The following is a 54700-nucleotide window of genomic DNA, read 5'->3' as shown; positions in this document are numbered from 1 at the left end:
AATCGCCGATATTGCCCACGGGCTTTCATTCGTCGCGCGCTGGAATGGTCAGACCCGTGGCGACTGGGCCTATTCCGTCGCCGAACATTCGCTGCTGGTGGAAGAGATATTCGCCCGGCTCGATCCCGGCGCCGATCCGCGCTGGCGTCTGGCGGCGCTGCTGCATGATGCGCCGGAATATGTGATCGGCGACATGATCTCGCCGGTCAAGGCGGCGCTCGGGGTGGAATACGGGGAAATGGATGCGCGGATTTCCGCCGCCGTGCATCGCCGTTTCGGCCTGCCCGCCGCCATTCCCGCGCCAATCCGCAAACGGATCAAGACCGCCGACCGCATTTCCGCCCGGCTCGAGGCGGTCGAGATCGCGGGCTTCAGCCCCGCCGAGGCGGACCGGCTGTTCCCGCTGCCGCGCGGTGTGGACACCGCCGGGCTGAAGATCCGCCTGCGTCCCCCGGTCGAGACCCGCGCCGCCTATCTGGCGCGGTTCGCCGAGCTGATGGCTGGCGCCGACCGGCGGCACCAGCCCTGAGCGCCTCAGGCGCCCGCCATGGGCGCACTCAGAGCGCCAGGTCCTCCAGCGATCCGCCGCCGTCGAGATGCTCGCTGACCCAGCGCGGGCGGCGTCCGCGCCCCGACCAGGTTTGCGTATTGTCCTCGGGGTGGGCGTATTTCGCCTCTCCGGCGGGGCGCGACGCGGCCCCTTCGGACGTGCGGCGGCCTTTGCGCCCGCCGGTCTTCCCCGTCAGTTCGTTGAGCGCAAAGCCGTGTTCACGCGCCGCCTGCTCGACGGCGGCCAACGCTTCCTTGCGTTTGCGGTCCTGAAACGAGCTGATCGCCCGATCGACACGGGCACGAAGTCCGCGAAGATCCTCGAGCGACAGCGAGTCGATATCGAAATCTTCCAAGCTGGTTCACCTGTCTGGCTGTTCATTAAGCAGACAATATCGGACCATCCGACATTGCCTTAATTAACGTATTTCAGCGCGGACTGCGTTTCGCAAGTATTCTTTGCAATGTCCGGCGGTGCATATGCAGTCGCCGCGCGGTTTCGCTGACATTGCGGTCGCATTGCTCGAACACCCGCTGGATATGTTCCCAGCGAATCCGATCGGCCGACATCGGATTTTCCGGCGCCGGCGGCAATGCGGATTCCTCGGTCAGTAATGCAGTCGTGATCTCGTCGGCGTCGGCGGGTTTCGACAGGTAATCCGTCGCCCCCATCTTCACCGCCGCCACCGCGGTCGCAATCGCGCCATAACCCGTCAGCACCACGATCCGCGCATCCTCGCGCCCCGACCGCAGCGCATCCACCACGTCGAGCCCGCTGCCATCCTCGAGCCGCAGGTCCACCACCGCATAGGCCGGGCAACCCGCGGCCAGCGCCTCGCGCGCCGCGGCGACGCTGGTGGCGATGCGCGGCTGAAAGCCCCGCCGCTCCATCGCGCGGGCCAGCCGGGTCACGAAGACCTCGTCGTCGTCCACCAGCAGCAGGCTCGGGTCGCTGCCGATTGCGGCGCTGTTGTCTTCGGTCATGGCTTTCTCGCGGATCAACGACGTTCCGCGACCAGATATTCGGGAAAACCGCCCGGGGTCAAATCCGCATCAGGATTTTGCGTGATCCACGAAACAGGCGACGGTGTCGGCCATCTGCTCGGGCGTGGTATCGCGGGTAAAGAACTCGACCGTGCCGCGACCCGGCAGCACCAGATAACTCTGGGTCGTGTGATCGACGAGATAGCTTTCCTTGTCCTCGGCGTCGTTCACCTTGAAATACCCGCGCCAGGCTTTGCTCACGGCGGTGACCTCGTCCACGCTGCCGGTCAGGCCCAGCATGTCGGGATGCATCGCGTCGGTGAAGTCGCGCATCCGCTCGGGCGTGTCGCGGGCCGGATCGACGGACATGAAGACCGGCCGCACGTCATAGCCCCGCGCCTTGAGCAGGTCGACGGCGGCGGCATTGCGGGCGTTGTCCATCGGGCAGACGTCCGGGCAATAGGTGTAGCCCATGTAGAAGATCGACGGCCGGTCGAAGACCTGCGCGTCGGTCACGCGGGCGCCGGTCTCGTCGGTCAGCGTGAAGGGCCCGCCGAGCGCCTCGGTGCCCCCGGCCACGGCCGAGCGGCGGCAGTCGGCGAAGACGTCGCCGCCCGCCGGGCGCAGCCACAGCCAGCCGGTCAGCAACAGCAGCGCCGAGGCGACGACGGCGAGGATCATGATGCGGCGTTCGGTCATCGGGCGGGCCTTCGGGTTCGGGCGCCGCTTGCGGCGCAGAGAGGGGCGCAAAGAGGGGCGCGCACGCAGCGCACGCGGCGGCGCGGCGTTGCGCCGGCGCCCGGCCGTGGGTATCAAGTCCGGGCACAGGTCTTCAAGTCGGCAGGATGACGCGGAGCCATTTCCCCAGCACCATCGCCGGCGGGCCGGAGCCCCGCCTCGGGGCCGGCGGCCCGCTCGGCCGGGCCGAGCCGGTCCGTCGCCGCACCCTCGTCGCGCTGCGCTGGGTGGCGCTGGCGGGACAAGCCTCGGCCGTGCTGGCGGCGTGGCTGCTGGGCGCGCAACTGCCGTTCCTGCCGGTGCTGGCGGTGATCCTGGCGGCCGCGGCGGCCAATCTCGCGCTCGGGGCCCGGCAGGGTCGCGTCTCGCCGCGCGAGGCGCTGGCGCAGCTTGTGCTCGACACCGTGCAGACGGGGACGCTGCTGACGCTGACCGGCGGGACAGGCAATCCGTTCGCGCTGTTCGTGCTCGCGCCGCTGACGATCGGGGCGAGCGTCCTGCCGCGCCGGCAGCTCTACGTGCTGGGCACAGCGACGGCGTTGACGGTGCTTGCGATGACGCTGCTGCCCGTGCCGCTGGTGTTCGCCGAGGCGAGCGCCCGGACCGCCGGCACCGCGATGGATGTCGCCGCCGTGCTGGCGCTGGCGATCGGCGGGCTGTTCCTCGCGCTCTCGACGCACCGCGTCTCGTCAGAGCTGTCGGCGACCGAGAACGCCTTGCAGGCGACCCGCATGGGCCTCGCGCGGGAACAGCGGTTGCAGCACCTGGGCGGCGTGGTCGCGGCGGCGGCGCACGAGATGGGCACGCCGCTCGCGACCATCAAGCTGGTCGCGGGCGAGCTCGCCGACGACCTGTCGGGGCGTGAGGGGATCGGCCCTGACGTCGGCGCGGATCTGGCGCTGCTGCAGAGCTCGGCGGACCGCTGCCGCGACATCCTGCGCAGCATGGGCAGCGCCGGGAAGGACGACCTGCACCTGCACAGCGCGCCGCTGTCGGACCTGCTCGAGGAGGCCGCCCGCCCCCACGTGAACCGCGGCGCCGAGATCTGCATCGACGACACCACCGGCGCGATCGTCCGGCGCGATCCCGCGGTGATCCACGCGCTGCGCAACCTCGTTCAGAACGCCGTCGATTTCGCCGCCACGCGGGTCAACGTCACCGCCGCGCGCGAGGCCGGGCGGATCACGGTGACGATCCGCGACGACGGCCCCGGCTATCCGCCGCATCTGCTGGGTCGGCTGGGCGAGCCCTACCTCACCACCCGCCGGCAGGGGACCGAGGGGCCTGACGGCTACGAGGGCATGGGGCTGGGGCTCTTCATCGGTCGCACGCTGCTCGAGCGCAGCGGGGGACGAGTCAGTTTTGCGAACGACAACGGGGCGGTGGCGCGGGTGAGCTGGCCCGAGGCGGCGCTGCTGGCCGACGACCGCGCTGTGCTGCGGCCGAATCCCGCAATCTCCGATTGAATCCGGGCGCGCCTTAACCTTTCCTTAAGCAAACGGGTGTTACGCAACGCCTGAACGATCGCGGGCGGTTGCATGGTGGACTGGACGATCATTGCCTGGGCATTTCTGGCCGGAACGGGGTCGCTGCTGGCCGTCCTGCTGATCCTGCGGCTGACCGGAGCGCTCGGCAGCGGGCTCCGCAGCGAGGGCGCGGCGCGCAAGGCGGCACGACCGTCGGTTGAACCGCTGATCCTGCTGTTCCGCGACCGCCGGCTCGTGGATGCGACCGGCCCGGCGCGGGCGCTGCTCGACGCGCTGCCGGGCGAGGGCGAGTGGGCGCGGCTCTGGACGTGGCTCGGTCAGCGGTTCGAGGCGCCGCAGCGCATCCTCGAGATGGCGGCGGCGGACGGCACCGCGGTTCTCGCGGGCACCCCGCCCGCCGGAGCCGTGGCGAGCGGGCGCAGCGCCACCTTGCGGCTGCGGGCCGAGGATCTGGGCGGCGGGCTGCTGCGGCTCGAACTCGTCGACCCGACGCTCGAGCAGGGCGGGATCACGGTCAACGCCCACGCGCTGGCCGCGATGGAGGATGAGCTCGGGGTGCTGCGCGAATCGGTGGACCACGCGCCGGTGCTGATCTGGCGGGAGGACGCGGAAGGGACCGTGACCTGGGCCAACGCCGCCTATCTGCGCGAGATCGAGGCGCTGAACCCCGACGACGTGGTCTGGCCGTTGCCGCGGCTGATCGACCTGCCCGGCGACGCCGATTCGGTGCGCCGCGCGCGGATCGAGGTGGACGACCATTCGCGCTGGTTCGACTGTCATGTCCAGGCCGCGGACGGGCACCGCACGATCTTTGCCGTCCCCGCCGACGATGCGGTGCGGGCCGAGGGCAGCCTGCGCGAGTTCGTCCGCACGCTGACCAAGACCTTCGCCGACCTTCACATCGGCCTTGCCATCTTCGACCGCGAGCGGCGGCTGCAGCTCTTCAACCCGGCGCTGATCGACCTGACCGGCCTGCCCGGCGGCTTCCTGACCGCGCGCCCGACGCTGCACGCGGTGCTCGACGCGCTGCGCGAGCGGCGGATGGTCCCCGAGCCCAAGGACTACGCGAGTTGGCGGCGCACCATCGCCACGCTCGAGGCCGGCGCGGCCTCGGGCCACCATGTCGAGACGTGGAGCCTGCCGGGCGGCCAGACCTACCGCGTCACCGGGCGGCCGCACCCGGACGGGGCGATCGCGCTGCTCATCGACGACATCAGCGCCGAGATCGCGATGACCCGGCGGTTCCGGGCCGAGCTCTCCCTCAGCGCCGAGGTGATGGACGCGATGGGCTCGGCCGTGGCGATCTTCGACGCCGATGGGCGCCTGCTCAGCACGAACCGCCGCTTCGAGGCGCTGTGGGCCGCCGAGGGCACCCCGACCCTGCGCGGCTACGACCAGCGCTGGCGGCTGACCGCCGGGGACAGCCCCGGCTATCACGCCCTGCGGGCCGCGCTCACCGCCGCCCGCCCCGAGGGCAGCCGCAGCGGCGCCATGGCCGGCCCGGCGCGCGAGCTGCTCTCGTGGCAGGTGTGCCCGCTGTCGGCGGGACGCCGGATGGTGATGTTCGCGCCGACGGTTCTTGCAGGTGCGACCCTCGCGTCCTCTGCGGACAGCGTGGCTGGGGCGGCGGGGGTTCTTGGCGGGGGGAGCGAGGCGGCGATGGCTTTTGCCGTGCCGGCAGCGGCCATCCCGGCAGCAGCCGGTGCCACGCCGGACCCCAGCGTAACGACCCCGCGCGAGCCGCAGCAGGGCTGGCCGGTGCGTTCGGGGGCCGCTCTGGCAGTGACGGAAAGCGGGGAGCGCGTGGCGGGCGGCGTCGGCTGAGGGGCGGGCGACATTTGCGGTTTTCGGGCCAAAGGTGCTGGCACCTCAGCAGGGCTGATTGGTCCGTTCGGCAGCCGCGCTGGCCCTAACGAAAGGCAGCGAGCGATTGGCCGGTGAGGGCGCTGAGGCGCGGGTCGAGTCCACCGACGCCGGGCCAAACGGCCGGCGTTCGGGCGAATCGGCAGAGCTCTCACCGCCGCCCCCTGTCTCGCCGCAGTCGGCACGACACGCGGTTGGTGCGCGGACAACGAGGTGAAGCCTCTTGCGAACGCCTTGACCGTTGCAAGCAGCCCGGCTCCAATCCTCGGGTAAATCTCGCCTGCGCGCCGATTAAGGTGCTGTCACGCCCGCCGCCTTCGGCAGATTGGCCCTCTCGCCAGCTGCGCGCGGCTAGCGCGTCGTCCGAGCGCCGAAGATGGCGCTCCCGACGCGGACGTGGGTGGCGCCCTCGGCGATGGCGGTCTCGAAATCGGCGCTCATGCCCATCGACAGGCCGGGCAGGTCGTTGCGCTTGGCGATGGCGGCGAGGGCGCGGAAATGCGGAAGCGGGTCGGCGTCGTCGGGCGGGATCGCCATGCAGCCGACGAGGTTAAGACCCAGCCGCCGGGCGGCCGCGATCAGCGCGTCGGCCTCGTCGGGAAGCACGCCCGCTTTCTGCGGCTCGGCGCCTGTGTTGACCTGCACGAAGACCTCGGGGCGGCGGCCGGTCTCGTCCGAGATCCGGGCCAGCCGCTCGGCGAGCGAGAGCCGGTAGAGGCTGTGGATCGCGTCGAACAGCTCGACCGCCGCGCGGGCCTTGTTGGATTGCAGCGGGCCGATCAGGTGCAGCGCCACGTCAGGCCAGCGCTCGCGCCAGGCGGGCCACTTGCCCTGCGCCTCCTGCACGTAGTTCTCGCCGAACACCTTGGCTCCGGCCTCGAGGACTGACTCGACCCGCTCGGGTGGTTGCAGCTTGCTGACCGCGACGAGGGTGACGCTGCCCGCAGGACGCCCGGCGGCGGCCTCGGCCGCGGCGATGCGGCGGCGGATGTCGTCCAGTCCCATGCGATTCTCCTTGCATTTGTGCACCCGAGCCGCCGGCGCCTGTCGTCGGAACTTCAGGCAGCGTCGTCGTCAGACGGAAACGTCAGGATGTCCCGCGTGCGTTTCTGCGTCTGACCGCCGCGCACGTCACGGGCGTCGCAAAAGAAAAGAGCGGGCGCAAGGCCCGCTCTTTCCGTCGTCCCGATCCGGATGGATCAGAATTTGAAGACCAGACCGAAGTCGGCCATGGTGCGGTCGCTCAGGCTGGAGCCGAGAGCGTCGTCGCCCGAGACGTTGACCACGCCACCTTTTACGGTCGCGCCGCCGCCCAGGTCGTAGGACGCGCCCACACCAACGATATCGGCCGTGAACTCGTCGGCCGGGGTGTCGTACGCCACCCGACGCCAGTAGCCAGCCAAGCCGACACCGTTCGCCATCTTGTACTCGGCGCCGACGCCGAACTGGTCAACGTCGAGGTCGCCGGTCAGGGTCGGGATGTCCTTGACCGTGCTGGTCACGTAGATCCCTTTGACCTTGACCTCGTTAAAGACCGTCGCGGCCGAGATACCCCAGCTGGTGTTTTCATACGGGATGCCGGCGAAGTTCACCGGGTCGATATAGAAGTCCGACTTTTCGTAACCGATGCCGAACTCATACCCAGCCATCTCGTACTTGGCGCCCAGCGAGTAGGCGTTGTTGTCGCGATCGATGGCCGAATATCCGATGTTCTGGTCCATGAACGACGCGAACAGCTTCACACCATTGATGCTGTATTCGTACAGCAGGCCGGCTTCGCTGTAGAGGCTGTCATCGAAGTCCGACGACGAATAGCCGAACTCGTTCAGGTAATCGAGGCCCGACATCCCGATTTCCGGCAGGTCGCCCAGGGCGTTTTCCATGCCCGAGTCGATATCGCCGGCGGTCAGCTTTCCGTAGGTACCCGACACCCAGACGATACCCTTGTCGGCCGACAGGCCGTTGCGGATCGCATAGGTGTTGACGACGGTGCCATCGGTCTCGTCGATCGAGAACTGGCTGCCGTAGCGGGCGCGCTGGGCTTCTTCAGCGCGGACTTCGGCGCCGAATTCCAGGCCCGAGTCGCTGGTGCCGGTCATGGTGAACTTGACGCGGGCGCGGTTCACGACGTTCCAGGCCGAGTCGGTGGTGGTGCAGGCGGCGTTGGCGCACAGATCGCTGTCGTAGCGCATACCGATGCGCGCGTCGCCCGACACGGCGACTTCAGCCGACGCGGCGCCGGCGAAGGCGACCAGCGCGCTGGTGGCGAAAAGAACCTTTTTCATGGCTTCCCTCATGTCTCTCTGTCACCCCTGCCGGTTGGTCCAGCGTGGGTATGGGGAATAAGTCGCGCTTTCCGCATGGCATTGCAACGATTGCGCCCCCCCGCCCGGGCGGTTGCCTTTTTTGTGGTGCACAAGCGCCACAGTCCGTTGCGCGGGCTGCAATTGCAGGCGGATCGGCCCCCGGTACCACCGCTCCAGCCAAGCGCCACGCAGGATTTCGCGGCGATCCGGCGCCGCAACCGAGGGGCCAGGCGCCGAGGCCGGCGCACCCCCGTTACCCGCCGGGGCGCTTGTCGCGCGCGGGGAATCCGCGCTATGCCTCGCCCGACGCCGTACGCGGGCGACCGCGCCGTTTCTGGGGAAAGCCTCGACATGATCCTTTGCGCCGTTCCGTTCCGCGCCGCACGCCCGGTTGCCGTCCTCGGACTCGTCCTGTCGCTGGCCGCCTGCGGGGGCAGCGGCGGGAAAGGCGGGCTCTTCGGCCTCGGCCCGTCCGAACACAACAAGCGCCCGGTCGCCGAGCAGCGCGAATCGACCATCTGGGACCTGTTCTCGGGCCGCGACTCCAGCAACCAGCAGGTCGCGGTGAACCGCTACCTGTGGAACGCCAGCCTCGACATCCTCAACTTCCTGCCGATCCAATCCATCGACCCGTTCACCGGGGTGATCGTGACCGGCTACGGCACGCCCCCCGGCGGCGGGCGCGCCTATCGCGCCACGGTCAAGATCAGCGACCCGGCGCTCGACGCGCGCAGCCTCAAGCTGTCGCTGCAGGGGGCCGGCGGCGCGGCGGTGGCGCCCGACACCGTGCGCGCGGTCGAGGATGCGATCCTGACCCGCGCCCGCCAGCTCAGGGTCCGCGACGGGCAACTGTAATTCGCGTCGTCCGGGCGCTCGCAGCCCCGGCCGGGCAACTGGACCTTCGGGGGGCAGGCGGCTAAACCCGCCGGGCGCGCGCGTGGCGTGCGTTCCACCCTCCCCAGAGAAGTTGCCGAGGTCCGCCATGTCCTATGATCCCGCCCACAGCGAGCCGCGCTGGCAGCAGGCCTGGGACGATGCCGGCAGCTTCCGGGCCGTCCGCGACGACCGGCCGAAATACTACGTGCTCGAGATGTTCCCCTATCCGTCGGGGCGCATCCACATGGGGCACGTGCGGAACTACACGATGGGCGACGTGGTGGCGCGGTTCAAGCGCGCCCAGGGCTTCAGCGTCCTGCACCCGATGGGCTGGGACGCCTTCGGGATGCCGGCCGAGAACGCCGCGATGGAGCAGGGCGGCCACCCCCGCGACTGGACCTATGCCAACATCGCCACCATGCGCGGGCAGCTGAAGCCGTTGGGCTTGTCGATCGACTGGAGCCGCGAGTTCGCCACCTGCGACGACGACTACGTGGCCCAGCAGCAGCGGATGTTCCTCGACTTCCTCGACGCCGGGCTGATCTACCGCAAGGCGGCGGTGGTGAACTGGGACCCGGTGGACATGACCGTGCTGGCCAACGAGCAGGTCATCGACGGCAAGGGCTGGCGCTCGAACGCCCCGGTCGAGCGGCGCGAGCTGACCCAGTGGTTCTTCCGCATCTCGGATTATTCCGAGGAGCTGCTGGCGGCGCTCGACGGGCTCGAGGGTTGGCCCGAGAAGGTCCGCACCATGCAGGCCAACTGGATCGGCCGCTCGCGCGGGCTGCAGTTCCGGTTCGAGACGGTGGACGCGCCCGAGGGCTTCGACCGGATCGAGGTCTATACCACCCGCCCCGACACGCTGCGCGGCGCCTCGTTCGTGGCGATCTCGCCCGATCACCCGCTGGCCAAGGCGCTTGAGCATGACCCGGCCATTGCGGCCTTCGTGGCCGAGTGCCGCAAGGGCGGCACCACCGAAGAGGCGATCGAGACCGGCGAGAAGCTGGGCCTCGACACCGGGATCAAGGTGCGCCACCCGCTGGACCCGGCGTGGGAGCTGCCGGTCTGGATCGCCAATTTCGTGCTGATGGACTATGGCACCGGGGCGATCTTCGGCTCGCCCGCGCATGACCAGCGCGACCACGACTTCGCGGTGAAATACGGCCTGCCGATCCGCGCCACCTTCGCCCCCTCGGGGATGACCGAGGCCGAGGCGGACGCGTTCGTGGCTGCGGCGCCCTTCCTGCCGCCCAAGTCCGAGCCGGTGTGCTACGTCCGCGGCTTTGCCGGCCCGCCCGAGCAGAGCGGCGAGGCCGGCGTCGCCGCGGCGGTCGAGGCCGCCGAGGCCGCCGGCTGGGGTGAGGGCGTGACCCGGTACCGCCTGCGCGACTGGGGCATCTCGCGGCAGCGCTACTGGGGCTGCCCGATCCCGGTGGTGCACTGCCCCGCCTGCGGCACGGTGCCCGAGGCGCCCGAGAACCTGCCGGTGCTGCTGCCGCGCGACGTGAGCTTCGACCAGCCGGGCAACCCGCTCGACCGCCATCCGACCTGGCGCGAGACGACCTGCCCCAAATGCGGCGGCGCGGCGCGGCGCGAGACCGACACGATGGACACCTTCGTCGATTCGTCCTGGTACTACGCCCGCTTCACCGCCCCGCACGCGCTGACCCCGACCGTGCGGGAGGATGCGGATTACTGGATGAACGTCGACCAGTACATCGGCGGTATCGAGCACGCGATCCTGCACCTGCTCTATTCCCGCTTCTTCGCCCGGGCGATGGTCCGCACCGGCCACCTGCCCGAAACCGCGAAGGAGCCGTTCGACGCGCTCTTCACCCAAGGCATGGTGACGCACGAGATCTATCTGACCCGCGACGACCGCGGCCGGCCGGTCTATCACCTGCCCGAAGAGGTGCGCGACGGAAAGCTCGCGGACGGCACCGCGGTCGAGATCATCCCCTCGGCCAAGATGTCGAAATCCAAGAAGAACGTCGTGGACCCGGTGCACATCGTGACCCGGCTCGGCGCCGACACGGCGCGCTGGTTCATGCTGTCGGACAGCCCGCCCGAGCGCGACGTCGAGTGGACCGCCGCGGGGGCCGAGGCCTCGGCGCGGTTCCTGTCGCGGCTCTGGCGGCTCGCGGACGAAGGGCGGGCGGGGGCCGAGGACGTGGCCGACCCCGATCTCGACCGCGCCACCCACCGCGCAATCGACGAGATCACCCGCGCGATCGAGGGGTTTGCCTTCAACAAGGCGGTGGCCAAGCTCTATGAACTCGCCAACGCGTTGGGCAAGTCGCCGGCGCGGGGCGAGCCGCGGCGCGCGGTGCTGCGGGTGATGGCGCAGCTGATGGCGCCGATGGTGCCGCACCTGGCCGAGGATGTCTGGGCGATGGCCGGCGGTGCGGGCCTGGCCGTCGACGCGCCCTGGCCCAACGCCGACCCGGCGATGCTGGTCGAGGACAGCGTGACGCTGCCGATCCAGATCAACGGCAAGCGCCGGGGCGAGATCGCCGTGCCGCGCGACATGGCCGCGGCCGAGGTCGAGGCGCTCGTCCTCGCCGATCCGGCGGTGCAGAAGTTCCTGAACGGCGCGGCGCCGAAAAAGCTGATCGTCGTGCCGGGGCGGATCGTCAATGTGGTCGCGTAGGGCGGCCCTCGCCGTGGCGCTGCTGGCCGGGTTCGGGCTGGCGGGCTGCGGATTCACCCCGGTCTACGGGCCGGGGGGCGCGGGCACGCGGCTGCACGGGCAGGTGCGGGTCGCCGACCCGGTGACCGCCGACGACTACGCCTTCCTGCGCCGCATGACCGAGCGGCTGGGCCCGGCCGAGGCGGGGCGCTATGACCTCGCCTATACGCTGCGGATCGCGGTGCTGCCGCAGGCGATCACCCCGGATGAGGTGACCACGCGCTTCTCGCTCAACGGCACCGCCGCCTATCGGCTGACCGATGCGGCCTCGGGCGCGGTGGTGGCGCAGGGCGAGGTCAGCAACTTCACCAGCCACTCGACCGTGGGCACCGTCATCGCCACCACGGCGGCCGAGGCGGACGCGCGCGGGCGGCTGGCGGTGACGCTCGCCGATCAGGTGGTGACGCGGCTTCTGGCGACGGTGCCCTGAGGTGCTGCTGAAGGGCGCCGAGATCGCGCGCTACCTCGCGAAGCCGGACCCGACCCGACCGGCGCTGCTGATCCACGGGCAGGACGCGATGCGCGTGGCGCTCAAGCGCGCCGATGCGGTGGCGGCGCTGACCGGCCCGGACGCCGAGGCCGAGATGCGCCTGACCCGCATCGCCGGGGCCGAGCTGCGCCGCGACGGGGCGCGGCTGATGGACGAGATCAAGGCGGTGGGCTTCTTTCCCGGCCCCCGCGTGGTGCTGGTGGACGAGGCGACGGACGCCGCGGCCCCGGCCATCGGCGCGGCGCTGGACGGCTGGGCGCATGGCGATGCGGTGATCGTCGTGACCGCCGCGGGGCTCGGCAAGGGCTCGGCGCTGCGCAAGCTCTTCGAGCCGCACAAGACGGCGGTCTGCGCCCCGGTCTATGACGAGCCGCCGGGCGAGGAAGAGATCGCCCGCTGGCTGGCCGAGGCGGGGCTGCGCGCCGTCCCGCCGGCGGCGATGCGCGACCTCTCGGCGCTGTCGCGGGCCATCGACCCGGGCGATTTCCGCCAGACGCTGACCAAGATCGGGCTTTACAAGCGCGGCGACGACAGCCCGCTGACCGCTGACGAGATCGCCGCGCTGGCCCCCGCCACCATCGAGGCCGGGGTGGACGAGCTGATCGACGCCGCCGCCGAGGGCCGCGCCGATGCGCTGGGTCCGCTGATGCGGCGGATCGAGACGCAGGGCATCGCCCCGGTCGCCATCTGCATCGCCGCTCTGCGCCATTTCCGCACCCTGCACCGCATCGCCGCCGATCCGGGCGGCGTGCAGGCGGGGCTGGGCAAGCTGCGCCCGCCGCTTTTCGGCCCGCGCCGCGACCGGATGGCGCGGCAGGCGCAGGGCTGGGGGATGCGCGCGCTCGAGGACGCGATGCACGAGCTGGTCGGGACCGACCTCACGCTCCGCTCCTCATCGCGGGCGCCGGCGATGGCGGTGATGGAGCGGGCGCTGATCCGGCTGGCGATGATGCCGCGGGGCCAGCGGTGAATGGCACGGTGAGCGAGGCGATCCCGGCTCTGGTGATCGGCGCCGGGCCGGCCGGGCTGATGGCGGCCGAGACGCTGGGCGCGGCGGGCGTGCCGGTGGTCGTCGCCGAGGCGATGCCGACCCCGGCGCGCAAGTTCCTCATGGCCGGCAAGTCCGGGCTGAACCTGACCCGCGACGAGCCCGTGGCGGCGTTTGCCGCCCGCATCGCCGGGGGCGCGGGCGACGTCGAGGGGTATTTAAGCCAGAAAGACTTGCAGGCGATCGTCGCGGGCTTCGGCCCTGCCGAGGTGCGGGCCTGGGCCGAAGGGCTGGGAATCGCGCTGTTCGCCGGCTCGACCGGCCGGGTGTTTCCGGTCGGCATGAAGGCCTCGCCACTGTTGCGCGCCTGGCTGGCGCGGCTGGGGGCGGCGGGGGTCGAGTTGCGGAGCCGCTGGCGCTGGCAGGGATTCGCCGGAGATGCGCTGCGCTTTGCGACGCCCGAGGGGGGGCGCGCGCTGCGCCCCGCGGTCACGGTGCTGGCGCTCGGCGGGGCCAGCTGGCCGCGGCTCGGCTCGGATGCGGCGTGGGTGCCGTGGCTCGGGGCCGAGGGGGCCGAGGTGGCGCCGTTCCGCCCGGCCAACATGGGGCTGCGGGTCGCCTGGTCGCCCGCCATGGACCGGCATTTTGGCACCGCGATCAAGGGGACGCGGCTGGCGGCGGGCGGGCTGTCCAGCCGCGGCGAGTGGGTGGTGACCCGCCACGGCGCCGAGGGCGGCGGGATCTACGAGGTCTCGGCCGCGCTGCGCGACAGGGCGGCGGGGGTCGTGGACCTCGCGCCTGACCTCGACGCGCCGACGCTGGCGGCGCGGCTCGCCCGGCCGCGGGGCAAGCTGTCGGTCGGCAACTGGCTGCGACGGGTGCTGGGCGATCCGGTCCGGGTGGCGCTGCTGTTCGAGTGGGGGCGGCCCCTGCCCGGCGATCCCGGCGCGCTCGCCGCCCGGATCAAGGCGCTGCCGATCCGGCACGACGGGGTGCAGGGGCTGGAGCGGGCGATCTCGTCGGCGGGCGGGATCACGCTGGGCAGCCTGCGCCCGACGCTTGAACTCGCCGCCCGGCCGGGGGTCTTCGCCGCCGGCGAGATGCTGGATTGGGAGGCGCCGACCGGCGGCTATCTGCTGACAGCCTGCCTCGCCACCGGCCGCCATGCGGGGCTGGCCGCCGCGCAGCGTCTGGCCGGCTGACCGCCCCGCGCGGCAGCCTTCGCCGGGACGCATGGCCGCCCTGCAGCGGGCGCGGGGGCGGTCCCATTGACCGGCCCTGCGACAAGCTGTCACGTGGCGTCATCAACCTGCCGCGAAAGCGCCCATCATGCCGCATCCGCAGACCCTCAGCGCCTCGTCGGCGCGGCTCTTCACCCCCGTGCTGATCGGCGGGTCGATCATCCTGCTCATCAACTTCGCCATGCGGGCAAGCTTCGGCGTCTTCCAGATCCCCATCGCCGAGACCTTCGGCTGGCCGCGGGCCGAGTTCTCGCTGGCCATCGCGATCCAGAACCTCGCCTGGGGCATCGGCCAGCCGCTGTTCGGGGCGCTGGCCGAGCGCTGGGGCGACAAGGTGGCCATCGTGCTGGGCGCGGCGCTCTATGCGCTGGGGCTGGTCATGACCGCGGTCGCCACCACCCCCGAGGCGATGCAGCTGTGGGAGGTCGCGGTCGGCTTCGGCATCGCCGGGACGGGGTTCGGCGTGATCCTCGCCATCGTCGGCCGCGCGGCGAGCGATGAGAACCGCAGCCTCGCGCTGGGGATCGCCACCGCCGCGGGCTCGGCCGGACAGGTGGTTGGCGCACCGCTGGCGCAGGGGCTGCTCGCGTTCCTGCCGTGGCAGCAGGTGTTCATGGTCTTTGCCGCGCTGGTGCTGACGGTGCTGCTGTTCCTGCCGATGCTCGGCAACGCCCGTCCCGCCAGCCGGTCCGAGCTCGAGGAGAGCATGGGCGCCGTCCTGCGCCGCGCCTTCACCGACCCGAGCTATCTGATGATCTTCGCCGGGTTCTTCTCGTGCGGCTACCAGCTCGCCTTCATCACCGCGCATTTCCCGGCGATGGTGACCGAGATGTGCGGGCCGATTGCCCCGGACGGCAGCCTGGCCGCGCTGGGCATCACCACCACCTCGGCGCTGGGCGCGGTGGCGATCTCGGTGATCGGGCTGGCCAACATCGGCGGCTCGATCCTCGCCGGGTGGCTGGGGAAGCGCTATCCGCGCAAGTACCTGCTGGCCGGGATCTATGCGCTGCGGACGCTGGTCGCGGCGTGGTTCATCCTGACCCCGATCACCCCGGCGACGGTGCTGATCTTCTCGCTGGCGATGGGGTCGCTGTGGCTCGCCACGGTGCCGCTGACCTCGGGGCTCGTCGCCTATATCTACGGGCTGCGCTACATGGGGACGCTTTACGGCTTCGTCTTCCTGTCCCACCAGCTCGGGTCGTTCCTCGGCGTCTGGCTGGGCGGCAAGCTCTATGACCTCTACGGCGACTACACGCTCGTCTGGTGGGTCGGCGTGGGCGTCGGCGCCTTCTCGGCGCTGATCCACCTGCCGGTGCGCGAGGCGCCCTCGGCCGCCCTGCCGCGCGGCTCGGCGGCGGCGGCCTGAGGGACGGCGCTCAGCCTTCGGCCGCCGAGAGGATGTAGCGCGCCGTCATCAGGTCCAGATGCGCGCCGCCACCGTTCTTGGCGACGGTGATCTCGTCATCCGACCGCCGGCCATAGGCCCCGGCCGGCAGGTCGTAGAAATCGGCGAGGATGTCGCTTTCGCGGATGGTGCCTGCGTCGAGCGGGATCTGGATCTCGCCGATGTGGCCGATGGTTGTGGCCCGGCTGTCAACGAACAGCCGCGCCCGGCGCAGCAGCTCGTCGTCGCCCTCGCGCATGTCGGGGCGGTAGGCGCCGATCAGGTCCACGTGGGTGCCGGGCGAGATCCACTCGCCGTGCAGCACCGGGCTGGTGGCCATGGTCGCGGTGGCGATGATCTCGGCATCGCGGACCGCGGGCTCGAGGTCGGCCACGGCCCGCGCCTCGCGCCGGTCGGCCAGCGCGCGGGCGGCCTCGGGCGAACGGTTCCAGATGCTGATCTCGGCATCGGGGATCATGGCGCGGTAGGCGTCGATCATGCTTTCGGCCACGTGGCCCGCGCCGATCAGCAGCACCCGCCGCGCATCCGGCCGCGCCAGCCGGCGCGCCGACAGCAGGCTGTCGCCCGCCGTCTTCCACTTGGTCACGAGGTGGAAATCGACCAGCGCCCGCAGCTCTCCGGTCACATCGTCCAGCAGGTTGACCACGCCGTTGATCATGGCGAGGCCCCGGCGCGGGTTGCCGGGAAAGATCGCCGCCGGCTTGATCGCCAGCCCCAGCCCGTCGATCCAGGCGCTGCGGGTCAGCAGCGTGTCGTCGCCGCGGTAGAGGAAGCTGTCGGCCACCTCGGCGCGGGGCAGCTCGTGACCCTGGGCGAGCGCGTCGGTCAGGGCGATCCAGTCGAGCTGGGGTTCGATGTCCGGTCCGATGATCTGCATGGTCTGTCCCTGTCCTGCTCGGCGAGGTCTGTGGCGCGGCCTCTGGCGGGCCGCCGTGCCGCTCAGGCTAGACGGTTGGGCGCTCATCTGCCAGAGCCGAGGGCGCAATGACCGGAACCGAGATGCCAGAGACCCGATCGCCCCCGCCGGGGGTGGTGCTGCTCGCGCTCTATCAGGGCGAGCGGTTCCTTGGCGCGCAGCTCGACAGCATTGCCGCGCAGGAGGTGCCGTGGCGGCTGGTCGTCTCGGACGACGGCTCGACCGATGCGGGGCCGGGGATCGTGCGCGGCTTCGCCGATGCCCATCCGGGCCGGGTCACGCTGACCCGCGGCCCCGGGCAGGGGGCGGCGGCGAACTTCCGCGCCCTGCTGGCGGGCGTGCCCGAGGCGGCCGGCTGGGCGGCGCTGGCCGATCAGGACGACGTGTGGCGGCCGGGCAAGCTCGCCCGGGCGCTCGCGGCGCTGGCGGCGGTGCCGGCGGGGCGGCCGGCGCTCTATTGCAGCCGGGTCACGCTCTGCGATCCGGCGCTGCGGCTTATCGGCGCGTCGCGGCCGCCCTATCCGCCGTCCTTCCGCCACGCGCTGGTGCAGAACCTCGTGCAGGGCAACACCGCGGTGCTGAACCCCGCGGCGCTGGCGCTGGTCCGCGCGGCCGAGCCGCTGACCCCGCCGGTGGTGATGCACGACTGGTGGCTCTACCAGCTTGTGACCGGGGCGGGGGGCACGGTGATCCTCGATCCGGCCGAGACGGTGCTCTACCGCCAGCACGAGGGCAACGTGGTCGGCGGCAACGCCGGGCCGCGGGCGCGGCTCGAGAGCTTCACGCGGATGCTCGGCGGCGGGCACCGCGCGTGGGGGGCGCAGACGCTCGCCGCGCTGACGCCGGTGCGGCACCTTCTGACCGACGAGAACCGCCGGGTGCTCGACGCCTTCACGGCGCTGCATCATGGCGAGATGGCCGACCGGCTGGTGGCGATGGCGCGCGGCGGGTTCCGCCGGCAGGGGCCGGTGTCGCAGGCGGCGCTGTGGCTTGCCGCGGCGCTGGGGCGACTGTGAGGGCGTGACGCGTCTGCTAGCGTGGTGGGCCGCCTCGGGTTGCAACCGGGCGGCGCTTGGCCCAGCGTCGGCGCGACCATCAGGCAGGGCACCATGTCGAGCTTTCTCAACGCCGGGATCATCGCGCTGACGCTCGGCTATACGCTGAGCCAGTTCTACCGCGCCTTCCTCGCCGTCCTCAGCCAGACGCTGCAGACCGAGCTGGGGGCGACGCCCGGCGATCTCGCGCTGTCGTCGGGGATGTGGTTCCTGACCTTCGCGCTGATGCAGCTGCCGGTGGGCTGGGCGCTGGACCGGATCGGGCCGCGCCGGACCGCCGCGGTGGTGCTGGCGGTGGGCGGCGCCGGCGGGGCGGCGATCTTTGCGCTGGCGCAGGCGCCGTGGCACCTGCACGTCGCCATGGGGCTGATCGGGATCGGCTGCGCGCCGGCGCTGATGGCGGCCTATTACATCTTCGCCCACGACTACCCGCCGGCGCGGTTCGGGGCGTTGACCGGGGCGATGGTGGGGCTGGGCTCGGCCGGCAACATCCTCGGCGCCGCGCCGCTCGTCTCACTCATCCATGCCATCGGCTGGCGGGAATCGCTGTGGCTGATGGCGGCGGTGACGCTGGCCGTGGCGGCGGCGCTGGCGCTGACGGTGCGCGACCCGGTCCACCACGGGGGCGCGCCGCGGGGGCGGCTGTCGGCGCTGTTCGCGCTGCCCACGCTGCGGCTGATGCTGCCGCTGATCCTTGTCAGCTACGCCAGCTCGGCGGCGCTGCGCGGGCTGTGGGCCTCGCCCTATCTGCGCGACGTGTTCGGGGCCGACGACGTGACCGTGGGCCGGGCCACGCTGGTCATGGGAATCGCCATGGTGGTGGGCAACCTCGGCGCGGGGGCGTTCGTCGCTGCGGTGGGCGGGGTGCGGCGGGCGGTGCTGATCGGCCATGTGCTGTCGGTCGCGGCGCTGTCGGTCCTGTGGCTCGCACCCGACTGGGGGCTCGCGCCGGCCATCGTCCTTCTGGGCGCCGTGGGGCTGACGGGGACGAACTACACGCTGCTCATGGCCCATGCCCGGCGGTTCCTGTCGCCCGCGCTGGTCGGGCGGGGGATGACGCTGCTCAACATGGCCTCGATCGGCGGGGTCGGGATGATGCAGTTCGCCTCGCGCCCGCTGTCGGCGGCGGCCGAGGCGCGCTATGCCCCGCCCGAGGCCTACGCGATGCTGTTCCTGTTCTTCCTCGTGCCGCTGGTGATCGGCTTCGCGATCTTCCTTCTCGCCCCTGCCGAGCCTGCCGATGCCTGAGACCCCCCGCTCGCCCGACCGGATCGAGGTCGTCGCCCCGAACCTCAAGCGCCGCCTGTCGGGGGTGACCGCCACGGTGGTGCGGCTGATCCCGGTGCAGGCACGGATGATCGGCATCGTGGCGACCGGGCCGGGGCTGCCGCCCGAGCTGCCACACATTCCGCTGACCCGCGCCGCCACCCTGCCGCGCGACCGCTGGCGGGTCTGGCACGCGCGGCGGAATACCGAGATGGCGCTGGGCCTGATCGTGCGCCACCTGCTCGGGCGGCGCTACCGGCTGCTCTTCACCAGCGCGGCGCAGCGCCGCCACACCGGTTTCACCCGCTGGCTGATCCGCCGCCAGGACGCGCTGATCGCCACCTCGCCGCAGGCGGCGAGTTACCTCGAGCGGCCCGCGACGGTCATCCTCCATGGGGTCGACACCGGGGTGTTCCACCCCGCCCCCGACCGCGCGGCGCTGCGCCGGGCGCTGGGGCTCGACCCCGACGCGGTGCTGATCGGCTGCTTCGGCCGGGTCCGGGCGCAGAAGGGCGTCGATCTGCTGGTCGAGGCCGCGTTGGAGGTCTTTCCGCGCCACCCGGACGCGCAGCTCGTCTTCACCGGCCGGATCACCGCCGACAACCGCGGCTTCGCCGATGCGCTGATCGCCCGGATCGCCGCGGCGGGCCTGTCGGACCGCATCCGCTTCCTCGGCGAACTGCCGTGGGAGGCGGTGGTGCGCCACTACCAGACGCTCGACCTCTTCGCCGCCCCGGCGCGGTGGGAGGGGTTCGGCCTCACCCCGCTCGAGGCGATGGCCTGCGGGGTGCCGGTGGTGGCGGCGCGGGTCGGGGCCTATGAGGCGCTGATCCGCGACGGCGAGACCGGCACGCTGATCGACGCCGGCGACGGGGCGGCGCTGGCGGCGGCGCTCGACCGCTGGCTCGGCGACCCGGCGGGGCGGGCGCTCGCGGGCGAGGCGGCGCGCGCCCATGTCGCCGCGCACCACGGGATCGAGGCCGAGGCGCGGGCCATCGTCGGCGTCTATCGGCGTCTGCTGGGTGAGGCTGGGGCGCGCTGACGGACCGCGGCGCGGGTTGGGCCGCCGGATGCCTCCGGCGGGGATATTTGGGTCCAGCCCGAGGGGGGGGGCGGCGCGCGTCGGGCCGAGCCTCTGGCGCCGCCGCGGCGGGCGGGTCATGATGGCGCGAAAGGTGCCCCGATGACCCCGCTTCGCTTCTACGCCGCCCGGACGCTTCGCAACGAGGGCCTGCTCAAGACCCTCTCGGTCGCCCCCGCGGCGCTGGAGCAGGCGCTGGCCGGGCAGCGGGTGGCGCTGGTCGGCAACGCGCGGGCGCTGGCCGAGGCGCGGCATGGCGCGGCGATCGACGCGGCCGATCTGGTGATCCGCATCAACCGCGCGCCGATGCCCGATCCGGCGAGCCACGGCAGCCGCACCGACTGGCTGGCGCTGGCGATGCGCCTGCCCGCGGCGGACCGCGCCCGCCTCGCGCCGCGGCGCATCCTGTGGATGTCGCCCAAGCGCAAGCGGCTGGACTGGCAGACGGCGCACAGCCCGGGGTTCTACCTGCACCCGCTGCCCGCGGTCCGCGAACTGGAGCAGGCGCTCGGCGCGCCGCCCTCGACCGGGATCATGACCGCGGCGCTGGTGCTGGCGGCGCCGGTGGCGGGGCTGACGCTCTATGGCTTCGACTTCTTCGCCTCGCTGTCCCTCAGCGGCTCGCGCGGCAAGGCCGACGTGCCGCATGACTTCGCGGCCGAGGCGGCGTGGTTTGCCGCCCGCGCCGAGGCGGACGCGCGGCTCAGGATCGCCTGAGCGCAGCCTCTCGCGCCTGCGCGGGGCCCCCGCAAGCAGGGTTTCTTTCTGGCCCAAATACCCCGCCAGCAGCGCCACCGGGTGCCGCGGCGCCGGCGTCAGCCCGAGGGCAGCGTGCCGTCCCAGATCTCGGTCAGCGAGCGGTTGCCGATCCGCATCATCCGCGCCAGCGTCGCCGCCAAACCCGTCGCATCGCGGCGCTCGGCGCAGGCGAGCACGTCCACCGCCACCCCGGCCAGCCCCGGCAGGCCCACCTGCCAGGCCAGCCGCGACAGCAGCTCGGCCCGTTCGGCCAGCCGCGCCATGTCGCCCGCCATCGCCGCCTCGCGCGCGCCGGCCAGCGCCGCCGCAAGCTGCTCCATCGCCGCGCAGATGATCGTCTGCGCCGCGCTTTCGCCCAGCTCGTTCACGATCTCGCCCAGCCGTCGCACATCGACCTGCACAGGCTCCTGCATGGCCAGAACCGTCAGGTTCCCCATCACGTCACCCCTTTTCCCACGTGTCCCCACACGTCCGGGCAGGATGGCGCCAAGCCGCTAAGAAATCCTTGCTGCGGCCGCGAGAAACCTCTCGAAGTTTAGGCGTCCGGCGGCTATCTCGACGGGCAGTCCGGCCGTCAGCCACCCGCGAGAGAGGCAGTTCCGATGCTCAACGCCCGTCCCTTGCCGCATTATCTGGTCCAGCGCTACCACGGCTGGCGCGCGACCTCGTACGCGGAAAACCGCGCCTGGTACCGCCGCCTCGCCGACGAGGGGCAGCGGCCGCGGGCGATGGTGATCTCGTGCTGCGATTCCCGGGTCCACGTCACCTCGATCTTCGGCGCCGACACGGGCGAGTTCTTCATCCACCGCAACGTCGCCAACCTCGTGCCGCCCTATGCGCCGGACGGGTTGCAGCACGGCACCTCGGCGGCGGTGGAATATGCCGTCAACACCCTCAAGGTCGCGCATCTCATTGTGCTGGGCCACAGCCAGTGCGGCGGCGTCGCCGGCTGCCACGCCATGTGCTCGGGCGCCGCCCCCGAGCTTGAGGAGGCGACGAGCTTCGTCGGCCGCTGGATGGATATCCTGCGGCCGGGCTACGAGCAGGTGCGCGACCTGCCGCTCGAAGAGCAGGTGCCGGCGCTCGAGCGGGTGGCGGTCAAGGTCTCGCTGGAGAACCTGCTGACCTTCCCCTTCGTGGTGGCGGCGGTCGAATCCGGCCAGCTGACGCTGCACGGGCTGATGCACGATATCCGCGAGGGCGAGCTGACGATGCTCGACCGCGACCGCTACGTGCCGGTCTGAGGGCCCCGCACCCGGCCGGGAAACGAAAACGGCGCCCCGCGGGGCGCCGTTGGTCATTCCAGAGGGGGATGGCTCAGGCCACGCCCAGCCCGTCGGTCGAGGCGAAGAACATCGCCTGCGACACCGCCGAACGCACCTGTTCCTCGGAATAGGGCTTCGAGATCAGGAACGCAGGCTCCGGCCGGTCGCCGGTCAGAAGCCGCTCGGAGAAGGCGGTGATGAAGATCACCGGCAGGTCGCCCATGCTGCCCAGCAGCTCGTTCACCGCGTCGATGCCCGACGAGCCGTCGGCCAGCTGGATGTCGGCGAGGATCAGGTCCGGGCGGCGGTCGCCGGCGAGCTCGATCGCGGCGGTGTGGGTGCGGGCGATGCCGGTCACCTCGTGCCCCATCGCCTGCACGATGCCCTTGAGGTCCATGGCGATGATCGTCTCGTCCTCGATGATCATCACCCGGCCACGGATTGCCCGGCCCATCTCGTTCAGGGCGATCTGGACCAGCTCTTCGGCCTCGTCCTGATCGGTCTGCATGATCCGCGCAATCTGGTCGTAGCGCAGCTCTTCGATCGTGCGCAGCAGCAGCGCCTCGCGCGAGTTGGCGGTCAGGCCGCGAAGGTGCTGCTGGACCACCGCCTCGCGCGAGGACTGTTCGTCCGCCGCGACTGGCTGGCCCGAGCTCTGCCAGATGGCGTGGAAGGTGCGGAACAGCCCGATGCGGGTCTCTTCGCCGTCCATCAGGGAACGGTCGCTGAGGATCGCCTCGAGCGTGGCGGCGGCGTAGTTGTCGCCGGCGGTCTGGCTGCCTGTCAGGGCGCGTGCATAGCGGCGCAGATACGGCAGCTCGCGGCCGATGGATTGCGCAAGATCAGCTGCGGACATGGCTTTCCTCAATTTGATCCCTGTCGGGGAACCTTGAGGTGCTGTAACGGTTGGGCAACGTGCACACAAGATTTCCGGGACAAACAAATATATGAACACGAGGCGGGAAGAACGGAAGCGCGCCGCCCTGGAGAAGCAGATCGACGAGAATCTCCGGCGCGTCTATGAACAGGATGCCTTGCAGGACGTGCCTGACAGGTTCCTTTCGCTTCTCGAGCGCCTGCGCGAGCAGGAATGAGTCCCATGACATCTGCGGCCTCTCCCCGGCCCGCCGCCGTCGGCAATCCGCGCGACGAGCTGGTGGATCACCTGCCCGCGCTGCGGGCGTTTGCGCTGTCGCTGACCCGCGAGGGCGCGTCGGCCGACGACCTGGTGCAGGACACCATCGTCAAGGCGTGGACCAACATGGACAAGTTCCAGCCCGGCACCAACCTGCGGGCGTGGCTCTTCACCATCCTGCGCAACACCTTCTATTCCGCCCGTCGCAAGACCCGGCGCGAGGTCAACGACAGCGACGGCATCCACGCCGCGCGGCAGGCGACGCGGCCCGAGCATGACGGGCGGCTGGCCATGAACGACTTCAAGGCCGCGTTCCAGCAACTGCCGGACGAGCAGCGCGAGGCGCTGATCCTCGTCGGCGGCTCGGGCTTCTCGTACGAAGAAGCCGCGGCGATGACCGGGGTCGCGGTCGGCACGGTCAAGTCGCGCGCCAACCGCGGCCGCCGCAAGCTGGCCGAGCTGATGCACATGGCCGAGGGCGAGGAACTCGACATGACCGACGCCTCGACGCTGGCCGTGATGGCGGTGAACCAGCCCGTCTCGCGGTAGGCCGTCATGCGGTGGGACGGCATTGCGGGCAGGCTCGGCTTCCGCCTCGGGGCGCTGCTCAGCATCGCCATCCTGCCGATCGGGATGATCTCGATCATCCAGACCCTGCACCTGTCGCGCGAGGCCGAACGGTCGAGCGAGCTGGCGTTGCAGGGCCGCACGGCGACGGCGGCGGCGGGTGAACGGGCGCTGCTGCAAAGCACCATCGGCACCGCCGACGCGCTCGGCGCCTCGATCCTGACGCTGATCGAGGATCCTGCAGCCTGCTCGGAAGCGATGCACCAGTATGTCCAGCGCAGCGGGACCTATGTCTACGCCGGGTTCACCGACCTAGCCGGCCGCAACGTCTGCTCGTCCACCGGACGGGTCATCGACCTGACCGGCTCGCCGCATTACCAGGCGTTTATGCGCGACCCGGGGACTCTCATCTCGGCCGCGGCCCGCGGCACGGCATCGGGTGAGGAGGTGGTGATCGTCTCGCAGCCGCTGTTCCGCGGCACCGAGCTTCTGGGCTATGTCGCGCTGTCGCTCTCGCAGGACCTGCTACGCTCGACTCATTCGCAGTCCTACTGGGCCGAGGGCGCGCGCATCCTGACCTTTAGCCGGGCCGGGCAGGCGCTGTCGGGCGATCTCGGCGCGACCGGCGACCCGACCCCGATCCTGCCGCAGGGCGAAACGCTTGCCTCGCTCGTCAGCCATTCGGACACGTCGTTCCGGGCGCGCTCGAACTCGGGCGAGCAGCGGGTGTTCGCCGTCGTGCCGGTGGTCCCCGACCTCGTCTATGCGCTGGGCAGCTGGAGCCCGCGCGAGACGGGCATCGCCGGTCTGAACCTCTCGCGCTTTGCCGCGATCCTGTTCCCGCTGGCGCTGTGGGCGGCGTCGCTGGGGGTGGCGTATTTCGCCGTCTACCGCCTCGTGCTGCGCCACGTCCGCGAATTGCGCGGGCAGATGCGCCGCTTTGCGCTCGGCGACCGCAGCAATCCCCCGCCGGTGCTCGAAGCCGCGCCGGCCGAGATCCGCGACGTGAGCGCGACCTTCCACAACATGGCCCGCATCCTGATCCGCGACGAGGCGGCGATGGAGGAAGCGGTGGCGGAAAAGACCGTGCTGCTGAAAGAGGTCCACCACCGGGTCAAGAACAACCTCCAGCTTATCGCCTCGATCATCAACATGCAGAGCCGGATGATCGACGACACCGATGCCAAGCGGGTGCTGCGCTCGGTGCAGGACCGGGTGGCGTCGCTCGCCACCATCTACAAGAACCTCTACCAGGCCGAGCACCTCGATTCGGTCTCGGCCGACCGGCTGATCGGTGAGATCATCGGGCAGATGTCGTCGGCCTCGATCATGACCGGGGCGGCGATGGACGTGCAGACCGAGCTCGAGCCGCTGGTGCTGCAGCCCGACCAGGCCGTGCCGCTGACCCTGCTGACGACCGAGGCCTTCACCAATGCGCTGAAATACGCGGGCGCGTCCGACGGGGCGCGGCCGTTCGTGCGCATCAGCCTGCGCATGGATCCCGAAGGCTGGGCGGTGCTCGAGATCGAGAACTCGCTGGGCGCGGTGCAGCCCGACCACGACGGCACGGGCCTTGGCAGCCAGCTCATCGAGGCGTTCGCCATGCAGCTCGACAGCGATGCCGAGATCGACATCGAGGACGGCACCTACCGGCTGGCGCTGCGCTTCCGTCCCGACATCTCGCACACCCCGCAAGAGGAAGTGGCGCGGCAGGTCGTGCTGACCTCGGCCGCGCGCCCGGGCGCCCGGCACTAGCGGCCCGCCGCTAGGCTATGGCCCAGGCGAGGCCGGCGCCCAGCAGCGCGGTGCTCGGCACCGTGACCGCCCAGGCGGCCAGCGTCCGCAGCACCGCCGAGCGGCGGACGAGGCGGCGGCGGTGCGCCTCCTCGGGCGGCAGCGGGGCCCGGGCGGCGGGCGCGGCGGCGGCGGCCATGCGGCGCTCGTCCCACTCGCGGTAGAACCCGACCCCGAACACCCCGCCGAGGGCGACGTGGGTCGAGGATACCGGCAGCCCCAGCCACGTCGCCCCCAGCAGAACCAGCGCGGTGGCGAGCGCGACGCAGAGCGCGCGGGCCGGGTTCAGCCGGGTGATCCGGCTGCCGACCATCGCCACCAGCCGCCGCCCGAAGAGCATCGCGCCAAGGCCGAAGCCCAGCCCGCCCATGGCGAGCCACGTCGGCGTCACCTCACCGCCGCCGTCGCCCTGCCGTGCGATGACGGACAGCGGCCCGACCACGTTGCCCACGTCGTTGGCGCCGTGGGCAAAGGCGATCAGCACCGCGGCGGCGATCAGCGGCGGGCCGAACAGCCGCTCGGTCACCTCGCGCGGGCGGCGGCCGGCCAGCCGCTCGGCCCTGAGCCGCCGCCGGGCGAGCCACCAGCCCGCGACCGCCGCCAGCGCCGACAGCGGCAGCGCCGCCCACCATCGCACCGGCCCCAGCGTCAGCGCATAGCCGCCGAGCACCGCGGCCACCGCGCCGACCAGCACCGGCAGCCAGCGCACCCCGGCCGAGATCCGGTCCGGCGCGCGGTGGATGCGGGCGCGCAGCAGCGCCAGCAACGCCGCCCCGATCGCCCCGGCGATGACCGGCGAGACGAGCCAGCCCGCCGCGATCCGCGCGATGCCGCCCCAGTGCGGCGCGTCGAGCCCGAATTGCGCCGCCCCCGCCCCGGCGATACCGCCCACCACCGCGTGGGTGGTCGAGACCGGCGCCCCGGCCCAGGTGGCCAGCGTGATCCAGATGGCGGCGGCGATCATCGCGGCCAGCATCACCGCCGCCGCGTCCGTCCCGCCCGCCCCCGCCGCCGGCAGGATGTCCGAGGTCAGCGTGGCGCTGACCCGCGCGCCGGCGGTCAGCGCGCCGGCGATCTCGGCCACGGCGACGAGCGCAAGCCCGGCGCGCATCGAGATCGCCCCCGCGCCGACCGCAGGCCCCATCGCGTTCGCCGTGTCGTTGGCCCCGATCGACAGCGCGAGGAACGCCCCCACCATCACCCCGGCGGCCAGCATCGCCGACCCGCCGGCGCCGGTCAGCGTGGCGCCCGCGACCGTCGCCAGCGCCGCAAAGACCAGCGCCACGCCGAGCTGCCGCACCGGCCGGCCCGAGTAGAACCCGGCGCTTTCGGCGTTGGCGATCCGGTCGAGGTCCTTGTCGAGAAACCGCAGTTCCATGATCGGGGGTGCGATCCGGGCTCAGGCCGCGCGGGCGGCCAGGCCGCGCAGCAGGGCGGCAAGCTCGGGCTCGGCCACCATCGTCGCGGCCTCGGCCGGGGCCACCCAGCGCCGCTCGCGCCCGCCCGCCTCGGGGAAGCTGTCGGCGAGGGCGGCCACGCGGATCAGGAACACCCGCACCTCGACCGGGATGCCGAAGCCCGAATCCTGCATCTTGTCATAGTGATAGCGCCCGAGTTCGAGCATCGGAGCGTCGGGCTGGGGGCGGACGCCCGCCTCCTCCCACGCCTCTTGCAGGGCGGCCTCGGCCATCGAACGGCCGGACATCGGCCAGCCCTTGGGGATGATCCAGCGCCCGGTGCCGCGGCTGGTGATCATCAGCACCCGCCCGGTCGCCGGGTCGAGGCAGAGCGCCGCGACCTGCATCCGCGGATGCCGCGCCCCGAACAGCCGGCCGAGCCGCCGGCGCAGGGCGCTCACGTCTCGTCCCCCGGGCCGACGGCACCGCGCAGCGCCTTGACCGCGCCGCGCCGGGTCTTGGCGGCGAGCCGCCGCCGCTCGCTGCCCAGCGTCGGGCGCGTGGCGATCCGCGGCCGCGGCGCGACCAGCGCCTGGGCGATGAGCGCGGCCAGCCGCTCGCGCGCGATCTCGCGGTTGCGGGCCTGGCTGCGGGTGTCCTGGACCTGGATCACCACCGCTCCGTCCGCAGTCCAGCGCCGCCCGGCGAGCCGCCTGAGCCGGGCCTTGACCGCGGGGCTGAGGTGGGGCGAGCGCGCTGCCTCGAACCGCAGCTCGACGGCGGTCGAGACCTTGTTGACGTTCTGCCCCCCCGGCCCTTGCGCGCGGGTGAATTGCTCCGACAGCTCCCAGTCGGCGAGGGTGAGGGTGTCGGTGATCCGCAACATGGCGCAAAGATGCGGGCGACGCGGGGCAGATGAAAGGGCGGAGTGCCCCATCTCACGCAATTTTAGAGGCCCGCGGGCGGAGCCGGGGCCGGGCGGCGAGGGCGCGCTGCGAACTGCCCAACGGGTAGGCAGCGGTCAGGCCGGGGGCGCGGTGTCGCCGCCGTGCCAGGCGCGCGCCGCAGCGGGGTAGTGCCGTGCTGGGTGCACCCGTCATGGGCGCCGGGCCCGTCGAGGCCACCCCGCGGACGCCGTAGCCCCGCACCTTCCGTCGGGAGGCCGATGCCTTCCCACCCCCCTCTCAATCCTCGCCCTCGGGCAACTCGGGCCGATGCTCCGGCCGCCCGGCTTTGACCGCGCGGGCCAGCACCGCCACCGCCACCGGGCCTGCGCCCGCCGCCAGCAGCGCCTCGGCCGCCGCGGCGAGCGTCGCGCCCGAGGCCATCACGTCATCCACCAGCAGCACCGGCCGCCCGGCGACCCGCGCGCGCTGCCGCGGCGGCACCGCAAAGACGCCCGCGACATTGGCGAAGCGGTCGCTGACCGCGCCGTGGTCCTGCATCGGGGTGTGGCGGGTGCGGACCAGCGCACCGGGGACGAGCGGCAGCCGATGCGCCGCCGCCACCCGCGCGGCGAGCAGCGCCGCCTGGTTGTAGCGCCGCGCGAGCATCCGCCTCGGGTGAATCGGCACCGGCACGACCAGCATTCCCGGCGCGACCAGCGGCGCCGCCGCCTGCGCCAGCCAGCCGCCGAGCGCGGGCGCGAGATCGACCCGGTCGGCGTGCTTCAAGGCCAGCGCCAGCCGACGCCCGGTCCCGGCATAGACCAGCGCCGCCCGCGCCCGCTCCCAAGGGCGCGGCAGGGTCAGGCAGTCGTCGCAGCGCAGCCCCGTCTCGCTCCCATCGCCGGGCAGGGGCACGCCGCAGGTGGCGCAGGCGCAGGCGCCGATGAACTCGGCCTCGCGCCAGCAGTCGGGGCAGAGCCCGCCCTCGGCCGCGACGCTCGCGCCGCAACCCGGGCAGCGGGGCGGCACCACCACCCCGAGCGCGGCTTTCATTGCCGCGCGAAGCCCCGTAGAAGCGATCCCCATGCCCGTGTCGTCCTCTTCCCCTTCCGGCACCGTGCCCGAGACCGCGCCCGGAACCGTGCCCGCAACCGACGCCGGCGCGGCCCCGCCCCGGCTGACCGACCGCACCGCGCTGCTGCGCCAGCGGGCGCGGGCCGAGCGTCTGGGACGCGAACACTGGCTCGACACGCTGGTGCAGGGCGAGATCGAGGATAGGCTCTCCGAGGTTAACAGAGCGTTTACGGCGCCCGCCGTCGTGACCGGGGCGCCGGGCTTCTGGGCCGCGGCAATGCCGGGGGCGCGGATCGTCGCCGACGACCCGGTGCTGGCGCTTGAGCCCGGCGCGCATGACCTCGTGATCCACGCGCTGGCGCTGCACTGGGCCGACGACCCGGTGGGGCAGATCGTGCAATGCGCCCGGGCGCTCAGGCCGGACGGGCTGTTTCTGGCCGTGCTGCCCGGCGGGCGGACGCTCGCGCCGCTGCGCGAGGCGCTGGCCGAGGCCGAGATCGCCGAGACCGGCGGGCTTTCGCCCCGGGTGGCGCCGATGGGCGAGATCCGCGACCTCGGCGGGCTGCTGGCCCGCGCCGGGCTGGCGCTGCCGGTGGCGGACCAGATCACCCAGATGGTGAGCTATCGCGGGTTTCCGGCGCTTGCCCGCGACCTGCGCGCGATGGGCGAGGGCAATGCGCTGGCGCATCGCCTGCGCCGCCCGACCCGGCGCGCGGTCCTCGTCCGCGCCGCCGAGGCGCTGGCGCGGCTTGCCCCCGACCCCGAGGAACCGGGGCGCATCCGCGTCGGTTTCGACCTGGTGTTCCTGACCGGCTGGGCGCCGGCGGACAGCCAACCCAAGCCCCTGCGCCCCGGCTCGGCCCAGATGAGCCTTGCCGACGCGCTGAGCCAGAGAAAGCCATGACCTCCCCAGCCTCCCGCGCCCTGCCGCACGCCCCCGCCGACCACCCGAGCCTGCCGCAGCCGCGCATCGGCGTGCTGGTCGCCAATCTCGGCACCCCCGACGGCCACGACTACTGGTCGATGCGCCGCTACCTGAACGAGTTCCTGAGCGACAAGCGCGTGATCGACTATCCGCGCTGGAAGTGGCAGCCGCTGCTGCAGGGGATCATCCTGACCAAGCGGCCGTTCACCTCGGGCGCCAACTACCGCTCGATCTGGAACCATGAGGCGGACGAAAGCCCGCTGATGACCATCACCAAGGCCAAGGTCGCCAAGCTGCGGGCCGAGGCAGAGCGGCGCTGGGGCGACGCGGTGATGGTCGATTTCTGCATGCGCTACGGCAACCCCTCGACCCCCGCGGTGCTCGACCGGATGGTCAAGGCGGGCTGCGAGCGGATCGTGTTCCTGCCGATGTATCCGCAATACGCCGGCGCCACGACGGCGACCGCCAACGACCAGCTGTTCCGGGCGCTGATGGCGCAGAAATGGCAGCCGGCGGTGCGGACCTGCCCGGCCTATTTCGACCGCCCCGACTATATCGACGCGCTGGCGCAGTCGGTCGAGCGCACGCTGGGCGGGCGGCGGCCGCAGAAGCTCGTCGCCTCGTATCACGGGATGCCGCGCCGCTATCTGCTGGAAGGCGACCCCTACCACTGCCAGTGCCAGAAGACGACGCGGCTGCTACGCGAGCGGCTCGGCTGGCCCGAGGATGCCATCGACACCACCTTCCAGTCGGTCTTCGGCCGCGAGGAGTGGCTCAAGCCCTATACGGTCGAGCACGTGGCCGACCTCGCCCGCCGGGGGATCACCGACATCGCGGTGATCTCGCCCGCGTTCAGCGCCGACTGCATCGAGACGCTGGAGGAGATCAACGGCGAGATCCGCGAGGCCTATGAGCACGCCGGCGGCAAGGACTTCACCTATATCCCCTGCCTCAATGACGACGACGCCCACATCCAGGTGCTGGCCGGGATCGTCGAGGAGAACCTCGCCGGCTGGCTCTGACGTCGCGGGCGGTCTGCCTCCGGCGGGGATATTTGGGTCCAGCCCGAGGCGGCTCACAGGGTGGCTGGCGGGGCGGCTTGGGTTCACCGGATCGGCGCCTATATAGTGGGGCGAACCGCGCCGCGCCCCAAAAGCCGCCGCGATGGATTTCCGAAAGGCCGAGATGACCAAGATCAACCAGATCGCCTGGGACGACACCGTCCTGCCGTTCCAGCTTGACCGTTCAGGGGTGCGCGGCCGCGTCGCGCGCCTCGACGGGGTGCTGGACCATATCCTGACCCGCCACGACTATCCCGTCCCGGTCGCCGCCATGGTGGCCGAGGTGGCGCTGCTCGCCGCGCTGATCGGGCCGACCGTCAAGCTGCGCTGGAAGCTGTCGATCCAGGTCCGCGGCAACGGCGCGATCCGCACGCTGGCGGCGGATTACTATGCCCCCGCCGAGGACGGCGGCCCGGCCCGCATCCGCGGCTGGGCCAGCTTCGACGCCGACCGCCTGGATGAGCGCCCTGCATTCGACCAGATCGGCGAGGGGTATTTCGCGCTGCTCATCGACCAGGGGGCGGGGAACCTGCCCTATCAGGGGATCACGCCGCTGGCGGGCGGGTCGCTCTCGGCCTGCGCGGGGACGTATTTCGCCCAGTCCGAGCAGCTGCCGACCAGCTTCGCGCTCAGCTACGGCGAAAGCCTGATGCCGGGCGACGAAGAGCCGCGCTGGCGGGCCGGGGGGGTGATGCTGCAGACCCTGCCCGCGCAGCCGATGGGGGCAGGCGAGGGTGGTTCGGGCGAGGGCGGCTCGGGCGAGGGCGGGCTGATCGAGGCCGCCGACATCCTGCAGGGCGCCGAGTCCGAGGACTGGACCCGCGCCAACCACCTGCTCTCGACGGTCGAGCCGCTCGAGCTGATCGGGCCGAGCGTGGCGCCGACCGACCTGCTGCTGCGGCTGTTCCACGAGGAAACCCCGCGGGTGTTCGATCCCCAGCGGGTCGAGTTCGGCTGCTCGTGCTCGGCGGACCGGGTGCGGGGTACGCTCTCGATCTATTCGGCCAAGGACATCGGCCACATGACCACCCCCGAGGGCCGGGTCACCGCCGACTGCCAGTTCTGCGGCGCGCATTACGACTTCGACCCCGCGAGCCTGGGGTTCGAGGCGACCGTGGACGCCGAGGGCAACGCGCTGGACGCCGCCCGGGGATGACGCCGGGCGGGGACATCCGCGACCGGCTGCTCGGCGCGCTGGCGATGCCGGCCGCGCCGAGTTCGGATTTCGACCTCAACGGGCCGGTCCCGGAGGGGCTCGGGGCGCGGCCCGCGGGTGTGCTCGCGGCGTTCCACCCCGACGGGCGGCTGGTGCTGACCAAGCGGGCGAGCGGCCTGCGCCACCACCCTGGGCAGATCGCGCTGCCGGGCGGCAAGGTTGATCCCGGCGACGCGGATGCCACCGCTGCCGCCCTGCGCGAGGCGCAGGAGGAGGTGGGCCTCGACCCCGCCGCGGTCGAGGTGCTGGGGCTGCTGCCGCCGCATCGCACCGTGACCGGCTTCGCCATGACCCCGGTGCTGGCGATGATCCGCGGCCCCTTCACCCCGGTCCCCGAGGCGGGCGAGGTGGACGAGGTGTTCACCGTCCCCTTCGACCATATCGCCGACCCCGCCCGCTACCGGATCGAGCGGCGGATGTGGCGCGGCGGCTGGCGGTCCTATCACGTGGCACCCTTCGGTCCCTACTACATCTGGGGGGCGACGGCGCGGGTGCTGCTATCGCTGGCGCGCCGGGTGGCCGGATGAACCTGCCGGCCGCGCTCATGCACGACCCCGGCCTGCGCGCCGTGCTGGCCGCGCTGGCGCCGGTGCGGGCGCTGGTGGTCGGCGGCGCGGTGCGCAACGCCCTGCTGGGCGAGCCGGTCGAGGACATCGACCTCGCGACCGACGCGCGCCCCGAGCGGGTGATCGCGCTGGCCGAGGCGGCCGGGCTCAAGGCCGTGCCGACCGGCATCGCCCACGGCACGGTGACGCTGGTAGCAGGCGGCCGCGGCTTCGAGGTCACGACCTTCCGCCGCGACGTCGAGACCGACGGCCGCCGCGCCGTGGTAGCCTTTTCCGACCGGCTCGAGGAGGACGCGGCGCGGCGCGATTTCACCATCAACGCGCTTTACGCGGGCGCCGACGGGGCGGTGATCGACCCGGTGGGCGGCCTGCCCGACCTCGCCGCCCGCCGGCTGCGCTTCGTGGGCGACGCCGACCGGCGCATCGCCGAGGATTACCTGCGCATCCTGCGCTTCTTCCGCTTTCACGCCCGCTATGGCCGCGCCGGCGGCGCCGACCCCGCCGCGCTCGCCGCCTGCGCCCGCGGCGCGGCGGGGCTGGCGCGGATCTCGCGCGAGCGGATCGGGGCCGAGCTGCGCAAGCTGCTCGACGCCCCCGACCCGCGCGAGGCGGTGCGGCTGATGGACGAAACCGGGGTGCTGGCGGTGATCCTGCCCGGCGCCGACCCCGCCCGGCTGACGCGGCTGGTGGCGGCCGAGCCGGACTTTCCGCCGCCCTCCCCCCGCTGGCCCGTGCGGCTCGCCGCGCTGGGCGGGGCGGAGGCCGCCGAGCGGCTGCGCCTCTCGCGCCTTGAGTCCCGCGCGCAGGAGGAGCTGCGCTTCGCCGGCAGCCTGGGCGAGGCCGCCTGGCGCTTCGGCCAATCGCGGGCGGGCGAACTTGCGCTGCTGCGGGCGGCGGAGGGCGCCGTGCTAGCGGGGTGGCGCGACCGGATCGCCGCGGCCGAGGGGCAGCGCCTGCCGGTGACGGCGGCGGACCTCGCCGGGCGGCTGACCGGCGCCGCGCTGGGGCGTGGTTTGAAAGCGGCCGAGGCGGCGTGGATCGCCTCAGACTTCGCCCTGCCCGCGCCGGCGCTCATCGACATCGCCCTTCTTGCCGGTGAGGCGCCCTGATGCACCGTCTGTTCGAGCGCATGATCGACGCCTTCCGCCCCGCCGACGGCCCGCCGCCGCGGACGCTCGGCGCGTTCTTCCGCTGGGCGCTGTCCGGCGCCTGGCCGGGGCTCTCGCTCGCGGCCTTCGCCTCGGCGCTGTCGGGCGCGGCCGAGGTCGCCTCGGCCACGCTGCTCGGCATGGTGGTCGATGCGGTGGCGCAGTCCGGCACCCGCACGCTCGCCGATCACGGCGGGCTGATCGCGGCCTTCGTGGGGTTCTTCCTCATCCTCCGCCCGGCGATCCTCGGGTTCTCCAGCGCCACCTCGAACGTCATCATCGGCCCCAACGTCCTGCCGCTGGTGCTCTCGCGGCTGCACCGCTGGACGATGGGCCAGTCCGTCACCTTCTTCGACAACGACTTCGCCGGCCGCATCGCGCAGAAGCAGATGCAGACCGCCCGCGCCGTCACCGATGTCGCCTCGGAAATGGTCAACACCGCGGCCTTCGCGCTGTCGGCGGTGCTGGGCTCGGCGATCTACCTCGCCTCGGTGGACGGCTGGGGGGCGGTGGCGCTGCTCGTGTGGCTGGCGCTCTACCTTGGCCTGATCCGCTATTTCCTGCCCCGCATCCGGGCGCAGTCCGCGGGCCGCGCCTCGGCCCGCGCCTTGATCACCGGGCAGGTCGTCGACACCATCACCAACATCAAGACGGTCAAGCTCTTCGCCCAGGCCGGGCACGAGGATCAGGCGGCCTTGGGCGCGATGGAGACGTTCCGCGACCGCGCCATCGTCTTCGGCCGGCTCAACACCTGGTTCCGCACCTCGCTGACGGTGGTCGCGGGGCTGCTGCCGGTCGTGCTGGTCGGCGGCGCGGTCTGGATGTGGTCGCGCGGCGCGGCCACGCCCGGCGACGTCGCGGCCTCGGGCGCCATCGCCATGCGGCTGGCGCAGATGACCGGCTGGGTCAGCATGGCGCTGATGGGGATCTGGGGCTCGATCGGCGAGGTCGAGGACGGGATGGAGACGCTGTCCCCGCCGCACTCGCTGACCGACAAGCCCGGCGCGCTGCCGCTCGGGCGGCTCGAGGGCGCGGTCGCGTTCGAGGGCGTGCGCTTCGCCTATGGCAAGGGCGCGGGCTCGGTCGGGCCGCTCGACCTGCGCATCGCGCCGGGTGAGCGGATCGGCATCGTCGGCGCCTCGGGGGCGGGGAAATCGACGCTGGTCGCGCTGCTGCTGCGGCTGCACGACGTGGACGAGGGCGCGGTGCGCGTCGACGGCCACGACGTCCGCGACGTGACCCAGGAAAGCCTGCGCCGCAACATCGGCATGGTCACGCAGGAAACCGCGATGTTCAACCGCTCGGCCCGCGACAACATCCTGTATGGTCGCCCCGACGCGACCGAGGCCGAGATGATCGCCGCGGCGCAGGCCGCCGAGGCGCATGAGTTCATCCTCGGGCTGACCGATTTCGCCGGGCGCACCGGCTATGACGCGCATCTGGGCGAGCGCGGGGTGAAGCTCTCGGGCGGCCAGCGGCAGCGGATCGCGCTGGCCCGCGCCTTCCTCAAGGACGCGCCGATCCTGGTGCTGGACGAGGCGACGAGCGCGCTCGACAGCGAGGTCGAGGCGCAGGTGCAGGACGAACTCGCCCGCGTGATGGCCGGCAAGACGGTGCTGGCGATTGCCCACCGGCTCTCGACCATCGCCGAGATGGACCGGATCGTGGTGCTGGACGCCGGCCGGATCGTCGAGGAGGGCAGCCGCGAATCGCTGCTCGCCCGCGGCGGGCTTTACGCGCGCTACTGGAACCGGCAGTCGGGCGGCTTCCTCGGCACCGACGAGGCGGCGGTCGAGGCCGCGCAATGACCGTCTGGACGGTCGAGCGGCTGGGCCGGCGCGGCGACGGGGTGGCGGTGGCGGGCGACGCCCGCGCGCTGGCGCCGCTGGTGCTGCCGGGGGAAGAGATCGAGGGCACCGCCGAGAACGGCCGCATCCCCGCCCCGCGCATCCTCACCCCCTCGCCCGACCGGGTCCGCGCCCCGTGCCCGCACTACCGCGCCTGCGGCGGCTGCGCGCTGATGCACGGCAGCGACGGCTTCGTGGCCGGCTGGAAGGTCGGGGTGGTCGAGCGCGCGCTGGCCGCGCAAGGCATCGCGGCGCGGGTCGAGGGCATCGCCACCTCGCCGCCCCGCTCGCGCCGCCGCGCGGTGCTTTCCGGGCGGCGGACGAAAAAGGGCGCGCTGGTCGGCTTCCACGCCCGCGCCTCGGACGTGGTGGTGGACCTGGCCGAATGCCTCGTCCTGCGCCCCGCGATCCTCGCCGCGGTGCCGGACCTGCGCCGGCTGGTGGCGCTGGGCGGCAGCCGCGCGGGCGAGGTGACGCTGGCCGTGACCGAGACGCCGCCCGGGCTCGACATCGCGGCGCGCGGCGGCAAGCCGCTGACGCCCGAGCTGCTCGCCGCGCTCTCGGCGCTGGCGCGCGACGCCGACTGGGCGCGGCTCGACTGGACCGATGCCGCCGGCGCGACCGAGACGCTGACCCGCCGCCCCCCGGCGCTGCCGCTCGGCCGGGCCCGCGTGGTCCCGCCCCCCGCCGCCTTCCTGCAGGCGACCGCCGAGGGCGAGGCCGCGCTGCTCGCCGCCATCCGCGCCACGGTGGGCGACGCCGCCCGCGTGGCCGACCTCTACGCCGGCATCGGCACCTTCACCCTGCCGCTGGCCGAGCACGCCGACGTCCACGCGGTCGAGGGCCTCGCCGCGCCCCTCGCCGCGCTCGACGCGGGCTGGCGGGCGGCGGCGGGGGCGCTGCGCAAGGTCACGACCGAGACCCGCGACCTCGCCCGCCGGCCGCTCTTGCCCGACGAACTGGCGCGGTTCGACGCGGTGGTGATCGACCCGCCGCGCGCCGGGGCCGAGGCGCAGGCGCGGGCGCTCGCCGCGTCGAGCGTGTCCGTGGTGGCCTGGGTCGCCTGCGACCCCGTGACCTTCGCCCGCGACGCCCGGATCATGGCCGAGGGGGGGTATGCGCTCACCTCGCTGAGGGTGATCGACCAGTTCCGCTGGTCGCCGCATGTCGAGATCGCCGCGGCCTTCCGGCGACAGGCTTAGGCAAAACCTGACATTCGAGGCATTTTCGGTTTGGCGGGAAACCGCCGATGGTGGTATGGCCGGTAAAAGACCACCACAAAAAACGATTCTTGGGGCAGAGATGATTCCGTCGATCCGCAATATTCTTGCGCTGGTGGCGCTTGTCGTCCTGACCGCCTGCGCCGCCAAGCCGACCAGCAAGTTCAAGACCTACAACGGCCCGCCCGTCACCCAGATCGTGGTCGAGAAGGGCGACCGGCAGATGTTCCTTCTGTCCGGCCGCAAGGTGCTCAAGGCGTATGACATCGGGCTGGGCTTCCAGCCGATCGGCCACAAGCAGTTCGAGGGCGACGGCCGCACGCCCGAGGGGATCTATTACATCAACCGCCAGAACCCCAACAGCCAGTACCATCTGTCGCTGGGGATCTCGTACCCCGACCCCGAGGACAAGGCGCGGGCGATGATGCTGGGCCAGCAGCCCGGCGGCGACATCATGATCCACGGCCGCGGCGCCTATGGCGCGGCGCAGAAGGCGCGGGACTGGACCGCCGGCTGCATCGCCGTGTCCGACAAGGAGATCGAGGACATCTTCTCGATGGTCCGCCCCGGCACGCCGGTGGTGATCTACCCCTGAGGGAGGGGGCTGTGGGGGCTGGGTGCCCCTGTGGCACGGTGCACGGGTGCGGGAGTGGGTCCCCGGCTGCAAAGCCGTGACCGACGAGCGCAGCAAAGGGCGTCTTGATCTTCCTCTCCGCACGCCAGCGGTGAACTCCTCTGAGGGCGGGGTGGTCACTGGCAGCGGGCGCGGCATCGCAGCGCCTATGGCGCAGCGGCAGAGGCGCGGCGGTAGGCCAGTCGGCTGCATCACCGACCGACGCAAGGCTCGAAGCTGCCGTCCGATAGTCTTCTCCGGCACGCCGGTTGTGTGCCCCCTTTGAGGGCAGGGTCACAGGCTCGGGGCCGCGGTACCTGAGGCTCAGCGCAAACGCCGCAGGAGTGGCCCCTGGCTGCATCGCCGTGAATGGCGAGGCGATCAAAGCCGCCTTCTTTCGTTGGTTCAGCCGCCAGCCACGGTAACCGACCCCTCAGGGCGACGACGGTCACCCGCAACGGCACAGGGGCACGGGGCCGATGGCTTGGCGCACAAAGGCAGCGGGGATGGACCGTCGGTCGCATCACCTTGTCTGACAGAGAAATTGACGGCTCGGTCGTCTTTCCGGAACGCGGCTGGCGACCTGCGCCGGAGCGCCGGGAAGCGTCACTTATAGGGGAGCGGACCGGCGGGGTGCGTGGAAGGCTGTCGCCGTATGGGCCCCAACCCGCCCTGACCCGCAACCCATGCGCCCCGCCACCTCACCACGGTCGCTCCTGCCAAAGCTCCTAGCGCGGCAGCAGCGCGGTCCGCTGCACCGTGTCCGTCGTCGCGCGACGGGATGAGACCAGCCGGAGGATTGAGCGGCACAATCCAAGTCCACGCCGCTTTTCAGTACGACAGACGTCTTTCTGGCTTAAATACCCATCCGAGCGCGCCGGTCCGCAGACGGCCGGTTGGGCAAAAGGCACGATGCGGCACCGCGGACCCCCGCAGCAGCGCCGCAATAGTGCCAACGGCACAGGTCTGGGCGGGCGCCGCGATCACGCGGCCGCCACACCGCCCGGCTCTACCACTTGTTCAGGTTCAGCCGATGCCCGGGCAACCGACGCACCCGCCCCGAGCCTCGGCCCCCGCCTCACCCGCCAACAAGCGCCGTCCACCAGATCTTGTTGCCCGGCTCCTGGAACCAGCCCATCCCGAGCTCCTTCGCGGTCGGGTCCATCAGCACGTCGCGGGTGTCGCGGGTCTGCATCCAGCCCGAGAGCGCGGCGATCTCGTTCTCGTAGGTCTCCGAGATGTTCTCGCCCAGCAGATGCCCGGCGTAGCCCTGCCGCTGCGCCCGGTCGAGCGGCGAGGACCCGTCCGAGCCGAAGTGCCAGGCCCGGTTCTGCGCCGACATGTCGCGCGAGTGGGCCATGGCCGCGGCGGAGAGCTGCGGGCTCAGCGTCAGCGCCGGCATCCCCGACTGCGCCCTGAGCAGGTTGACCTGCGTGAGGATGCGCGTGGGGATCTCGGCATTGTCGCGGGCCGAGATGCGATAGGCGACCGGCAGCGGCTGCCCGTCCGGGCCAAGCTGCGGCGCCCGCGGGCCAAAGCTGCACCCGGCCAGCGCCATCAGCGCAGCCGCGGCGGCAAGGGTGATCCTGTTCATGGTGACTGCCCCGATGTTTTTTTCCCGCTTACCCAAGGCAAGCGGGGCGTTCAAAGGAAAATCTCGGTGATCGACAGGGCGTGACGCGTGGGCGCGGGGTCGGGCCCCGCGGCGCCGCTCAGTCGTCCACGACCGACAGGATCGCCGGGACCGCCGGACAGGGCGCCAGCGAGTCGCGGGCCACCGCGGCCAGGCTCGTGTTGTGCAGGAACACGTAGACATGGGCCGACAGCCCTTCCCACAGCCGGTTGGTGCGCGACTGCACCTCGGTCCCGCTCTGCCCGCCCGAGGCGCCCGCGCCGACGTGCAGCGCGCTCACCGTCTCGTCCACTGCGCCCAGCACCTCGGCCACGCTGATCTCGTCGGCCGCGCGGGCGAGGCGGTAGCCGCCGCCCGGGCCGCGCACGCTGTCCACCAGCCCGGCGCGGCGCAGGCGGACGAACAGCTGTTCGAGATAGGGCAGCGAGATGTCCTGCCGGCGCGAGATCTCGGCCAGCGTGGTCAGGTTGCCGGGGCTGTTGGCCAGGTCGACCAGCGCGACCATCGCGTAACGCCCCTTGGTGGACAGCTTCATCCGGTGCCTCTGCTCGTTCGTTCCGTGCGCACCCGCGTGACCAGCCCTCGGACCCGGACCGCCCACGCGGCGCGGTCGTGGGACCCGATGCGGCTGCGGTCGGGGTGCGCGGCGATTGACGCGCGCGCGGGGCCTGCGCTAAGCCCGCGCCGACCCGGTCTTGCGAAACCGGCCCGCGCCATCCAAGTCCCGTCTAAGGTCCGCGGGCTCTAGCGTCAAGAAAGCCGCCCTTGGGCCACCAGAGCCAGCGTCGATCTGCCGCGGCCATCCCAGTTGAGGAACCATGCCCGAACTGATCTTTCCCGGACCCGAAGGCCGTCTCGAGGGCCGCTACCACCGGCAGGCCAAACCCGACGCCCCCATCGCCATCGTCCTGCACCCGCACCCCCAGTACGGCGGGACGATGAACAACCGCGTCGTCTACAACGTGCACTACGCCTTCCATCGCATGGGCTTCACCGTCCTGCGCTTCAACTTCCGCGGCGTGGGCCGCAGCCAGGGTGAGTTCGACCAGGGCGTGGGCGAGCTGTCCGACGCCGCCTCGGCGCTCGACTACCTGCAGGCGCTCAACCCGAACTCGAAGCACTGCTGGGTCGCGGGTTTCAGCTTCGGCGCGTGGATCGGGATGCAGCTTCTGATGCGGCGGCCCGAGATCACCGGCTTCGTCTCGGTGGCGCCGCCGGCGAACATGTACGACTTCAGCTTCCTCGCGCCCTGCCCGTCCTCGGGGATCATCATCAACGGCACCGCCGACCGGGTGGCGCCGCCCAAGGACACCCACGCGCTGGTCGCCAAGCTGCGCGAGCAGAAGGGGATCACCGTCACCCACACCGAGATCGAGGGCGCGGACCACTTCTTCCGCGACGACGAGGCGCACATGGCGCCGATGATCGAGACGGTGCAGACGTACGTCCGCCGCCGCCTGACCGAGACCACGCGGTGAGCGACGGCGCCCCCGGGGCTCTGTCCCGGCCCCCGGGGCATCTGGACCAGACAGACGCCGCCGCGCGGCTCGACCGGCAGATGGCCTTCCTGCTCGAGGCCGACCGGCTCAAGCACGTGCTGCGGGCGACGACGCTGGTCGACGGCTCGCGGCCCGAGAACTCGGGCGAGCACAGCTGGCACCTCGCGCTCTATGCGATGGTGCTGGCCGACCAGGCGCCCGAGGGGGTGCGGATCGACCGGGTGATGCGGATGCTGATCCTGCACGACCTGGTCGAGATCGACGCCGGCGACACCCCGATCCACGGCGACTACGACCCCTTCGCCCAGGCCGCCGCCGAGGAGGCCGCCGCTGACCGCATCTTCGGCCTGCTGCCGCCCGACCAGGCGACCGAGTTCCGCGCGCTCTGGGCCGAGTTCGAGGCCGTTCAGACCCCCGACGCGATCTTCGCCAAGGCGCTCGACCGGGCGCAGCCGGTAGCCCACATCCTCGCCAATGACGGCCGCGGCTGGCGCGACTACGGGGTCGAGCGCGAGGGGTTCCTCAGGCTCGTCGGTGCCCGGGTCGAGCGTGGCGCGCCGCGGCTCTGGGGCTGGCTCTGGACCCGGGCCGAGCGGTATTTTTCCTGACGCAATTTTCCTGAGCCGGGGCGAGACGGTGACTTTGGGCAAGGCCCGCACCGCCATGGCGCGGCACGGCATGGCGCGATGACCCGCGCCCCGTTCCCCTTCGTCTCGCGCCTGCTGGCGCTGCTCGCGCTGCTGGCGCTGGCGTGGCCCGGCGCGATGCCGGTGTCCGCAACGAACCCGCCCGGCGCGCTCGCGGTCATGGGCGAGATCTGCGGCCATGCGCCGGCCACGCCCGACGCTCCGGGCGACTATCCCCATTGCCTGTCCTGCGTGCTCGCCGCCGGGCTGCCCGGCGCGCCCGGCCCCGTCCCCGCCAGGCCGCTGGCGCGGGTGCGGCGGGTGTCGCGGCGGCGCGCCGCGCCCCGGCTCGCGCTGGTGCGCCCCCGCCCCTGTCCCTTCGCCTGCGGCCCGCCGCGCGCCTGATGATCGACACGGCGGCCCCCGAGGGGCCGCACCGACCCACGATCTTCAAGGACACGTCCAGATGAAAACCCAACTCCTGACCGCGGCGCTCGCCGTGGCCGCGGCCCTGGCCGCCCCGCTCTCCGCCCAGGCCCACGCCAGCTTCGAGACGCCCGAGGTCGCCGCCGGCAAGACCGCCAAGATCGTGCTGCGCGTACCGCATGGCTGCGACGGGCAGGCCACGCTGACCGTGGCGATCGAGCTGCCCGAGGGGCTCTATGCCGCGAAGCCCATGCCCAAGGCCGACTGGACGCTGGCCACCGAGACCGGCGCCTATGCGACGCCCTATGACAACCACGGCAAGGTGATGACCGAGGGGGTCCGCAAGATCACCTGGACGGGCGAGCTGCCCGACGCCTGGTACGACGAGTTCGCCTTCCGCGCCGCGGTCGGCCCCGAGCTGGCGCCGGGCACCGAGCTGGTGGTGCCGGTGACGCAGACCTGCGCGAACGGGCAGGTGGCCTGGACCGAGGTCGCCGTCCCCGGCCAGCCCGAGCCGCGCTACCCCGCCCCCCGGCTGACCGTCACCGCGGCCCCGGCCGAGGCCGGGCACGATCACGCCGCGATGGCGCCGGCGGCCCCGGCCGCTCCGGCGGCTCCTGCGGCCCACGACCACGCGGCCCCGGCCCACGACCACGGCGCGGCGCCCGCCAAGCCCTGAGCATCGGACTACGGACCGTCCCCGCTTGGGGGCGGTCCACCCGCCCTCGCGTTTCACCCGCCCTGATCGGGCACGAACGGCAGGCAGGGGTCGAGCACCACCAGCCCCGGCTCGGCCCGGTTATAGCCGCCCGCCAGCACCAGCCAGTCGCCCGGGGCGTGCGCGAGCGGCAGGTAGGTCACGCAGACGACCGTCACCGGCGCATCCTCGCACATCGCCACATAGGCGAGCACCTCGTCGGCCCCGGCCGAGGTCACCCGCCCCTCGATCGCCATCGAGATCCGCGCCTCGGTCCGGGGGGCCTGCGCCGCCCAGCCGGGCAGCGTCGCGCAGGTGGCGTTGGTCGCGGGCATCGCCTCGCCTTCGCGAAACGGGCCCGCCGGGTCGCAGCAGGGCGCGGCTGCCGCAGGCGTCGCGGCAAGGCAGAGGGCAAGGATCAGGCGTTGCATGGGGCACCTCGGGGCGAGTCGCGCCAGCCTAGCAGCCCGGACGCGCCCCGCCGCTCACGAACCCGTCGGCTAGAGTTGTATACCACGGCATACAACCCTTTCCCTCGGCCGCATCCTGCGCTATGACGCGCGCGACGAACCCATCCGATTCCGCAGACCCGAGGGGCGCCCCATGACCAAGATCAAGGTAGACAACCCCGTCGTCGAGCTCGACGGCGACGAGATGACCCGGATCATCTGGGACTTCATCAAGCAGAAGCTGATCCTGCCCTATCTCGACATCGACCTGAAATACTACGACCTCGGGATCGAAGAGCGCGACCGGACCGAGGACCAGATCACGGTCGATGCGGCCAACGCGATCAAGCAGTACGGCGTCGGCGTCAAATGCGCGACCATCACCCCCGACGAGGCCCGCGTCGAAGAGTTCGGCCTCAAGAAGATGTGGAAGTCGCCGAACGGCACGATCCGCAACATCCTCGGCGGCGTGATCTTCCGCGAGCCGATCATCTGCAAGAACGTGCCGCGGCTGGTGCCGGGCTGGACCCAGCCGATCATCGTCGGCCGCCACGCCTTCGGCGACCAGTACAAGGCCACCGACTTCCGCTTCCCCGGCAAGGGCACGCTGACGATCAGGTTCGTCGGCGAGGATGGTGAGACGATCGAGCACGAGGTCTTCCAGGCCCCGTCGTCGGGTGTCGCCATGGCGATGTACAACCTCGACGATTCGATCCGCGACTTCGCGCGGGCCTCGATGAACTACGGCCTGAACCGCGGCTATCCGGTCTATCTGTCGACCAAGAACACCATCCTCAAGGCCTATGACGGCCGCTTCAAGGACCTGTTCCAGGAAGTGTTCGACGCCGAGTTCGCCGACAAGTTCAAGGCCGCCGGCATCACCTATGAGCACCGGCTGATCGACGACATGGTGGCCTCGGCGCTCAAGTGGTCGGGTGGCTATGTCTGGGCCTGCAAGAACTACGACGGCGACGTGCAGTCGGACACCGTGGCGCAGGGCTTCGGCTCGCTGGGCCTGATGACCTCGGTGCTGATGACGCCCGATGGGAAGACCGTGGAATCCGAGGCCGCGCACGGCACCGTGACGCGCCACTACCGCCAGCACCAGGCGGGCAAGGAGACCTCGACCAACTCGATCGCCTCGATCTTCGCCTGGACCGGCGGCCTCAAGCACCGCGCCAAGCTCGACGGCAACGATCAGCTCAAGCGCTTCGCCGAGACGCTCGAGCGCGTCACCGTGCAGGCGGTCGAGGACGGCCACATGACCAAGGACCTCGCCATGCTGGTCGGGCCGGACCAGAAGTGGCTGACCACGATGGGCTACCTCGAGAAGGTGGACGAGTATCTGAACAAGGCGCTGGCGGGCTGATCCGGCGCGCCGAGGCGAAAGACGGCCGGGCCCTGCGCCCGGCCGTTGTCGTTTTCGGCCCTGACCGTTCGGGGCCTAGCCGGGCGCCTTGCCGGTGGGGTCCCCGACCTCGGGGTACCAGTCCAGCAGCAGCACCTGCACGGGCGAGCCCATCGCCGCCAGCCGCGCCCCGAACTCGGCCGGGTTGGTGCCGCGGTGGTGATAGGGGATGACCCGGCGCGGGTTCATCTCGGCCACGCCCAAGGCCGCCTGCGCCGCCGTCATGGTGTAGGGCAGGTTCATCGGCACCAGCGCCAGCGAGATGCCCGTCTGGGCCCGGAACTCGGGCGTGTCCTCGGTGTCGCCGGCGATGTAGATCCGCCCCTCGGGCGCGTCGATCACATAGCCGTTGTCCCGCCCCTTGGGGTGGTACTGCAGCCGGTCGGGGGTGGTGTTGTAGGCCGGCACCGCGGTCAGCGGCAGGCCCAGCACGTCGCCCTGGGCGCCGTTCTCCATCGCCGTGGCGCGGGCCTTGAGCGCCTCGGGCAGCTTGGCGTGGACGGCGGGGTTGACGATCAGCGGCACGCTGTCGCCGGCGAGCGCCGTCAGCGTCTCGGGGTCGAGGTGGTCGGGGTGCTCGTGGGTGACGAGGATCGCCTCGACCGCGCCATAGCGGGCCGCATCGCCCACCGGATCGACGGCGATGCGCCGCCCGCCGAGCGTCAGGATCAGGCTCGCGTGCTCGATCGGGGTCAGGAACGCCGGTGGCGTCAGGTTTGCGGCGGCGGGCATCGCCGCGGCGGCGCGGGCGGGGCGGGACCACAGCGCCCCGGGCAGGGCGGCGGCCGCGGCGCAGGCGGCGAGGGTCTGGCGTCGGCTCAGGTGCATGGCGGCTCCTCCTTCTGTCAGATGTCTCCGCAAGCCGAACCCGCCCCCGGCGGCACGGTTCCGCCCTTCCCAACCCGGCCGCCCGGCGCTATCTCCAGCCCAACCCGCATGGTTCCGGAGTCTCCCGCGATGAAAGCCGCCGTCATCACCTTTCCCGGGTCGAACTGCGACCGCGACCTTGCGGTGGCGCTGGCCGCGGCCGGGGCGGACGTCGCCCGCGTCTGGCACAAGGACGACGCGCTGCCGGCAGGGACCGACCTCGTGGCGGTGCCGGGCGGGTTCTCGTTCGGCGACTACCTGCGCTGCGGGGCGATCGCCGCGCGCTCGCCCATCGCGGCGGCGATCCGCGCCCACGCCGGGCGCGGCGGCATGGTGCTGGGGATCTGCAACGGCTTCCAGGTGCTGACCGAGCTCGGCCTGCTGCCCGGCGCGCTGATGCGCAACGCCGGCCTCACCTTCGTCTGCAAGGACGCCACGCTGCGGGTGGCGAGCCGCGACAACCCGTTCCTCGGCGCCTTCTCGGCCGGCGAGCGGCTGAGCCTGCCGGTCGCCCACCACGACGGCAACTACCAGATCGACCCCGAGGGCCTCGCCCGCCTCAAGGGCGAGGGGCGGATCGCGCTGACCTATGCGACGCCCATCAACGGCTCGGTCGCCGACATCGCCGGCGTGCTGTCCGAGAACCGCCGGGTGCTCGGCATGATGCCCCACCCCGAGCGCGCGGCCGAGGCCGCGCATGGCGGCGCCGACGGCGCGCGGCTGTTCCGCGGGCTGATGGACGCGACCGCCGCCGCCTGAGCGCGGGCCGCCCGAGACCCCTTCGCACGCACCCCGCTTGAGCGAGGCCCCGCCTGCGCCTAGATTTCCGCCCATGACCGACGCGGCGCCCCTGACCGAGGACACCGACGGCGCCGCCATGCGGTTGCGCACGCCGGGGCGATTCCGCATCGTCAACCGGATCGGCATCGTTACCCTGCTGATCGCCGCCATCGGCGCGATCTGGTGGACGAACCTCTGGCTCACCGACCGATTCTCGGAAAACACCCGCGTCCGGTCCGAGCTGCGCTCGGCGCTTTACACCGGCAACCTGCTCTCGGAACTGCAGCGCACCTCGGTCGTGCCGCTGCTGCTGGCCCGCGACCCGGCGCTGATCGGCTCGCTCAACGGCAAGGACTATTCGACCATCTCAGCGCGGCTGATCGGCGCCCAGAAAGAGATCGGGGCCGCCTCGATCCGGCTGCTCGACAACTCGGGCCGCACCGTGGGCGCCACCGACCGGCGGGTGCTGGGCACGAACTACGTGCTCGCGCCGTTCTACGTCGATGCGCTCAGGACCAACGACACCGTCTTCACCGTGTCCGAATCCGAGACCGGCGGCTACGACTTCACCTACTCCCGCGCTGTGATCCACGACGGCAAGACGCTGGGGGTGATCGTCGTCGGTGCCGACCTGACCCGGCTCGAGCGGTCGTGGTCGGGGATCTCGGACGCCGTGGCCGTCACCGACAGCGAGGGGCGGATCATCCTGTCGACCGAGCCGCGCTGGCGCGGGCTGACGCTCAAGGACGCGCTCGCCGTCCGCTCGGCCCCCTCGGCGATCGAGCGCGCCTTCCAGGTCACCGCCGACTGGTCCACCCGCCCCGCCGACGCCTATGTCCGCGGCAAGGCGGTGATGCAGTCCGAGACGCGGATACCCTTCCGCGGCTGGCGGATGACGCTCTTCACCACCTTCGATTCGATCCGCGAGCGGGTGAACGCCTTCCTCGCGCTCGAGATCATGGGCTTCGCCATCCTGCTCGCCGCCGGGTTCTACGTGCTCTCGCGCCGGGCCCGGGTGCAGTCGGCCCGCTACCGCCGCGAATCGGCGGAACTCAGGGCACTGAACAGCCGCCTGACGCGTGAGATCGCCGAGCGCGAGCGGGTCCAGAACGAGCTGCGGGTGGCCGAGCAGACCGTGCAGCAGGCCTCCAAGCTGGCCGCGCTGGGCGAGATGTCGGCCGGCGTCAGCCACGAGCTGAACCAGCCGCTCGCGGCGATGAAGACCTATCTCGCCGGCGCCCGCCTGCTGATCGAGCGTGACCGCGGCGACGAGGCGCTGACCTCGTTCCAGCGCATCGACGACCTGCTCGAGCGGATGGGGACCATCACCCGGCAGCTCAAGTCCTATGCCCGCAAGGGCGGCGAGGCGTTCGAGCCGGTGGACCTGCGCGTCGCGCTCTCCGGCGCGCTCACGATGATGGAGCCGCAGTTGCGCCACCGCCGGGTCCGCCTGCAACGCTCGCTGCCGCGCGAGCCGGTGATGGTGCTCTGCGACCGCATCCGGCTGGAACAGGTCATCATCAACCTGATCCGCAACGCGATAGACGCGACCAAGCGGGTCCGCGACCCCTCGATCGAGCTGGTGGTGGACCGGCTGTCTCACGCGCATTTGTCGGTGCGCGACAACGGGCCGGGTGTCGCGGACCTCGAAAAGCTGTTTGAACCCTTCTGGACGACCAAGCAGCCGGGCGAGGGCACGGGGCTTGGTCTTGCGATTTCATCGGGCATCGTGGCCGACTTCGGCGGTCGGATGACCGCGCACAACCGCGACAGCGGCGGTGCGGTGTTCGATGTGGAACTCCCGCTCTACGAACCCGGCGCGCGCAGCGCCCGGCCGCTGGCGGCGGAATGACGAAAGGGACGCAACCTATGGCCCAGACCATGACCGTGGCGATCGTCGACGACGAGCCCGACATGCGCGAATCGATCAGCCAGTGGCTGAGCCTCTCGGGCTTCCGCACCGAGACCTTCCCCAGCGCCGAGGACGCGCTCAAGGCCATCGGCCCGGACTGGCCGGGGGTGGTGATCTCGGACATCCGGATGCCCGGGATGGACGGGATGGCCTTTCTCAAGCGCCTGATGGGGCAGGATTCGGGCCTGCCGGTCATCATGATCACCGGCCACGGCGACGTGCCGATGGCGGTCGAGGCGATGCGCCTCGGGGCGATGGACTTCATGGAGAAGCCCTTCAACCCCGACCGCATGACCGAGCTGGCGAAAAAGGCCACGCTGGCGCGGCGGATCACCTTGGACAACCGGGCGCTGCGCCGCGACCTGTCCGAGGGGCAGCAGGTCATGTCGAAGCTCGTCGGCGCGAGCCCGGCGATGGAGCGGCTGCGCGAGGACATCCTCGACCTCGGGCAGGCCGACGGCCACGTGCTGATCGACGGCGAGACCGGCACCGGCAAGACGCTGGTCGCCCACGCGCTGCACGCCGTCGGGCCGCGGGCGTCGAAGAAGTTCGTGCCGATCTCGTGCGCGGCCTACAGCGACGACCTGCTTGCCACCCGGCTCTTCGGCCCGGTCGAGGATGGCCTGCCCGCGGTCGAGGAAGCCCGCGGCGGGACGCTGTGCCTCGAGGACATCGACGCGCTCTCGGAACCGTTGCAGGCCCGGCTGCTGGCGTTCATCGCCGACCAGGGCCAGCCGGCCGAGACCCGGATCATCGCCATCTCGAACGCCCGCGGCGAGGGGCGGCGGGCCGAGGACAGCCTGCGCCCGGACCTCTTCTACCGGCTCTCGGCGCTCAAGATCACCCTGCCGCCGCTGCGCCAGCGCGGCGAGGACATCCTGTCGCTCTTCACCCGCATGACCGAGCAGTTCGCCGACGAATACGGCTGCGAACCGCCGCAGGTGACCGCGCAGGAGGCCGCCCAGTTGCTGCAGGCGCCGTGGCCGGGCAATGTCCGCCAGCTCATCAACGTGGCCGAGCGCGCGGTCCTGCAGAACCGCCGCGGCTCGGGCTCGATCGCCTCGCTCTTGATGGCCGACGGCTACGACAGCCAGACCGCCGACGCGACGACGACCGAGGGCAAGCCGCTCAAGGAATATGTCGAGAGCTTCGAGAAGATGCTGCTCGACAACACCATGCGCCGCCACAAGGGCGCGATCTCGGCGGTGATGGACGAGCTGTGCCTGCCGCGCCGGACGCTGAACGAGAAGATGGCGAAATACGGGCTGAGCCGCGGCGACTACCTGTAACGCCGCCGCGGGACGTGCGCGTGTGCCTGCCACATGATCGTTCGCATGAACTGTGCACGAACGTTGCATGAACGATGCGCGAACCGTGCATGGTTTGTGCAGCGGCTTTCGGCCCGCATCGCAGGGGCTTGAGGGGCGGCGCCGGGGAATGCCGACGGTTATCCATTGTCAATCCCGTCGCCCCGCGCCTATGTTGCAGGCAGGACGATCCGCGACCGCCATTCCGCGGTCCGCCGTCCGCCAGTTTCGCAGCGCGGCCACTCGCGTCCGGGCCTTCGGGCTCGGGGCAGGTCGCGCAGAGAAAGCCGATCCGGCCGGGCATCCGTCCGCGGATCAGAACATTCGCCGCCCGGCGCGGGCCCCTCGGGGTCGTTCCGGGCAAGAGGTAACAGACGCGATGGATCGCGCGACGGGCAGGGTTTTCAAGGGGTTGCGGGGCCATCACGGCCCGGCGGCCCTGTCGGCCGGACCGGCCATGTCCCCATCCCCGCTTGCGCGCCCCGCGTCCGCATCAACACGCACCCCCTCTCTCATCCCCTGCACGGCAGGACCCGGAGGGCTGCGCGAAAGCAAGATACATGGCAAAGAAGATGCTGATCGACGCCACCCACGCCGAGGAAACTCGGGTGGTCGTGGCCGATGGAACGCGGGTCGATGACTTTGATTTCGAGACCCTGAACAAGCGCCAGCTGGCTGGCAACATCTACCTGGCAAAGGTCACGCGCGTCGAACCCTCGCTGCAGGCAGCGTTCGTGGATTACGGCGGAAACCGCCACGGTTTCCTCGCCTTCGCCGAGATTCACCCGGACTATTACCAGATCCCCGCCGCCGACCGCCGGGCGCTGATCGAAGAGGATCGCGCCGCCGCCGAGGCCGCCGAGGCCGAGGAATCCTCGCGCGAACGCCGCGGCTCGGGCCGCTCGCGCCGCAGCCGTGACAACGGCGGAGAGCGCGCCGAGCGCGCCCCCGCGGGCGACGCCGTCACCACCGCCGAGATCGCCGGGATGGAGGTCATCGAGACCGACGCCGAGGATGCCGCCATCGAGCAGGGCTTCTCGGCCGCCGGCGGCGACGTGGTGGACCCGACCGTCGAAGGCCAGGGCGGCGACGCCGATGCCGTCGAGGCCAGCCCCGAAACCGGCGCCCCCGAGGCCCGCAATACCGAGGCCCGCGACTCGGGCGAGGGCGACGACGACCATCACGACGACGAGATCGAATCGGTCGCCGAAGAGGACGTGGCCGAGGAAATCCGCCCGGCCCGCAAGCCCCGCGCGCGCCGCTACAAGATCCAGGAAGTGATCAAGGTCCGGCAGATCATGCTGGTCCAGGTCGTCAAGGAAGAGCGCGGCAACAAGGGCGCGGCGCTGACCACCTATCTGTCGCTCGCCGGCCGCTACTGCGTGCTGATGCCCAACACCGCCCGCGGCGGCGGGATCAGCCGCAAGATCACCAACGTCGCCGACCGCAAGAAGCTCAAGGAAATCGCGGGCGACCTCGAGGTGCCGCAGGGCGCCGGGCTGATCATCCGCACCGCGGGCAGCCAGCGCACCCGCACCGAGATCAAGCGCGACTACGAATACCTCATGCGGCTGTGGGAGCAGATCCGCGAGCTGACCTTCAAGTCGATGGCCCCGGCGCCGATCTACGAAGAGGGTGACCTGATCAAGCGCACCATCCGCGATCTCTACAGCAAGGAGATCGACGAGGTCTGGGTCGAGGGTGAGCGCGGCTATCGCACCGCCCGCGACTTCATGGCGATGATCATGCCCGACCAGGTGCGGGCGGTGAAGCATTACACCGACCCGATGCCGCTGTTCGCGCGCTATCAGGTCGAGGGCTACCTGTCGGGGATGTTCAACCCGGTCGTGCAGCTCAAGTCGGGCGGCTACATCGTCATCGGCATCACCGAGGCGCTGGTCGCGATCGACGTGAACTCGGGCCGGGCGACGAAGGAAGGCTCGATCGAGGAGACCGCCTACAAGACCAACTGCGAGGCGGCGGACGAGATCGCCCGTCAGTTGCGGCTGCGTGACCTCGCCGGTCTGATCGTCATCGACTTCATCGACATGGACGAGCGCAAGAACAACGCCGCCGTCGAGAAGCGCTTCAAGGATGCGCTGAAGAACGACCGGGCGCGGATCCAGGTCGGTCGCATCTCGGGCTTCGGCCTGATGGAGATGAGCCGCCAGCGGCTGCGGCCGGGGATGCTGGAAAGCACCACCCAGCCCTGCGCGCATTGCCACGGCACCGGGCTGATCCGCTCGGACGATTCGATGGCGCTGACGATCCTGCGGGCGATCGAGGAAGAGGGCACGCGCAAGCGCTCGCGTGAGGTGCTGGTCAAGGCGCCGGTCGCGGTCGCCAACTTCCTGATGAACCAGAAGCGCGAGCACATCGCGATGATCGAGTCGCGCTTCGGCCTGTCGGTGCGGGTCGAGGCCGACCCGGCGCTGATCTCGCCCGACTTCACGCTCGAGAAGTTCAAGACGGCGACGCGGGCGGTGCCCGAGCCGGTGACCTCGGCGCTGTCGGTCGATGCCAACCTGATGGCGCGGATCGACGAGGCCGAGGATGCCGCCGAGGCGGTGCTGGACGTGGCCGAGGCCGAGGCCGACGAGGCCGAATCGACCGCGGCCGCCCGGCCGGCGCCGGCCGAGGCGTCCGAGGACGAGGGCGAGGGTCGCGGCCGTCGCCGCCGTCGCCGCCGCCGTCGCGGCGGCCGCGGGGACGACGAGACCGGGGCCGAGGCCAATGGCTCGGGCGAGGGCGACGACGACAACGCCGCGCAGGCGGACGCCGGGGCCGGGACGGTCGAGGGCGAGGCAAACCCGGTGGCGGCCGTGGAGGGTGAGGCCGTCGAAGGCGAGACTGCAGAGGGTGACGCCGGGGCCAAGCCGCGCCGCCGCAGCCGCTCGCGCCGCCGCAAGTCGGATGTCGAGGACGACAGCGCCGCGCCGGTCGCGCCGCCGGTCGCCGCGGCGACCAAGGCGGGCGAGATCGTGGACGAAAGCCGCGACGTGCCCGCAGGCGTCGCCGACCTGGACGAGGCCGGGGGTGTTCCCGCCAACGCCGACGGGCTGGGCGACGATGCGCCCGCGACCGAGGCGAGCGCGCCGCGTGGCGACGAGGCCGCCGCGGGCGATCCGCTGGACGCCGACGAGGCCGCGGCGGGCTCTGCCGGGGCGCTGCCCGAGGCCGTGCTGCCCGAATCGGACGCGGGCGAGCCGGTCGTGACCGAGGCCGATACCGAGGCTACGGCGGAGGCAACGCCTGCCGCCGGCGCGGAACTGGCCGATGCGGCCGTGACCGATGCCGAGCCTGAGGCCGAGGCTGCCGACGATGCGGGCGATGCGGCGGATCAACCCGCCGACGAACCGCAGGCCGAGGCCTCGCCGGCTGCCGCCAACGACGAACCCGAGGCCGGGCGGCCCAAGCGCCGCGGCTGGTGGTCGCTCGGCTGACGCAGCCGTGACCGACTGAACGGGGGCCGGGGTCTTTCCCGGCCCCTGCCCATTCTGCAAGGTGCCGCCCATGTTCGGGATCGAAGTCGTCGACGCCGCCTTTCTGCCTGCCGCGCTCGTGGCGCTGGCGGCGGGGGTGCTGTCCTTCCTGTCGCCCTGCGTGCTGCCGATCGTGCCGCCGTATCTCGCCTACATGACCGGGGTGAAGGTCTCTGCCCTGCGCGAGCGCCAGCGCAGCGCCGTGCTGCCGGCGCTGTTCTTCGTCCTCGGGCTCAGCACGGTGTTCCTGCTGATGGGCTATGCCGCCTCGGCCTTCGGCCGGGCGTTCCTGCAGTACCAGCCGCTGCTGGTGAAGGCCTCGGGTGCCTTCGTCATTCTGCTCGGCCTGCATTTCCTGCACGTCTTCCGCATCCCGATCCTCGACCGCGAGGCGCGGGTGGATACCGGAGAGCGGGGCGGCACGGCGATGGGGGCCTATCTGCTGGGCCTCGCCTTCGCCTTCGGCTGGACGCCCTGCATCGGGCCGCAGCTCAGCATGATCCTGACGCTGGCCGCCACCGACCCGCCGCGGGGGACAGGGCTTCTGGGCGTCTATGCGCTGGGGCTGGGCATCCCGTTCCTGCTGTCGGCGCTGTTCATCGAGCGCTCGATGGGCGTGATGAACCGGCTCAAGCGGCACATGGGGATGATCGAGCGCGTCTCGGGCGTGCTGCTGATCGCGGTCGGCGTGCTGCTGCTGACCGGCTGGCTCGGGGTGATCAGCTACTGGCTGCTCGAGACCTTCCCGGCGCTGGCTCTGATCGGCTGATCTGCCCAGGCGGGCGGGCGCTTCTCGAGGAAGGCGGTCAGCCCCTCGTCGGTGTCGGGCAGCATCATGTTCTCGCACATGACCTCGCCGGCCTGGGCGTAGGCGTCGGCGAGCGACAGGCCGCGCTGCGCCTGGAAGGCGCGCTTGCCCATGCGGATCGCGGCGGGCAGCTTCGCGGCGACGGTCTGGGCCAGCGCCATCGTCTCGGCGGTGAGGCGGTCGGCGGGGACGACACGGTTGACCAGCCCCAGCTCGGCCGCGCGGGCGGCGTCGATGAAGGCGCCGGTGGTCAGCAGCTCGAAGGCCGCCTTGGCCGGGATGGCGCGGGTGACCGCGACCATGGGGGTCGAGCAGAACAGCCCGATGTTGACGCCGTTGACGCCGAAGCGCGTCCCCTCGGCCGCCACCGCGATGTCGCACGAGGCGACGAGCTGGCAGCCGGCGGCGGTGGCGATGCCCTGCACCTCGGCGATGACCGGCTGCGGCAGGGCGGGGATCGCCTGCATGAGCGCCGCGCAGTCTGAAAAGAGCGATTCGTAGGCGCCGCGGCCGCCGTCGGTGTCGCCGCGGGCGGCCTGCATCTGCCGCAGGTCGTGGCCGGCCGAGAAGGCCTTGCCCTCGGCGGCGATGACCACCACCCGCACCGCCTCATCCGCCGCAATGGCGTCCAGCGCGTCGCGTAGCGCCGCGATCATCTCGCGCGAGAGGGCGTTGTAGTTCTGCGGGCTGGAGAGCACGAGGCGGGCGACCGCGCCGTGATCCTCGCGGCGGACGGGCGTTGGGGCGTGCGGATCGGCCATTGTTTCCTCCCGTGGATGGCGGGCACAGTCTAGACCGGCAACGATGGGGGGCAAGCATGACGGCATTGAGCGCAACCGAGGTCGAGGCATACCTCGCCGAGATCTTTCCGCAGGTTGCGGGCTACCTGATCGAGCAGGCGGGGGCGGACGGGGCGCGGGTGCGCCTCGCGGTGGCCGAGCGGCATCTGCGGCCGGGCGGCACCGTGTCGGGGCCGACGATGTTCGAGCTGGCGGACCTCGCGATGTATGCCGCGGTGCTGGCGCAGGTCGGGCGGGTGCCGTTGGCGGTCACGACCGGGGGCAGCATCGACTTTCTGCGCAAGCCGGCGGCGGGGCGCGATCTGGTGGCCGAGTGCCGGATGCTGAAGCTGGGCCGGGTGCTGGCGGTGGGCGACGTGCTGATCCGGTCCGAGGGGGACGCGGCGCCGGTCGCGCGGGCCTCACTGACCTACTCGATTCCGCCGAAAGCGTGACAGAACGGCGGGTTTCGCGGCGGTATCAAGATACCCATCTTGCAAGCCATTGGCGGGACTAGGGAAAATGGCGGCCGCGGCGCTTGACCCGTGGGCGCGGTTCCGCGATACACGCCCATCCGATTTCACACCGCCCCGAAAGGGAAGACCGAGATGAAGACCTA

The 54700-nt window shown here is 71.8% G+C and carries 54 protein-coding genes (2 of these 54 only partly in view); 37 read left to right on the top strand and 17 right to left on the bottom strand.

Annotation, left to right across the window (positions count from 1 at the left end; genetic code table 11):
* Nucleotides 1–529, top strand: the 3' portion of a protein-coding gene (locus HGN31_RS07780; protein WP_168782839.1) for an HD domain-containing protein. It extends 122 nt beyond the left edge of the window; the window shows 529 of its 651 coding nt (coding positions 123–651); the start codon falls outside the window, past its left edge; the stop codon is at nucleotides 527–529.
* A 28-nt stretch (nucleotides 530–557) separates the two neighbouring features.
* Here HGN31_RS07780 and HGN31_RS07775 read toward each other — a convergent pair whose 3' ends face one another.
* From HGN31_RS07775 to HGN31_RS07765, 3 genes are all read right to left on the bottom strand, one after another.
* Nucleotides 558–905 carry an H-NS histone family protein gene (locus HGN31_RS07775; RefSeq protein ID WP_036708988.1) on the bottom strand — a complete coding sequence of 116 codons (348 nt, stop codon included), beginning with the start codon at nucleotides 903–905 and terminating at the stop codon, nucleotides 558–560.
* Nucleotides 906–978: 73 nt separating this feature from the next.
* Entirely contained in the window at nucleotides 979–1533 is a 555-nt protein-coding gene (locus HGN31_RS07770; RefSeq protein ID WP_036709009.1) for an ActR/PrrA/RegA family redox response regulator transcription factor, read from the bottom strand.
* 69 nt (nucleotides 1534–1602) lie between these two features.
* The gene (locus HGN31_RS07765) at nucleotides 1603–2232 is read right to left on the bottom strand and encodes an SCO family protein (RefSeq protein ID WP_036708985.1); all 630 of its coding nucleotides are present in this window, start codon (nucleotides 2230–2232) and stop codon (nucleotides 1603–1605) included.
* 146 nt (nucleotides 2233–2378) lie between these two features.
* Here HGN31_RS07765 and HGN31_RS07760 point away from each other — a divergent pair, with 146 nt between their 5' ends.
* Together HGN31_RS07760 and HGN31_RS07755 are read left to right on the top strand one after the other, a co-directional pair.
* Nucleotides 2379–3737 carry an ActS/PrrB/RegB family redox-sensitive histidine kinase gene (locus tag HGN31_RS07760; protein ID WP_168782838.1) on the top strand — a complete coding sequence of 453 codons (1359 nt, stop codon included), beginning with the start codon at nucleotides 2379–2381 and terminating at the stop codon, nucleotides 3735–3737.
* 72 nt (nucleotides 3738–3809) lie between these two features.
* The gene (locus tag HGN31_RS07755) at nucleotides 3810–5582 is read left to right on the top strand and encodes a PAS-domain containing protein (protein ID WP_168782837.1); all 1773 of its coding nucleotides are present in this window, start codon (nucleotides 3810–3812) and stop codon (nucleotides 5580–5582) included.
* 390 nt (nucleotides 5583–5972) lie between these two features.
* On the opposite strand, the gene HGN31_RS07750 is transcribed toward HGN31_RS07755, so the two are convergent.
* Entirely contained in the window at nucleotides 5973–6626 is a 654-nt protein-coding gene (locus HGN31_RS07750) for a YggS family pyridoxal phosphate-dependent enzyme (RefSeq protein ID WP_036708983.1), read from the bottom strand.
* A gap of 194 nt (nucleotides 6627–6820) precedes the next feature.
* The gene (locus tag HGN31_RS07745) at nucleotides 6821–7906 is read right to left on the bottom strand and encodes a porin (RefSeq protein WP_168782836.1); all 1086 of its coding nucleotides are present in this window, start codon (nucleotides 7904–7906) and stop codon (nucleotides 6821–6823) included.
* A 372-nt stretch (nucleotides 7907–8278) separates the two neighbouring features.
* On the opposite strand from HGN31_RS07745, the gene HGN31_RS07740 reads away from it, so the two are divergent.
* From HGN31_RS07740 to HGN31_RS07715, 6 genes are all read left to right on the top strand, one after another.
* A complete protein-coding gene (locus HGN31_RS07740; protein ID WP_036702198.1) occupies nucleotides 8279–8782 on the top strand; it encodes a DUF3576 domain-containing protein in 504 nt (167 codons plus the stop codon).
* Nucleotides 8783–8909: 127 nt separating this feature from the next.
* Nucleotides 8910–11453 (top strand): leucine--tRNA ligase, encoded by a 2544-nt coding sequence (gene leuS / locus HGN31_RS07735; protein WP_168782835.1) that lies wholly within the window; start codon nucleotides 8910–8912, stop codon nucleotides 11451–11453.
* Entirely contained in the window at nucleotides 11440–11922 is a 483-nt protein-coding gene (gene lptE, locus HGN31_RS07730) for an LPS assembly lipoprotein LptE (protein WP_168782834.1), read from the top strand. Before leuS ends, lptE begins: the two co-directional genes overlap by 14 nt.
* A 1-nt stretch (nucleotide 11923) precedes the next feature.
* Nucleotides 11924–12952, top strand: a complete 1029-nt coding sequence (gene holA / locus HGN31_RS07725; protein WP_168782833.1) for a DNA polymerase III subunit delta — start codon at nucleotides 11924–11926, stop codon at nucleotides 12950–12952.
* Between the two features lie 20 nt (nucleotides 12953–12972).
* The gene (locus HGN31_RS07720) at nucleotides 12973–14172 is read left to right on the top strand and encodes a BaiN/RdsA family NAD(P)/FAD-dependent oxidoreductase (protein ID WP_168783862.1); all 1200 of its coding nucleotides are present in this window, start codon (nucleotides 12973–12975) and stop codon (nucleotides 14170–14172) included.
* Between the two features lie 127 nt (nucleotides 14173–14299).
* Nucleotides 14300–15577, top strand: coding sequence for an MFS transporter (locus HGN31_RS07715; protein WP_168782832.1), 1278 nt, complete (start codon nucleotides 14300–14302; stop codon nucleotides 15575–15577).
* Nucleotides 15578–15587: 10 nt separating this feature from the next.
* Here the strand turns inward: HGN31_RS07715 and HGN31_RS07710 are convergent, their stop codons facing one another.
* Complete coding sequence (locus HGN31_RS07710; RefSeq protein WP_036702190.1) at nucleotides 15588–16493, bottom strand: ornithine cyclodeaminase family protein; 906 nt, start codon at nucleotides 16491–16493, stop codon at nucleotides 15588–15590.
* Between the two features lie 122 nt (nucleotides 16494–16615).
* Between HGN31_RS07710 and HGN31_RS07705 the strand changes: the two genes are divergently transcribed.
* From HGN31_RS07705 to HGN31_RS07690, 4 genes are all read left to right on the top strand, one after another.
* Complete coding sequence (locus HGN31_RS07705; RefSeq protein WP_168782831.1) at nucleotides 16616–17548, top strand: glycosyltransferase; 933 nt, start codon at nucleotides 16616–16618, stop codon at nucleotides 17546–17548.
* Between the two features lie 93 nt (nucleotides 17549–17641).
* On the top strand, nucleotides 17642–18835 hold the full coding sequence (locus HGN31_RS07700; RefSeq protein WP_036732303.1) for an MFS transporter: 1194 nt from the start codon (nucleotides 17642–17644) through the stop codon (nucleotides 18833–18835).
* Complete coding sequence (locus tag HGN31_RS07695) at nucleotides 18828–19895, top strand: glycosyltransferase family 4 protein (RefSeq protein ID WP_168782830.1); 1068 nt, start codon at nucleotides 18828–18830, stop codon at nucleotides 19893–19895. The genes HGN31_RS07700 and HGN31_RS07695 overlap by 8 nt, the downstream gene beginning before the upstream one ends.
* A gap of 141 nt (nucleotides 19896–20036) precedes the next feature.
* Nucleotides 20037–20651, top strand: coding sequence for a glycosyltransferase family 29 protein (locus HGN31_RS07690; RefSeq protein ID WP_168782829.1), 615 nt, complete (start codon nucleotides 20037–20039; stop codon nucleotides 20649–20651).
* Between the two features lie 98 nt (nucleotides 20652–20749).
* On the opposite strand, the gene HGN31_RS07685 is transcribed toward HGN31_RS07690, so the two are convergent.
* Nucleotides 20750–21130 carry a hypothetical protein gene (locus HGN31_RS07685; RefSeq protein WP_036702179.1) on the bottom strand — a complete coding sequence of 127 codons (381 nt, stop codon included), beginning with the start codon at nucleotides 21128–21130 and terminating at the stop codon, nucleotides 20750–20752.
* A gap of 165 nt (nucleotides 21131–21295) precedes the next feature.
* Between HGN31_RS07685 and HGN31_RS07680 the strand changes: the two genes are divergently transcribed.
* The gene (locus tag HGN31_RS07680) at nucleotides 21296–21937 is read left to right on the top strand and encodes a carbonic anhydrase (protein WP_036702177.1); all 642 of its coding nucleotides are present in this window, start codon (nucleotides 21296–21298) and stop codon (nucleotides 21935–21937) included.
* Nucleotides 21938–22010: 73 nt separating this feature from the next.
* On the opposite strand, the gene HGN31_RS07675 is transcribed toward HGN31_RS07680, so the two are convergent.
* Nucleotides 22011–22814 carry a response regulator gene (locus HGN31_RS07675; protein WP_036732297.1) on the bottom strand — a complete coding sequence of 268 codons (804 nt, stop codon included), beginning with the start codon at nucleotides 22812–22814 and terminating at the stop codon, nucleotides 22011–22013.
* A gap of 91 nt (nucleotides 22815–22905) precedes the next feature.
* Here HGN31_RS07675 and HGN31_RS07670 point away from each other — a divergent pair, with 91 nt between their 5' ends.
* The 3 genes from HGN31_RS07670 to HGN31_RS07660 are packed head-to-tail and all read left to right on the top strand — an operon-like array spanning nucleotide 22906 to nucleotide 25415.
* On the top strand, nucleotides 22906–23052 hold the full coding sequence (locus tag HGN31_RS07670; protein ID WP_036702173.1) for a NepR family anti-sigma factor: 147 nt from the start codon (nucleotides 22906–22908) through the stop codon (nucleotides 23050–23052).
* 5 nt (nucleotides 23053–23057) lie between these two features.
* Nucleotides 23058–23642 carry an RNA polymerase sigma factor gene (locus HGN31_RS07665; protein ID WP_231555308.1) on the top strand — a complete coding sequence of 195 codons (585 nt, stop codon included), beginning with the start codon at nucleotides 23058–23060 and terminating at the stop codon, nucleotides 23640–23642.
* Between the two features lie 6 nt (nucleotides 23643–23648).
* On the top strand, nucleotides 23649–25415 hold the full coding sequence (locus HGN31_RS07660; RefSeq protein WP_168782828.1) for a histidine kinase dimerization/phosphoacceptor domain -containing protein: 1767 nt from the start codon (nucleotides 23649–23651) through the stop codon (nucleotides 25413–25415).
* A gap of 10 nt (nucleotides 25416–25425) precedes the next feature.
* Here the strand turns inward: HGN31_RS07660 and HGN31_RS07655 are convergent, their stop codons facing one another.
* The 4 genes from HGN31_RS07655 to HGN31_RS07640 form a co-directional block, all read right to left on the bottom strand.
* Entirely contained in the window at nucleotides 25426–26832 is a 1407-nt protein-coding gene (locus HGN31_RS07655) for an inorganic phosphate transporter (protein WP_168782827.1), read from the bottom strand.
* A 21-nt stretch (nucleotides 26833–26853) separates the two neighbouring features.
* The gene (locus HGN31_RS07650) at nucleotides 26854–27312 is read right to left on the bottom strand and encodes an NUDIX hydrolase (protein ID WP_231555442.1); all 459 of its coding nucleotides are present in this window, start codon (nucleotides 27310–27312) and stop codon (nucleotides 26854–26856) included.
* Complete coding sequence (gene arfB / locus HGN31_RS07645; protein ID WP_036705899.1) at nucleotides 27309–27737, bottom strand: alternative ribosome rescue aminoacyl-tRNA hydrolase ArfB; 429 nt, start codon at nucleotides 27735–27737, stop codon at nucleotides 27309–27311. The genes HGN31_RS07650 and arfB overlap by 4 nt, the downstream gene beginning before the upstream one ends.
* Before the next feature lie 298 nt (nucleotides 27738–28035).
* Entirely contained in the window at nucleotides 28036–28824 is a 789-nt protein-coding gene (locus tag HGN31_RS07640) for a double zinc ribbon domain-containing protein (protein WP_244960927.1), read from the bottom strand.
* On the opposite strand from HGN31_RS07640, the gene HGN31_RS07635 reads away from it, so the two are divergent.
* From HGN31_RS07635 to HGN31_RS07600, 8 genes are all read left to right on the top strand, one after another.
* Entirely contained in the window at nucleotides 28823–29716 is an 894-nt protein-coding gene (locus HGN31_RS07635; RefSeq protein WP_244960926.1) for a class I SAM-dependent methyltransferase, read from the top strand. The genes HGN31_RS07640 and HGN31_RS07635 overlap by 2 nt on opposite strands.
* Nucleotides 29713–30759 carry a ferrochelatase gene (hemH, locus tag HGN31_RS07630; protein ID WP_168782826.1) on the top strand — a complete coding sequence of 349 codons (1047 nt, stop codon included), beginning with the start codon at nucleotides 29713–29715 and terminating at the stop codon, nucleotides 30757–30759. Before HGN31_RS07635 ends, hemH begins: the two co-directional genes overlap by 4 nt.
* A 163-nt stretch (nucleotides 30760–30922) precedes the next feature.
* Entirely contained in the window at nucleotides 30923–31954 is a 1032-nt protein-coding gene (hslO, locus tag HGN31_RS07625; RefSeq protein WP_168783859.1) for an Hsp33 family molecular chaperone HslO, read from the top strand.
* The gene (locus HGN31_RS07620) at nucleotides 31951–32541 is read left to right on the top strand and encodes an NUDIX hydrolase (protein ID WP_036709510.1); all 591 of its coding nucleotides are present in this window, start codon (nucleotides 31951–31953) and stop codon (nucleotides 32539–32541) included. The genes hslO and HGN31_RS07620 overlap by 4 nt, the downstream gene beginning before the upstream one ends.
* On the top strand, nucleotides 32538–33689 hold the full coding sequence (locus HGN31_RS07615) for a CCA tRNA nucleotidyltransferase (RefSeq protein WP_168782825.1): 1152 nt from the start codon (nucleotides 32538–32540) through the stop codon (nucleotides 33687–33689). Before HGN31_RS07620 ends, HGN31_RS07615 begins: the two co-directional genes overlap by 4 nt.
* A complete protein-coding gene (locus HGN31_RS07610) occupies nucleotides 33689–35536 on the top strand; it encodes an ABC transporter ATP-binding protein (protein WP_168782824.1) in 1848 nt (615 codons plus the stop codon). Before HGN31_RS07615 ends, HGN31_RS07610 begins: the two co-directional genes overlap by 1 nt.
* On the top strand, nucleotides 35533–36777 hold the full coding sequence (locus HGN31_RS07605; RefSeq protein ID WP_168782823.1) for a class I SAM-dependent RNA methyltransferase: 1245 nt from the start codon (nucleotides 35533–35535) through the stop codon (nucleotides 36775–36777). Before HGN31_RS07610 ends, HGN31_RS07605 begins: the two co-directional genes overlap by 4 nt.
* 100 nt (nucleotides 36778–36877) lie before the next feature.
* A complete protein-coding gene (locus tag HGN31_RS07600; RefSeq protein ID WP_081962646.1) occupies nucleotides 36878–37390 on the top strand; it encodes a L,D-transpeptidase family protein in 513 nt (170 codons plus the stop codon).
* Nucleotides 37391–38486: 1096 nt separating this feature from the next.
* Here the strand turns inward: HGN31_RS07600 and dalA are convergent.
* Together dalA and HGN31_RS07590 are read right to left on the bottom strand one after the other, a co-directional pair.
* Nucleotides 38487–39002, bottom strand: coding sequence for a divisome-associated lipoprotein DalA (gene dalA / locus HGN31_RS07595; protein ID WP_036709518.1), 516 nt, complete (start codon nucleotides 39000–39002; stop codon nucleotides 38487–38489).
* 118 nt (nucleotides 39003–39120) lie between these two features.
* Nucleotides 39121–39576 (bottom strand): Rrf2 family transcriptional regulator, encoded by a 456-nt coding sequence (locus HGN31_RS07590; RefSeq protein WP_168782822.1) that lies wholly within the window; start codon nucleotides 39574–39576, stop codon nucleotides 39121–39123.
* 283 nt (nucleotides 39577–39859) lie between these two features.
* Between HGN31_RS07590 and HGN31_RS07585 the strand changes: the two genes are divergently transcribed.
* The 4 genes from HGN31_RS07585 to HGN31_RS07570 all read left to right on the top strand — a co-directional run bounded on the left by HGN31_RS07585 (nucleotide 39860) and on the right by HGN31_RS07570 (nucleotide 42271).
* On the top strand, nucleotides 39860–40519 hold the full coding sequence (locus HGN31_RS07585; protein ID WP_168782821.1) for an alpha/beta hydrolase: 660 nt from the start codon (nucleotides 39860–39862) through the stop codon (nucleotides 40517–40519).
* A gap of 80 nt (nucleotides 40520–40599) precedes the next feature.
* Entirely contained in the window at nucleotides 40600–41148 is a 549-nt protein-coding gene (locus HGN31_RS07580; protein ID WP_168783858.1) for an HD domain-containing protein, read from the top strand.
* Between the two features lie 78 nt (nucleotides 41149–41226).
* Nucleotides 41227–41571, top strand: coding sequence for a hypothetical protein (locus HGN31_RS07575; RefSeq protein ID WP_168782820.1), 345 nt, complete (start codon nucleotides 41227–41229; stop codon nucleotides 41569–41571).
* Between the two features lie 61 nt (nucleotides 41572–41632).
* Nucleotides 41633–42271: a YcnI family protein gene (locus HGN31_RS07570; protein ID WP_211096356.1), complete on the top strand. Its 639-nt coding sequence runs from the start codon at nucleotides 41633–41635 to the stop codon at nucleotides 42269–42271.
* Between the two features lie 53 nt (nucleotides 42272–42324).
* Here HGN31_RS07570 and HGN31_RS07565 read toward each other — a convergent pair whose 3' ends face one another.
* Nucleotides 42325–42720: a hypothetical protein gene (locus tag HGN31_RS07565; protein WP_168782819.1), complete on the bottom strand. Its 396-nt coding sequence runs from the start codon at nucleotides 42718–42720 to the stop codon at nucleotides 42325–42327.
* Nucleotides 42721–42892: 172 nt separating this feature from the next.
* On the opposite strand from HGN31_RS07565, the gene HGN31_RS07560 reads away from it, so the two are divergent.
* On the top strand, nucleotides 42893–44107 hold the full coding sequence (locus HGN31_RS07560) for an NADP-dependent isocitrate dehydrogenase (RefSeq protein WP_036709531.1): 1215 nt from the start codon (nucleotides 42893–42895) through the stop codon (nucleotides 44105–44107).
* Between the two features lie 75 nt (nucleotides 44108–44182).
* Here the strand turns inward: HGN31_RS07560 and HGN31_RS07555 are convergent, their stop codons facing one another.
* Nucleotides 44183–44974 (bottom strand): MBL fold metallo-hydrolase, encoded by a 792-nt coding sequence (locus HGN31_RS07555; protein ID WP_244961178.1) that lies wholly within the window; start codon nucleotides 44972–44974, stop codon nucleotides 44183–44185.
* 129 nt (nucleotides 44975–45103) lie between these two features.
* Between HGN31_RS07555 and purQ the strand changes: the two genes are divergently transcribed.
* The 5 genes from purQ to HGN31_RS07530 all read left to right on the top strand — a co-directional run bounded on the left by purQ (nucleotide 45104) and on the right by HGN31_RS07530 (nucleotide 53263).
* A complete protein-coding gene (purQ, locus tag HGN31_RS07550) occupies nucleotides 45104–45772 on the top strand; it encodes a phosphoribosylformylglycinamidine synthase subunit PurQ (protein WP_036709534.1) in 669 nt (222 codons plus the stop codon).
* Between the two features lie 73 nt (nucleotides 45773–45845).
* Nucleotides 45846–47645 carry a sensor histidine kinase gene (locus HGN31_RS07545; RefSeq protein WP_425325329.1) on the top strand — a complete coding sequence of 600 codons (1800 nt, stop codon included), beginning with the start codon at nucleotides 45846–45848 and terminating at the stop codon, nucleotides 47643–47645.
* Between the two features lie 17 nt (nucleotides 47646–47662).
* Nucleotides 47663–48994: a sigma-54-dependent transcriptional regulator gene (locus tag HGN31_RS07540; RefSeq protein WP_036702008.1), complete on the top strand. Its 1332-nt coding sequence runs from the start codon at nucleotides 47663–47665 to the stop codon at nucleotides 48992–48994.
* 578 nt (nucleotides 48995–49572) lie between these two features.
* A complete protein-coding gene (locus tag HGN31_RS07535; RefSeq protein ID WP_168782818.1) occupies nucleotides 49573–52455 on the top strand; it encodes an Rne/Rng family ribonuclease in 2883 nt (960 codons plus the stop codon).
* A 70-nt stretch (nucleotides 52456–52525) separates the two neighbouring features.
* Nucleotides 52526–53263: a cytochrome c biogenesis CcdA family protein gene (locus HGN31_RS07530; protein ID WP_036702004.1), complete on the top strand. Its 738-nt coding sequence runs from the start codon at nucleotides 52526–52528 to the stop codon at nucleotides 53261–53263.
* Here HGN31_RS07530 and HGN31_RS07525 read toward each other — a convergent pair.
* Nucleotides 53218–54063, bottom strand: a complete 846-nt coding sequence (locus HGN31_RS07525; protein WP_211096355.1) for an enoyl-CoA hydratase — start codon at nucleotides 54061–54063, stop codon at nucleotides 53218–53220. The two genes, HGN31_RS07530 and HGN31_RS07525, sit on opposite strands and share 46 nt — an antisense overlap.
* Before the next feature lie 56 nt (nucleotides 54064–54119).
* Between HGN31_RS07525 and HGN31_RS07520 the strand changes: the two genes are divergently transcribed.
* Both HGN31_RS07520 and rplM read left to right on the top strand, forming a co-directional pair.
* Nucleotides 54120–54536: a PaaI family thioesterase gene (locus HGN31_RS07520; RefSeq protein ID WP_168782816.1), complete on the top strand. Its 417-nt coding sequence runs from the start codon at nucleotides 54120–54122 to the stop codon at nucleotides 54534–54536.
* Nucleotides 54537–54689: 153 nt separating this feature from the next.
* Nucleotides 54690–54700 carry the 5' portion of a 50S ribosomal protein L13 gene (rplM, locus tag HGN31_RS07515; protein ID WP_036702000.1) on the top strand. 454 nt of this gene lie beyond the right edge of the window, so 11 of the gene's 465 nt are visible here — the first part of the coding sequence; it begins with the start codon at nucleotides 54690–54692; its stop codon lies off the right edge, out of view.

It is taken from the genome of Paracoccus sanguinis (assembly GCF_012689545.1).
GTDB classification, from domain to species: domain Bacteria; phylum Pseudomonadota; class Alphaproteobacteria; order Rhodobacterales; family Rhodobacteraceae; genus Paracoccus; species Paracoccus panacisoli.
The sequence above is the reverse complement of the archived record's forward strand: the minus strand, read 5'-3'. Positions and strand labels throughout refer to the sequence as shown.

What these genes read in the sequence shown, in the direction of transcription:
- HGN31_RS07605 (WP_168782823.1), top strand. Translation starts at nt 35,533, where the DNA reads ATGACCGTCTGGACGGTCGAGCGGCTGGGCCGGCGCGGCGACGGGGTG.
- HGN31_RS07710 (WP_036702190.1), bottom strand. Translation starts at nt 16,493, where the DNA reads ATGCAGATCATCGGACCGGACATCGAACCCCAGCTCGACTGGATCGCC.
- HGN31_RS07610 (WP_168782824.1), top strand. Translation starts at nt 33,689, where the DNA reads ATGCACCGTCTGTTCGAGCGCATGATCGACGCCTTCCGCCCCGCCGAC.
- HGN31_RS07530 (WP_036702004.1), top strand. Translation starts at nt 52,526, where the DNA reads ATGTTCGGGATCGAAGTCGTCGACGCCGCCTTTCTGCCTGCCGCGCTC.
- HGN31_RS07570 (WP_211096356.1), top strand. Translation starts at nt 41,633, where the DNA reads ATGAAAACCCAACTCCTGACCGCGGCGCTCGCCGTGGCCGCGGCCCTG.
- HGN31_RS07540 (WP_036702008.1), top strand. Translation starts at nt 47,663, where the DNA reads ATGGCCCAGACCATGACCGTGGCGATCGTCGACGACGAGCCCGACATG.
- purQ (WP_036709534.1), top strand. Translation starts at nt 45,104, where the DNA reads ATGAAAGCCGCCGTCATCACCTTTCCCGGGTCGAACTGCGACCGCGAC.
- HGN31_RS07750 (WP_036708983.1), bottom strand. Translation starts at nt 6,626, where the DNA reads ATGGGACTGGACGACATCCGCCGCCGCATCGCCGCGGCCGAGGCCGCC.
- HGN31_RS07705 (WP_168782831.1), top strand. Translation starts at nt 16,616, where the DNA reads ATGCCAGAGACCCGATCGCCCCCGCCGGGGGTGGTGCTGCTCGCGCTC.
- HGN31_RS07640 (WP_244960927.1), bottom strand. Translation starts at nt 28,824, where the DNA reads ATGGGGATCGCTTCTACGGGGCTTCGCGCGGCAATGAAAGCCGCGCTC.
- leuS (WP_168782835.1), top strand. Translation starts at nt 8,910, where the DNA reads ATGTCCTATGATCCCGCCCACAGCGAGCCGCGCTGGCAGCAGGCCTGG.
- HGN31_RS07585 (WP_168782821.1), top strand. Translation starts at nt 39,860, where the DNA reads ATGCCCGAACTGATCTTTCCCGGACCCGAAGGCCGTCTCGAGGGCCGC.
- HGN31_RS07685 (WP_036702179.1), bottom strand. Translation starts at nt 21,130, where the DNA reads ATGGGGAACCTGACGGTTCTGGCCATGCAGGAGCCTGTGCAGGTCGAT.
- HGN31_RS07520 (WP_168782816.1), top strand. Translation starts at nt 54,120, where the DNA reads ATGACGGCATTGAGCGCAACCGAGGTCGAGGCATACCTCGCCGAGATC.
- HGN31_RS07560 (WP_036709531.1), top strand. Translation starts at nt 42,893, where the DNA reads ATGACCAAGATCAAGGTAGACAACCCCGTCGTCGAGCTCGACGGCGAC.
- lptE (WP_168782834.1), top strand. Translation starts at nt 11,440, where the DNA reads ATGTGGTCGCGTAGGGCGGCCCTCGCCGTGGCGCTGCTGGCCGGGTTC.
- HGN31_RS07745 (WP_168782836.1), bottom strand. Translation starts at nt 7,906, where the DNA reads ATGAAAAAGGTTCTTTTCGCCACCAGCGCGCTGGTCGCCTTCGCCGGC.
- HGN31_RS07665 (WP_231555308.1), top strand. Translation starts at nt 23,058, where the DNA reads ATGACATCTGCGGCCTCTCCCCGGCCCGCCGCCGTCGGCAATCCGCGC.
- hemH (WP_168782826.1), top strand. Translation starts at nt 29,713, where the DNA reads ATGACCTCCCCAGCCTCCCGCGCCCTGCCGCACGCCCCCGCCGACCAC.
- dalA (WP_036709518.1), bottom strand. Translation starts at nt 39,002, where the DNA reads ATGAACAGGATCACCCTTGCCGCCGCGGCTGCGCTGATGGCGCTGGCC.
- HGN31_RS07690 (WP_168782829.1), top strand. Translation starts at nt 20,037, where the DNA reads ATGACCCCGCTTCGCTTCTACGCCGCCCGGACGCTTCGCAACGAGGGC.
- HGN31_RS07565 (WP_168782819.1), bottom strand. Translation starts at nt 42,720, where the DNA reads ATGCAACGCCTGATCCTTGCCCTCTGCCTTGCCGCGACGCCTGCGGCA.
- HGN31_RS07695 (WP_168782830.1), top strand. Translation starts at nt 18,828, where the DNA reads ATGCCTGAGACCCCCCGCTCGCCCGACCGGATCGAGGTCGTCGCCCCG.
- HGN31_RS07760 (WP_168782838.1), top strand. Translation starts at nt 2,379, where the DNA reads ATGACGCGGAGCCATTTCCCCAGCACCATCGCCGGCGGGCCGGAGCCC.
- HGN31_RS07670 (WP_036702173.1), top strand. Translation starts at nt 22,906, where the DNA reads ATGAACACGAGGCGGGAAGAACGGAAGCGCGCCGCCCTGGAGAAGCAG.
- HGN31_RS07675 (WP_036732297.1), bottom strand. Translation starts at nt 22,814, where the DNA reads ATGTCCGCAGCTGATCTTGCGCAATCCATCGGCCGCGAGCTGCCGTAT.
- HGN31_RS07715 (WP_168782832.1), top strand. Translation starts at nt 14,300, where the DNA reads ATGCCGCATCCGCAGACCCTCAGCGCCTCGTCGGCGCGGCTCTTCACC.
- HGN31_RS07740 (WP_036702198.1), top strand. Translation starts at nt 8,279, where the DNA reads ATGATCCTTTGCGCCGTTCCGTTCCGCGCCGCACGCCCGGTTGCCGTC.
- arfB (WP_036705899.1), bottom strand. Translation starts at nt 27,737, where the DNA reads ATGTTGCGGATCACCGACACCCTCACCCTCGCCGACTGGGAGCTGTCG.
- HGN31_RS07765 (WP_036708985.1), bottom strand. Translation starts at nt 2,232, where the DNA reads ATGACCGAACGCCGCATCATGATCCTCGCCGTCGTCGCCTCGGCGCTG.
- HGN31_RS07545 (WP_425325329.1), top strand. Translation starts at nt 45,846, where the DNA reads ATGACCGACGCGGCGCCCCTGACCGAGGACACCGACGGCGCCGCCATG.
- HGN31_RS07635 (WP_244960926.1), top strand. Translation starts at nt 28,823, where the DNA reads ATGCCCGTGTCGTCCTCTTCCCCTTCCGGCACCGTGCCCGAGACCGCG.
- HGN31_RS07535 (WP_168782818.1), top strand. Translation starts at nt 49,573, where the DNA reads ATGGCAAAGAAGATGCTGATCGACGCCACCCACGCCGAGGAAACTCGG.
- HGN31_RS07555 (WP_244961178.1), bottom strand. Translation starts at nt 44,974, where the DNA reads ATGCACCTGAGCCGACGCCAGACCCTCGCCGCCTGCGCCGCGGCCGCC.
- HGN31_RS07680 (WP_036702177.1), top strand. Translation starts at nt 21,296, where the DNA reads ATGCTCAACGCCCGTCCCTTGCCGCATTATCTGGTCCAGCGCTACCAC.
- HGN31_RS07700 (WP_036732303.1), top strand. Translation starts at nt 17,642, where the DNA reads ATGTCGAGCTTTCTCAACGCCGGGATCATCGCGCTGACGCTCGGCTAT.
- HGN31_RS07655 (WP_168782827.1), bottom strand. Translation starts at nt 26,832, where the DNA reads ATGGAACTGCGGTTTCTCGACAAGGACCTCGACCGGATCGCCAACGCC.
- HGN31_RS07770 (WP_036709009.1), bottom strand. Translation starts at nt 1,533, where the DNA reads ATGACCGAAGACAACAGCGCCGCAATCGGCAGCGACCCGAGCCTGCTG.
- HGN31_RS07755 (WP_168782837.1), top strand. Translation starts at nt 3,810, where the DNA reads ATGGTGGACTGGACGATCATTGCCTGGGCATTTCTGGCCGGAACGGGG.
- HGN31_RS07600 (WP_081962646.1), top strand. Translation starts at nt 36,878, where the DNA reads ATGATTCCGTCGATCCGCAATATTCTTGCGCTGGTGGCGCTTGTCGTC.
- HGN31_RS07620 (WP_036709510.1), top strand. Translation starts at nt 31,951, where the DNA reads ATGACGCCGGGCGGGGACATCCGCGACCGGCTGCTCGGCGCGCTGGCG.
- HGN31_RS07615 (WP_168782825.1), top strand. Translation starts at nt 32,538, where the DNA reads ATGAACCTGCCGGCCGCGCTCATGCACGACCCCGGCCTGCGCGCCGTG.
- hslO (WP_168783859.1), top strand. Translation starts at nt 30,923, where the DNA reads ATGACCAAGATCAACCAGATCGCCTGGGACGACACCGTCCTGCCGTTC.
- HGN31_RS07575 (WP_168782820.1), top strand. Translation starts at nt 41,227, where the DNA reads ATGACCCGCGCCCCGTTCCCCTTCGTCTCGCGCCTGCTGGCGCTGCTC.
- HGN31_RS07590 (WP_168782822.1), bottom strand. Translation starts at nt 39,576, where the DNA reads ATGAAGCTGTCCACCAAGGGGCGTTACGCGATGGTCGCGCTGGTCGAC.
- HGN31_RS07580 (WP_168783858.1), top strand. Translation starts at nt 40,600, where the DNA reads ATGGCCTTCCTGCTCGAGGCCGACCGGCTCAAGCACGTGCTGCGGGCG.
- HGN31_RS07660 (WP_168782828.1), top strand. Translation starts at nt 23,649, where the DNA reads ATGCGGTGGGACGGCATTGCGGGCAGGCTCGGCTTCCGCCTCGGGGCG.
- HGN31_RS07525 (WP_211096355.1), bottom strand. Translation starts at nt 54,063, where the DNA reads ATGGCCGATCCGCACGCCCCAACGCCCGTCCGCCGCGAGGATCACGGC.